This is a genomic window from Scytonema sp. UIC 10036, from assembly GCF_009725235.1.
The window spans coordinates 1-57,671 of record NZ_WJFC01000011.1 but is presented as its reverse complement, the minus strand read 5'-3'; the positions used below and the strand labels follow the sequence as shown (position 1 = coordinate 57,671).

55 protein-coding genes and 1 pseudogene (1 of these 56 running past the window's edge) are annotated in these 57,671 nt (G+C 41.5%); 38 read left to right on the top strand and 18 right to left on the bottom strand.

Features of this window, described 5'->3' with window-relative positions; genetic code table 11:
- The 4 genes from F7734_RS07560 to F7734_RS07545 form a co-directional block, all read left to right on the top strand.
- Positions 1–12, top strand: the final stretch of a protein-coding gene (locus F7734_RS07560) for a hypothetical protein (protein ID WP_155744094.1). The gene continues 348 nt to the left of window position 1, outside the view; the window shows 12 of its 360 coding nt (coding positions 349–360); its start codon lies off the left edge, out of view; it ends in the stop codon at positions 10–12.
- 97 nt (positions 13–109) lie between these two features.
- A complete protein-coding gene (locus tag F7734_RS07555; RefSeq protein WP_155744093.1) occupies positions 110–361 on the top strand; it encodes a hypothetical protein in 252 nt (83 codons plus the stop codon).
- 75 nt (positions 362–436) lie between these two features.
- Positions 437–703, top strand: coding sequence for a type II toxin-antitoxin system ParD family antitoxin (locus tag F7734_RS07550; RefSeq protein ID WP_155744092.1), 267 nt, complete (start codon positions 437–439; stop codon positions 701–703).
- The gene (locus F7734_RS07545; protein ID WP_155744091.1) at positions 700–1,002 is read left to right on the top strand and encodes a type II toxin-antitoxin system RelE/ParE family toxin; all 303 of its coding nucleotides are present in this window, start codon (positions 700–702) and stop codon (positions 1,000–1,002) included. The genes F7734_RS07550 and F7734_RS07545 overlap by 4 nt, the downstream gene beginning before the upstream one ends.
- A gap of 42 nt (positions 1,003–1,044) precedes the next feature.
- Here F7734_RS07545 and F7734_RS07540 read toward each other — a convergent pair whose 3' ends face one another.
- Positions 1,045–4,590 (bottom strand): AAA-like domain-containing protein, encoded by a 3,546-nt coding sequence (locus tag F7734_RS07540; RefSeq protein ID WP_155744090.1) that lies wholly within the window; start codon positions 4,588–4,590, stop codon positions 1,045–1,047.
- A 64-nt stretch (positions 4,591–4,654) separates the two neighbouring features.
- Positions 4,655–5,920: an AAA-like domain-containing protein gene (locus F7734_RS07535; protein ID WP_155744089.1), complete on the bottom strand. Its 1,266-nt coding sequence runs from the start codon at positions 5,918–5,920 to the stop codon at positions 4,655–4,657.
- Positions 5,921–6,087: 167 nt separating this feature from the next.
- On the opposite strand from F7734_RS07535, the gene F7734_RS07530 reads away from it, so the two are divergent.
- The 3 genes from F7734_RS07530 (at position 6,088) to F7734_RS07520 (ending at position 8,050) form a co-directional block, all read left to right on the top strand.
- Positions 6,088–6,441, top strand: coding sequence for a DUF4258 domain-containing protein (locus F7734_RS07530; RefSeq protein ID WP_155744088.1), 354 nt, complete (start codon positions 6,088–6,090; stop codon positions 6,439–6,441).
- A gap of 91 nt (positions 6,442–6,532) precedes the next feature.
- A complete protein-coding gene (locus tag F7734_RS07525) occupies positions 6,533–6,931 on the top strand; it encodes a hypothetical protein (RefSeq protein WP_155744087.1) in 399 nt (132 codons plus the stop codon).
- A 303-nt stretch (positions 6,932–7,234) separates the two neighbouring features.
- The gene (locus F7734_RS07520) at positions 7,235–8,050 is read left to right on the top strand and encodes an FHA domain-containing protein (protein WP_155744086.1); all 816 of its coding nucleotides are present in this window, start codon (positions 7,235–7,237) and stop codon (positions 8,048–8,050) included.
- A 138-nt stretch (positions 8,051–8,188) separates the two neighbouring features.
- Here F7734_RS07520 and F7734_RS07515 read toward each other — a convergent pair whose 3' ends face one another.
- Together F7734_RS07515 and F7734_RS07510 are read right to left on the bottom strand one after the other, a co-directional pair.
- A complete protein-coding gene (locus F7734_RS07515; RefSeq protein ID WP_155744085.1) occupies positions 8,189–9,349 on the bottom strand; it encodes a hypothetical protein in 1,161 nt (386 codons plus the stop codon).
- 146 nt (positions 9,350–9,495) lie between these two features.
- Positions 9,496–9,981, bottom strand: a complete 486-nt coding sequence (locus F7734_RS07510; RefSeq protein WP_155744084.1) for a hypothetical protein — start codon at positions 9,979–9,981, stop codon at positions 9,496–9,498.
- A gap of 565 nt (positions 9,982–10,546) precedes the next feature.
- On the opposite strand from F7734_RS07510, the gene F7734_RS07505 reads away from it, so the two are divergent.
- Positions 10,547–10,861, top strand: coding sequence for a hypothetical protein (locus tag F7734_RS07505; RefSeq protein ID WP_155744083.1), 315 nt, complete (start codon positions 10,547–10,549; stop codon positions 10,859–10,861).
- 126 nt (positions 10,862–10,987) lie between these two features.
- Here F7734_RS07505 and F7734_RS07500 read toward each other — a convergent pair whose 3' ends face one another.
- A complete protein-coding gene (locus F7734_RS07500; RefSeq protein ID WP_166481783.1) occupies positions 10,988–11,374 on the bottom strand; it encodes a VOC family protein in 387 nt (128 codons plus the stop codon).
- A 193-nt stretch (positions 11,375–11,567) separates the two neighbouring features.
- Between F7734_RS07500 and F7734_RS07495 the strand changes: the two genes are divergently transcribed.
- Positions 11,568–13,076: an NAD(P)/FAD-dependent oxidoreductase gene (locus F7734_RS07495; RefSeq protein ID WP_155744081.1), complete on the top strand. Its 1,509-nt coding sequence runs from the start codon at positions 11,568–11,570 to the stop codon at positions 13,074–13,076.
- Between the two features lie 129 nt (positions 13,077–13,205).
- Here the strand turns inward: F7734_RS07495 and F7734_RS61755 are convergent, their stop codons facing one another.
- The gene (locus F7734_RS61755; RefSeq protein WP_207714042.1) at positions 13,206–13,508 is read right to left on the bottom strand and encodes a hypothetical protein; all 303 of its coding nucleotides are present in this window, start codon (positions 13,506–13,508) and stop codon (positions 13,206–13,208) included.
- 406 nt (positions 13,509–13,914) lie between these two features.
- Here F7734_RS61755 and F7734_RS07490 point away from each other — a divergent pair, with 406 nt between their 5' ends.
- The 13 genes from F7734_RS07490 to F7734_RS07430 all read left to right on the top strand — a co-directional run bounded on the left by F7734_RS07490 (position 13,915) and on the right by F7734_RS07430 (position 26,111).
- Positions 13,915–14,550, top strand: a complete 636-nt coding sequence (locus F7734_RS07490) for a sigma-70 family RNA polymerase sigma factor (protein WP_155744149.1) — start codon at positions 13,915–13,917, stop codon at positions 14,548–14,550.
- 22 nt (positions 14,551–14,572) lie between these two features.
- On the top strand, positions 14,573–15,553 hold the full coding sequence (locus F7734_RS07485) for a DUF1822 family protein (protein WP_155744080.1): 981 nt from the start codon (positions 14,573–14,575) through the stop codon (positions 15,551–15,553).
- Between the two features lie 36 nt (positions 15,554–15,589).
- Complete coding sequence (locus tag F7734_RS07480; RefSeq protein ID WP_166481780.1) at positions 15,590–17,884, top strand: CHASE2 domain-containing protein; 2,295 nt, start codon at positions 15,590–15,592, stop codon at positions 17,882–17,884.
- Positions 17,885–18,258: 374 nt separating this feature from the next.
- Positions 18,259–18,456 (top strand): hypothetical protein, encoded by a 198-nt coding sequence (locus tag F7734_RS07475; protein WP_155744079.1) that lies wholly within the window; start codon positions 18,259–18,261, stop codon positions 18,454–18,456.
- A gap of 727 nt (positions 18,457–19,183) precedes the next feature.
- Complete coding sequence (locus F7734_RS07470; protein ID WP_155744078.1) at positions 19,184–20,272, top strand: hypothetical protein; 1,089 nt, start codon at positions 19,184–19,186, stop codon at positions 20,270–20,272.
- 288 nt (positions 20,273–20,560) lie between these two features.
- Positions 20,561–21,022 (top strand): hypothetical protein, encoded by a 462-nt coding sequence (locus F7734_RS07465; RefSeq protein WP_155744077.1) that lies wholly within the window; start codon positions 20,561–20,563, stop codon positions 21,020–21,022.
- 219 nt (positions 21,023–21,241) lie between these two features.
- A complete protein-coding gene (locus F7734_RS07460) occupies positions 21,242–21,439 on the top strand; it encodes a hypothetical protein (protein WP_155744076.1) in 198 nt (65 codons plus the stop codon).
- 331 nt (positions 21,440–21,770) lie between these two features.
- Positions 21,771–21,968 carry a hypothetical protein gene (locus F7734_RS07455; RefSeq protein WP_155744076.1) on the top strand — a complete coding sequence of 66 codons (198 nt, stop codon included), beginning with the start codon at positions 21,771–21,773 and terminating at the stop codon, positions 21,966–21,968.
- Positions 21,969–22,097: 129 nt separating this feature from the next.
- Positions 22,098–22,559 carry a hypothetical protein gene (locus tag F7734_RS07450; RefSeq protein ID WP_155744077.1) on the top strand — a complete coding sequence of 154 codons (462 nt, stop codon included), beginning with the start codon at positions 22,098–22,100 and terminating at the stop codon, positions 22,557–22,559.
- Positions 22,560–22,778: 219 nt separating this feature from the next.
- Positions 22,779–22,976, top strand: a complete 198-nt coding sequence (locus tag F7734_RS07445) for a hypothetical protein (RefSeq protein WP_155744076.1) — start codon at positions 22,779–22,781, stop codon at positions 22,974–22,976.
- A gap of 129 nt (positions 22,977–23,105) precedes the next feature.
- On the top strand, positions 23,106–23,567 hold the full coding sequence (locus tag F7734_RS07440; RefSeq protein ID WP_155744075.1) for a hypothetical protein: 462 nt from the start codon (positions 23,106–23,108) through the stop codon (positions 23,565–23,567).
- Positions 23,568–23,588: 21 nt separating this feature from the next.
- Positions 23,589–24,329 (top strand): glycoside hydrolase family protein, encoded by a 741-nt coding sequence (locus F7734_RS07435; protein ID WP_155744074.1) that lies wholly within the window; start codon positions 23,589–23,591, stop codon positions 24,327–24,329.
- 693 nt (positions 24,330–25,022) lie between these two features.
- A complete protein-coding gene (locus tag F7734_RS07430; protein ID WP_155744073.1) occupies positions 25,023–26,111 on the top strand; it encodes a hypothetical protein in 1,089 nt (362 codons plus the stop codon).
- A 245-nt stretch (positions 26,112–26,356) separates the two neighbouring features.
- On the opposite strand, the gene F7734_RS07425 is transcribed toward F7734_RS07430, so the two are convergent.
- Complete coding sequence (locus tag F7734_RS07425; RefSeq protein ID WP_155744072.1) at positions 26,357–26,542, bottom strand: hypothetical protein; 186 nt, start codon at positions 26,540–26,542, stop codon at positions 26,357–26,359.
- Positions 26,543–26,735: 193 nt separating this feature from the next.
- Between F7734_RS07425 and F7734_RS07420 the strand changes: the two genes are divergently transcribed.
- From F7734_RS07420 to F7734_RS07385, 8 genes are all read left to right on the top strand, one after another.
- Positions 26,736–31,016: a CHAT domain-containing protein gene (locus tag F7734_RS07420; protein WP_155744071.1), complete on the top strand. Its 4,281-nt coding sequence runs from the start codon at positions 26,736–26,738 to the stop codon at positions 31,014–31,016.
- Entirely contained in the window at positions 30,967–31,260 is a 294-nt protein-coding gene (locus F7734_RS07415) for a hypothetical protein (RefSeq protein WP_155744070.1), read from the top strand. Before F7734_RS07420 ends, F7734_RS07415 begins: the two co-directional genes overlap by 50 nt.
- 276 nt (positions 31,261–31,536) lie before the next feature.
- On the top strand, positions 31,537–32,589 hold the full coding sequence (locus tag F7734_RS07410) for a hypothetical protein (protein WP_155744069.1): 1,053 nt from the start codon (positions 31,537–31,539) through the stop codon (positions 32,587–32,589).
- 728 nt (positions 32,590–33,317) lie between these two features.
- Positions 33,318–33,884 carry a hypothetical protein gene (locus F7734_RS07405; protein WP_155744068.1) on the top strand — a complete coding sequence of 189 codons (567 nt, stop codon included), beginning with the start codon at positions 33,318–33,320 and terminating at the stop codon, positions 33,882–33,884.
- A 625-nt stretch (positions 33,885–34,509) separates the two neighbouring features.
- Entirely contained in the window at positions 34,510–35,073 is a 564-nt protein-coding gene (locus F7734_RS07400; RefSeq protein ID WP_155744067.1) for a hypothetical protein, read from the top strand.
- An 87-nt stretch (positions 35,074–35,160) separates the two neighbouring features.
- On the top strand, positions 35,161–35,901 hold the full coding sequence (locus F7734_RS07395; protein ID WP_155744066.1) for a L,D-transpeptidase: 741 nt from the start codon (positions 35,161–35,163) through the stop codon (positions 35,899–35,901).
- Positions 35,902–36,003: 102 nt separating this feature from the next.
- On the top strand, positions 36,004–36,480 hold the full coding sequence (locus tag F7734_RS07390) for a peptidoglycan-binding protein (RefSeq protein WP_155744147.1): 477 nt from the start codon (positions 36,004–36,006) through the stop codon (positions 36,478–36,480).
- Between the two features lie 636 nt (positions 36,481–37,116).
- Positions 37,117–38,112 (top strand): hypothetical protein, encoded by a 996-nt coding sequence (locus F7734_RS07385; protein ID WP_155744065.1) that lies wholly within the window; start codon positions 37,117–37,119, stop codon positions 38,110–38,112.
- 32 nt (positions 38,113–38,144) lie between these two features.
- On the opposite strand, the gene F7734_RS07380 is transcribed toward F7734_RS07385, so the two are convergent.
- Positions 38,145–39,140, bottom strand: coding sequence for an NB-ARC domain-containing protein (locus F7734_RS07380; protein WP_279239680.1), 996 nt, complete (start codon positions 39,138–39,140; stop codon positions 38,145–38,147).
- A 187-nt stretch (positions 39,141–39,327) separates the two neighbouring features.
- Here F7734_RS07380 and F7734_RS07375 point away from each other — a divergent pair.
- A pseudogene (locus tag F7734_RS07375) lies at positions 39,328–39,498 on the top strand (LuxR C-terminal-related transcriptional regulator); the annotation flags it as partial.
- A 21-nt stretch (positions 39,499–39,519) separates the two neighbouring features.
- Here F7734_RS07375 and F7734_RS07370 read toward each other — a convergent pair.
- Positions 39,520–40,203: a response regulator transcription factor gene (locus F7734_RS07370; protein ID WP_155744063.1), complete on the bottom strand. Its 684-nt coding sequence runs from the start codon at positions 40,201–40,203 to the stop codon at positions 39,520–39,522.
- Complete coding sequence (locus F7734_RS07365) at positions 40,200–41,306, bottom strand: response regulator (RefSeq protein ID WP_155744062.1); 1,107 nt, start codon at positions 41,304–41,306, stop codon at positions 40,200–40,202. Before F7734_RS07365 ends, F7734_RS07370 begins: the two co-directional genes overlap by 4 nt.
- An 824-nt stretch (positions 41,307–42,130) precedes the next feature.
- On the opposite strand from F7734_RS07365, the gene F7734_RS07360 reads away from it, so the two are divergent.
- The 3 genes from F7734_RS07360 to F7734_RS07350 are packed head-to-tail and all read left to right on the top strand — an operon-like array spanning position 42,131 to position 45,574.
- Positions 42,131–42,478, top strand: a complete 348-nt coding sequence (locus F7734_RS07360; protein WP_155744061.1) for a PAS domain-containing protein — start codon at positions 42,131–42,133, stop codon at positions 42,476–42,478.
- 32 nt (positions 42,479–42,510) lie between these two features.
- Entirely contained in the window at positions 42,511–44,382 is a 1,872-nt protein-coding gene (locus F7734_RS07355; RefSeq protein ID WP_155744060.1) for an ATP-binding protein, read from the top strand.
- A gap of 4 nt (positions 44,383–44,386) precedes the next feature.
- Entirely contained in the window at positions 44,387–45,574 is a 1,188-nt protein-coding gene (locus tag F7734_RS07350; protein WP_155744059.1) for a heparan-alpha-glucosaminide N-acetyltransferase domain-containing protein, read from the top strand.
- A 44-nt stretch (positions 45,575–45,618) separates the two neighbouring features.
- Here F7734_RS07350 and F7734_RS07345 read toward each other — a convergent pair whose 3' ends face one another.
- Together F7734_RS07345 and F7734_RS07340 are read right to left on the bottom strand one after the other, a co-directional pair.
- Positions 45,619–46,080: a WD40 repeat domain-containing protein gene (locus tag F7734_RS07345; protein WP_347566143.1), complete on the bottom strand. Its 462-nt coding sequence runs from the start codon at positions 46,078–46,080 to the stop codon at positions 45,619–45,621.
- Positions 46,081–46,089: 9 nt separating this feature from the next.
- A complete protein-coding gene (locus F7734_RS07340) occupies positions 46,090–46,314 on the bottom strand; it encodes a hypothetical protein (protein ID WP_155744058.1) in 225 nt (74 codons plus the stop codon).
- Positions 46,315–46,688: 374 nt separating this feature from the next.
- Between F7734_RS07340 and F7734_RS07335 the strand changes: the two genes are divergently transcribed.
- Entirely contained in the window at positions 46,689–47,183 is a 495-nt protein-coding gene (locus tag F7734_RS07335; protein WP_155744057.1) for a M12 family metallopeptidase, read from the top strand.
- 228 nt (positions 47,184–47,411) lie between these two features.
- Here F7734_RS07335 and F7734_RS07330 read toward each other — a convergent pair whose 3' ends face one another.
- Together F7734_RS07330 and F7734_RS07325 are read right to left on the bottom strand one after the other, a co-directional pair.
- Positions 47,412–48,443, bottom strand: coding sequence for a hypothetical protein (locus tag F7734_RS07330; protein WP_155744056.1), 1,032 nt, complete (start codon positions 48,441–48,443; stop codon positions 47,412–47,414).
- Between the two features lie 128 nt (positions 48,444–48,571).
- Entirely contained in the window at positions 48,572–48,793 is a 222-nt protein-coding gene (locus F7734_RS07325) for a vitamin K epoxide reductase family protein (protein WP_243146741.1), read from the bottom strand.
- A 45-nt stretch (positions 48,794–48,838) separates the two neighbouring features.
- Here F7734_RS07325 and F7734_RS65120 point away from each other — a divergent pair, with 45 nt between their 5' ends.
- Positions 48,839–48,961 carry a hypothetical protein gene (locus F7734_RS65120; RefSeq protein ID WP_279239676.1) on the top strand — a complete coding sequence of 41 codons (123 nt, stop codon included), beginning with the start codon at positions 48,839–48,841 and terminating at the stop codon, positions 48,959–48,961.
- Between the two features lie 265 nt (positions 48,962–49,226).
- On the opposite strand, the gene F7734_RS07315 is transcribed toward F7734_RS65120, so the two are convergent.
- On the bottom strand, positions 49,227–49,763 hold the full coding sequence (locus F7734_RS07315) for a vitamin K epoxide reductase family protein (protein ID WP_155744055.1): 537 nt from the start codon (positions 49,761–49,763) through the stop codon (positions 49,227–49,229).
- Between the two features lie 764 nt (positions 49,764–50,527).
- Between F7734_RS07315 and F7734_RS07310 the strand changes: the two genes are divergently transcribed.
- Entirely contained in the window at positions 50,528–50,797 is a 270-nt protein-coding gene (locus F7734_RS07310) for a hypothetical protein (RefSeq protein ID WP_155744054.1), read from the top strand.
- 44 nt (positions 50,798–50,841) lie between these two features.
- Here F7734_RS07310 and F7734_RS07305 read toward each other — a convergent pair whose 3' ends face one another.
- Positions 50,842–52,884 (bottom strand): SMP-30/gluconolactonase/LRE family protein, encoded by a 2,043-nt coding sequence (locus F7734_RS07305; protein WP_155744053.1) that lies wholly within the window; start codon positions 52,882–52,884, stop codon positions 50,842–50,844.
- A 1,641-nt stretch (positions 52,885–54,525) separates the two neighbouring features.
- Between F7734_RS07305 and F7734_RS07300 the strand changes: the two genes are divergently transcribed.
- Positions 54,526–54,687 (top strand): hypothetical protein, encoded by a 162-nt coding sequence (locus F7734_RS07300; protein WP_155744052.1) that lies wholly within the window; start codon positions 54,526–54,528, stop codon positions 54,685–54,687.
- A gap of 1,321 nt (positions 54,688–56,008) precedes the next feature.
- Here F7734_RS07300 and F7734_RS07295 read toward each other — a convergent pair.
- Together F7734_RS07295 and F7734_RS07290 are read right to left on the bottom strand one after the other, a co-directional pair.
- Entirely contained in the window at positions 56,009–56,326 is a 318-nt protein-coding gene (locus F7734_RS07295; protein ID WP_155744051.1) for a hypothetical protein, read from the bottom strand.
- 618 nt (positions 56,327–56,944) lie between these two features.
- Complete coding sequence (locus F7734_RS07290) at positions 56,945–57,361, bottom strand: DoxX family protein (RefSeq protein ID WP_155744050.1); 417 nt, start codon at positions 57,359–57,361, stop codon at positions 56,945–56,947.
- Positions 57,362–57,671: the final 310 nt, after the last annotated feature.

Sequence of the window (57,671 nt, the reverse complement as noted above, 5' to 3'; positions counted from 1 at the left end):
AGGAGCGCGTAGTATCATCGCGAACTAATCTAAGTAGAAAAGGCAAGTGAGATGCTTACCTTTTATGCTAGATGAACAATAATGAGCGATTATAGAAGGAGCTTAGTCAATGAAAGTTAGAGGAATAAAACGCGGTCAAACCATTGAACTCTTACAAGATATCAATCTTCCTGATGGAACAGAAGTCATGCTTGAAATTCATCAAGCTCACTCGAACGGTGATGAAAAAAGAGTGCGGAAACTCAAAGATTTTTTTGAAACAGATTGGGAAGGTAGGGAAGATTTTATCAAAACAATGGAAGAATTAGAAAAAGAGAAAAGCGCAGAATGGCAAAGATTATATGGTCACTCCTTCCATTAGGATAAGCTATTAAGGAAGCGAGAGCAAAAACGTCATAATATAGGCACAAGAGCGAATTTAGAACAAAGAAAAGTTATGAACATCCAACTCAAGCCAGAAGAAGAGCAATTTATTCAAATACAAATTGCCAGAGGGAAATATAAAAATCCGGAAGCAGTTATTAGTAAAGCACTGAAACTATTAGGAGAGTGGGAAAAAGGCTATCAAAATTGGGTTGAAGAAACTCGTCAAAAAGTAGAAGTGGCTGCTGAACAGTTAGATAGAGGTGAAGGCATTGACGGGGAAGTTGTAGTTGAGCGACTGCGGGAGAAACTGCGTAAAGCTAGAGAGAACCAAGGATGAAACAACATATTATCTCTCCAAAAGCAAATCAAGATTTAGAGGAAATTATTGATTATTTTACGAGTCGTAGTATTGATGCTGGAGAGCATTTTGTTAATGAGTTTAATAAAAAATGCAGAAATCTTGCGAACTTCCCTAACATAGGACGCAGCTATGCTGATATTAAGGATTATTTAAGGGGTGTACCTTTAAATGGTTACATCATTCTTTACCGAGTTAGAGATAGCGGAATTGAAATTTTACGTGTAGTCAGTGCTTACAGAGATTTAGAATCTTTATTTGTAGAGGATGACGATTAAACAAGGATTTTTTATAAACTACAAAGAGTGTATAGAAAATCCTTACTTCTTTTGGCATACGTAAAGTTCTTCTAACGCTTTGGGATGAGTGACAAAGTAATCTTGAAGCAAGTCGCAACCCTCAGCCAGTAAATCATCTAACCCTCTGATACGCTGTAGTTTGACAGTATCGGATTCTTGAGTGGCAACGTACTGCCCATCAGGGCTAAAACCTCTAAAGTTTGAAAATATACCTATCTGTCGCCCTGATAAGTCCCAGATACTAGCTTCATCAGATTCTAAAGTAGCAATCCTCTGTCCATCAAGACTAAATTGTACGTTTGTAATGTTGCCTCGATCGCCTTTTAGTTCAGCAAGTTTCCGTCCTGATAAATCCCAGATGCGGACTGTTCCATCATCTTTTGCTGTGGCTAAGCGTTGCCCATAGGTGCTGAAACTCACGTAGTTAATGTGGTCTTGAGCGACTTTCCATTCAGCTAACTGTTTTCCTGACAATTCCCAGAGTCGAACTTTGCCTTCCTTTGTGACAGTAATAAGGTGTCGCTCATCCGAACTAAAACTTACGTCGTTGACCTTGCCTTCAAGCTCGATCTCTGCCAGTTGGTGTCCTGATAAATCCCAGACTCGTGCTGTGCCATCTTCTCCTTTTGTAGCAATTCGCTGCCCATTCGGACTGAACCTTACACTCAAGACATTACCTTGATGACCTTTAAATTGAGCTAGAAGTTTTCCTGAGAGATTCCAGATCTGTACTACACTTTCACTGTCTGGTGTTTTACTCTCTGCGACAGGTGAGTCTATGCCCTCTACAGTCAAATTGATAGACCCTTTGACTGTTGCTACAGTAGCAAGGTGTAGCCCATCAGAACTTAAGCTTACTTGGTTAATCTTGCCTCGATCGCTCCTAAATTTAGTTAACAGCTGTCCTGAAGAGTTCCAAAGCATAACTGTAGTATCATTTTCTACAGTAGCAATGAGCTGTCCTTTCCAGCTAAAGCCGTTGAACCCAGTTGTAGAGGTTTTAAATAAAACGCTATCAAAGGGTTGCGGCTTATCTTTAATAATTTCAGCTACCCGCTTTCCTGATAAATCCCAGATGCTCACAGCACCCTTAGTACCACCTGTAGCAAGCAGTTTTCCATCCGGGCTAAAAGTTACTGTTCTAAATTCATAAGGTTGACCTTTAATTTCAGCCAATAGCTTTCCTGACAAATCCAAGAGTTGAACCATGTCGCCGTCTGCAGAGACCGTAGCATAGCTCTGCCCATCCGGAGTAAAATTGGGGTCAGAACCACTTAGCTCTACTTTCCCTTGAGCTATTAGGTTTCCAGATAGATCCCAAACTGCAATCGTGTCTCGCCAAGTATCAAATGTAATAAGTCGCTGCCCATTGGAGCTAAAATCAACTCTTGAGGCAGCGCCTAGCCCCAATGTCCATTGAGCTAACTGCTTTCCTGACAAATCCCAAAGTCTAATTGTATTGTCATCTTGTCCTAAGATGGTAAGTAGTTGCCCATTTGGGCTAAAGCTTAGGTTATAGATTCCGTTCGGTTCTACTTTCCATTGAGCCAATTGCTTTCCCTGGAGGTTCCAGACTCGAACGATTTTGTCGTCTTCAATGCCTATGAGGCGCTGCCCATCTGGGCTAAACTTGACCCGATCGATATCATTACTGTACTGCTTCCAATTAATTTTAAACAATTGCTTTCCTGACACATCCCAAACTCGTGCTGTGTTGTCTCCTCCTACTGTAGTTATACGCTGCCCATCTGAGCTAAAATTTACACTATAGACTCCGCCCTGATGACCTTTCAATACAGCCAACTGCTTACCTGACAAATCCCAGATTTTCGCTGTGCCGTCTCTATGTGCGGTCGCTAGGCGCTGCCCATTAGCACTAAAACTTATATCATGGACAATGTTGAACTGGTGCATTTGGTTGATACCAGATAGTGTGTCCTGCAAAACCAATAGAGGAGTGGTTGTTGGATATTCCTGGAGAGAGCGGCTGTCTTTAACCAATGCTTGCAAGCTTTGCCCAGCACGCATAGCTGACAGTAGAGCTTCTGTGTTCTCGCGTTTAGACGACCACGAAAACTGGTCCCTGGCACGAGCTGCTTCCCTTTGTATTCTGCTAACAGCACGATTTTCTTGGAGCACCCTTTCAGAATTGAATGCCGCTAACAGTGCTGTTACTGCAACAAATATAGTTCCTGTTAGTATAATGATCGCAATCTGAATTGTTTGCTTAGCTTTGTCCTGAGCGTCAGTCAAAGTCTGATTAGCTTGAGCTAATATCTGAGCTTCTTCTTCTTTTTCCTTAAAAGCTATTTGTATTTCTCGCTTTTCCAATGCTTCAGAAGCTGAGAAAAAATTATAATCTTGCTCGCTCAAACTTTTACCAAATGCCCAAGCTTTTGCTTCTTGCAATGCCTGTCCTCGCAATAACCGTGATTCATCTTGGCAAGAAGAATTTAACCAAGCTGTTATCATGTCACTATAAGGTCGCAAATCTGCTAGTGCCTCTTGCAGCCAAATATCATTAAAAACAGATTCATAAATACGATTATAAACTTTTAGCTTACCATGCTGTTTAACGATTAATCCCGATAAAAGCAGTTGTGTTTGTTCAGGACTGTTATCAGCTGTAATATGTCCTTGTAGCAAAATTTTTTGATAAATTCCTAGCATTTTTACAGCACGTTGCTCGTTACTCAAAATGCGATCGCGGATTGTCTTCAAATGCTGAGGATTATCCTGAGATTCCCAATTATCAATAATGTACTTACGAACTAGTCCCTCAATATTAGGCTTTCTACTTTCTGCTTTTGTAACAACAAAATAGCATAATTTTTGTGTCAGAAATGGTTGTCCTAGCGTCCACTCAAGTACTTGTGTTAAAACCCATTCGGGATTTTCTACCTTATGTGTTAATCCTTGAATTAAATACGGTTTAGCTTCTTCTAGCGTAAAGCCCTTCAACTCAATTGCTTGTCCAATGTTAAATGGTGTTCGCTGTTTATCAGCAATCAAATCTGATGGTGTTGCTACCCCTAGCAGACAAAAGGTGAGGCGTTTGTATTCGGCATTGTCAACTCGCTGATTATAACAAGCACGGATAAATGCAAAAAAATCATCACTGGGAAAATCTAAGCTGAGAACGCTATCAATTTCATCAATAAAGATCGCTATGTTTTCAGTCTTCTGCACCAAAAGTATCGATTCAATAAATTCTCTAAATCGCTCCAATGGAGAGAGCCATTCGCGTTCTCGCCACCAGCTTACTAAATTGATATTCAACTCAAGCTCCACCTTCAGACTGCGGAGTATACCAGCATACCATTGCTCAGAAGTTACCTGTTGGCTACCACCTATGGAAAGATCAATGGCAGCACATTTAAATCCTTCTTTTTCTAGGCGACGCATCACTTGAACTCGCAAGCTAGATTTTCCCGTCTGTCGGGAGTTCAACACATAAGAAAACTTTCCAGCTTTTAGTGCCTCAAAAAGTTCGCTATCTGCCTGCCTAGTAACATAGGTAGAGGCATCTTCTGGCAAAGTTGCAGAAAAGAAATATTCAGAAATCATATTTGTAAAAGATTTTTCAACGGAATTTAAAGCTGTGCTAAATTACTGATAAAGCAATTTTTTCTTAGCTTTTTGGAAGCCGCTCCAAAAAGTATTGAGTATATAAATTACATTTGGAAGTACAATCATTGCCTTGCAATTGTACTAGCCCCATACTCTGTAATTTAAAGGCTTGAGTGGATTCTAGCCTTACAGGTTTGCTCGTGTTTACTACTGCACTCAAAGCTGTTACTAATTCTGAATTTTGTTTCAGATGCAACAACTGGTCTCGAAGATGGCTACTGAATGGACCTGCTTCTGTAGGTGCTATTTGCAAAAATTCCAAGAGATTAACTTTTTGACGTTTCAGGTAATCAAAAGCTTGGCTTACTAAATAGGGATGTCCTCCTACCATAGCCATCAGTTGTTCAACTTCTTGGGTTCCTACCCAATCCAGTTGATAAAGTTTTGCCAAATTCTGCACTTGCGTAGTTGTGAACTCCGGTAAAGGAAAGATGAAGCCAACGTTAGCAAGAGGGGAGCGATTGATATCCAGTGAGCTATAAACTTCTGTAGAGTGTACCAGTATCAACCGGAGTTGCTTCCAATTAACACCCCTGGAACGACTTCGCTTTGCCAAATCATTCCATCCTCGTAACAAGCAACAAAAATCCTCGGCTATAGCAGGTTCCTCAAAGACCCTATCAAGTTTATCTAATGCAAGTACTACAGGGGTAGTACGTTCTGCCAGTAAATATTCCTCGAAATAAGCTGTGATGTTATCATTACAGCCATAAATATCATCCCAAAAATCTGCTAGCTTATTAGGCAAGTCCAACTCTTTACTAACAAGCGCACAAAACCTCTGTGAGAATGTGCGTATATTGCGAAATACCTCACGATCGCATAGCGCAAAATCTACTGTTACAGTTTCATAGTTCTGCTTGTCTGCGTGCTCCAGAATCCTGTTCAATAATAAAGTTTTGCCCGTTAGTTCGGGTGCTTTAATACGGATGAGCGCTCCTGGTTGCAAAATCGCATTGCAACAGTCAGATTCAATCGGGGGACGCTCTACATAAAAGGCAGAATCCAGATCGTCAGCAATCACATCTGACAATTGCAAACCTAAAACTTCGGTAATTGCCTTTGCAATTTCGCGCCTGACTCTCTCTCCTTTGCAAAATCGCTTAACCGTGCTCTCTGATACGTGAGCTTTTCCAGCAAGGCGCTCATTAGTCAAGCGTTCTAAATAATCTCCGCCTTTATCTCTACACTGAGAATCCCTTGCTTCTCTGAGTTTTTGCAGTCCAGATTGACTTACTTGAACGGTACTTGGTTCTACTTGCATCATTATTTACCTTTATTTCGGTATATGGTATTCAATAGTTTATTCGCACTAAAGTCTAAATGAAAAGGTCAGTTTGGTTCACTTGTATCTAATTTGTCTGACCGAATCTGCTCTGGACTGGTCATTGCAGCTTGGATATTCTCGAATCATCAAGTCATGCAACAAGCAATATGGACACTAAAAAACGGCTCACGCTGATATTCGAGGCTGATGAAAACAAGTATAAAGTTGGTACCTTAGAAGTCGCTAGCCGACATCAATATGATAGTCACTTGCAGCGCCGCCTGCAGCAAAGATCGATTAATGAGGCAATGATTAAAATCACTTTGTTATATGGGAAAAAGCAATTTCGCCACGGTGCTATACTTTTTACTCTCAATGACAAAAGCTTGCATAATACATTTTACTCTCAGTTTACTGATGCCTTACGCGGTCTACGAGTTGTTTGTCTAAATGGAATTCCTAATCCTCAAATTTTAACAGTTTACTGGCATAAAGATACTAAACAAAGACTTCGTTGGTAAATAACTAATTTTGAAGTTTGTTATTGCTCACTCTGTTATTAATAAATTCCAAAAATTCAACATATCAATCATCTCGAATAGTACTCTTGACATGAAAAGAACTTTACTAACCACAGCTTTGTTTTTTTCCTTAATTGGATTATCATTTTCTTACCTTAAGGCTGTTATACCTACACAAGCACAAACATCTACTTCCGCTCCAATCTTTCCCTCAATCTATGCTCAAGACACTAGAGTGAATAGCACTGTTGCAGAACCTCGTCGAATTCGTCTGCCAAAATTTGCTACTCAACGCAGTACTAAAGAGAATCCAAATTGTATCTGTCCTTACGATAGAGCCTATAGTGGCAATATTTGTCAAGGCACTTCTGCTTATGCCAAACCCGGTGGAGATGAACCACACTGCTATCAAGGTGAATCCACAGCAAGACAATTGTGGTGGTTTAGCCCTGAGACTCGGTTTGTCGATCGCGATCGCATGGGGAAATAACTTGAAATCGCTTGTCTAAAGGCTGATTGATGTTGGGAATGCACACTGGTGGGCTGCTTCCTCGCGTGGCTACTGAGTACTGGAGGCGGAGCCTCTTTTAAGGCATTCCCAGGCTCCGCCTGGGAACGAGAGGTGAGCGATAGGTGAGCTGGAGGTTTGTTTATATAATCCTGGCTTTGAGCCTTGGGGCTTTTCCAACAGGAAGTGCTTGTTGAAAAATTTAAGTTGTTTTCCGGGAGATTACTATTCTCTTTTTATCTTTCTACAGAGGAACTTGGAAAAGGTTTTTTACTTACAGAACTTATGCAAACTGCATCGCATTTACCAGAACTGCTTCACGTTCAAACAGATACTGCTTTTCCACTCCCGCCAAATCTTTCTGTGGTTCACATCGGTAAGCCTGGTGGTCAGACTGTACCGAATATTGATGTTTCAGGTTTACCAGATGCTGATGTTGTATCGAGAGTTCATGTTCAAATTTGGGTACAGGGCAGCGATTACCAACTGGTAGATATGGGGAGTTCTAATGGTACATACCTCAATAATGTCAGGTTACAGCCACAAAACTTCTACCCTCTTAACTTGGGAGATAGGATCAGTCTGGGGCAAGGAAATAAAGTTACCTTTATCTTTCAGTACAAGCAAACTACTGTTCCAACTCCTAACAACTCAGTAGGAAATTCCAGTAACGCTGGAGTTCCACCTCATCCTTTACCAGCTACTGTTATTAATACAAATAAAGACGCAGAAATTCAAGTAACTATTATCACTCAGCTTATAGGTTTTGTTCTGATGCTGGTTGGGCTTGGCTTTTTAAGTTCAAGTCTTGTTATTGGTTCTGCTGGTTTTATATACAACACTCCACTGATTGGACTTAGTATTTTTGGAGTCTTAACCTTAACTTACGGAGGTTCAAACCGGAGGCTGGGATGGGTATTGATAGCAATAGGAGTCGCGATCGCGATCGCTAGTGGAGGTATCTTTATTGTGCCGATGACTCTTTTTTCCTTTCTGTTAGCTACGGGTTCCTTTTCGGTGGGATATCAATTGTTTACAAGTGGTAAGGTGTTTAATCTCAATCCACTTGCGATTAAAGAAGTTTTCGGGAAACGCTCTTGACAACCACAGTCTGTTACCTGCAATTGTAAGTTACCGTGAAGTTATGGGCCTGGAGTTTAGATTTATTTGTTGAAGGTTCACAGTTGGCTTAACAAGCTCGATTATGTTCACATACGACCCGCTAGACTGTCTACCTATCTAATTTCCAATGGGTGGTGCTAACGGTTGGCGGGGTGTACCACCTCCACCAATGTTATTAGGTTTGTTGTTGTCCACAACTTTTAAGGCACTAATCATCTTTGTAAGGTCAGCTTGGAGGTTTTTATCGTCATTGAAGTGACGCCCCATGACTTTTTCATATTCTTCCTCAGCTGCCCTTTCCAAGCAGATGTAGTTGAAGTCCCAGCCTGAATCGTCAACGACGTAAGCACCGTAGTCTTGCATTGCCTGGAAAATCTTTTTGCCTGCTTTGGTGGTTAGTCCCAAGCTTTTTGCTGAGACCTTAGGTGGAACAGCTAGCAAAGAACCCATGACTAGCGCTGGGTTAGAACCTTTGTATCGCTCGGGTGCGTAGTTATCAGCAGCACGGGCTGGCCAGCGATAACCGGGAGTCGGTGATGAGCGATTGTAGTGCAACCACTTGCTCCAAATCACTAGCTTGAGTGCGTGACGAATAGGATTTTTGCCTAGCAACTCGCCTTTACGAATGCTACCACCAATGCTGGACATTGCCGAGCCACCATGCCCGCCACCAAGACCATCTCCATAAATGTCTTGCTCTCCAAACCAGTAGCCGTAAAGAGGACCACCCTTTTTGCATCGAGTCGTCACGTTAAACGACACTAAAGTTTTGCCATCTGGTTTCAAAAATGCTGAGGAGTTGTTTGGAGTGAAACCCGGTCTTGCATCTGGAATGATTAAATCGTGAGGAACCCTCAATTTCTCTCCCGCTTTGGGATGCCACTGCGCCTGCTCCTGAGGTACAGTGCCGGTGCAGCGATTCTTGTCCCAACCACCTACCATATAGACATTTTGCAATGGGTCAGTCTTTTTCGTCACTACAAACCAATCGGTGTCAACTCCAGCGCCTTTTGAACCGATATAAGCATCGACGTATTTTGCGTTTGAGCCAATGGGTACATTCCAAATACTGTTACAAGCAAATGGCCAGGTGCCCTTGTCTCGCGGTCTACCAGGACTGCACTTGTTGTTTGGGGTCACGCGGGTTGCTTGGGCAATAAAATTCTTGTTCCCTTGACTCACGCTTAAACTGAATGGACTTTGAGTACTAAAGCCAATTGTAGCAGTACTACTGAGAGCGTAGCTAATAGCCGTAACGGTAGGATTGAAAATAATCATTTGCCTCTGATAAGCTGACGTTAAATCATTGAGCTAACTGACGTTGAGAGCTTTCTGTAGTTTCCCATGCTGCGATCGCATAATATAGATTTACAAGCTATCAGATCGAATAAATGCCCGACTTCTTTAAAGAAGTATTCAAATCTTTAAACGCCAATGAGTCCTAGATATAAGCCGTTATCAGTTCCTCGTACACCAATGTAAAGTGCAGCAGTTGGTTCAACCGACTGGGATTCAAAACCTGCTAATGCAGGAGCAGAAGGACTAACAAAAGTAGCATTTACTTCTCTTAAAGTTCCATCACTCAATCCATTGGAGTAATACAAGCGGCGATCGTTCCCTCGTACTGCTAGGTAAAGATTTCCCTGAAGTACTGCTAACGCAGGTCTGGAAGTCGTAATAAAATTGGAATTAAATCTTGTAAATTCAGTCCAATTCACTCCATTGCTTGAGCAAGCTACATACAGATGGTTATCTGTACCTCGCACAACCATTTGTAACTGTCCATCGAAAGCAGCTAAAGCAGGAGCGTTTGGGCTTGAATCTTGATTGATACGTGTAAATTCACTCCAATTTGATATATTAGCTGAAGTAGCAATATACAAGCCATCATCAATACCATGCACAGCCATATAAAGCTGTCCGCTAAAAGATACTAAGGCTGGTTCAGACAGTGTTTAACCTTGATTAATACGACGAAAAGAGTTTTCAGTTACAACTTGCATTATTTTGTCCTTCTTGAGGATTTACTGTTTACTCTTCTCTTTATAAGCTTGTAATGACTAACGGTCGATACAGAAAAGTTAAGGACTTTAAAAAGTCAAGATAGACTTAACTTTGATTTTTTTGTCGTTAATGTATAATTTCAAAACTTAACTTTAACTGATGGCTTTTCCATCCAGAGTGAGACATTGGGACATTTGTAGCCCACTCCTACCATCTCCTGACAATTTCAACCCATTGAGCAGTACATAAAGTAGGGACTTCGACATTTAGAGTTCATTTGAGTTTACAGCCATCGTACAATCCCCATTAATGAGAACTGTATCTAAACTGAGTAGAGAAATACTTAACAGGTATGTTGAGAGTGGGTATATAATATAAACAGAGAGACAAGATATAGGATGAGTAAATAGCTTAAAAAAGTCAATTATGTAAGAAGAATTGGAGAAAGCTCCTACAGGAGAGTGATATGTTATGAAGATCTCAGCATTATTATTAGCTTGGGTTTTAATTTTCACCCCTGCAACCACCCTAGCACAACAACAAGAGTCACAAATTTATAGATTAAATATCTCAAGCGAACAAAAGCCAGAACCCGAAGTTCGATTAAAGCTACGCCTTAACCAACAAGTGCGCCTGTTGAATGCAGACATTGAGTACAGGCTTGGAGAAGCAAGAGAAATTAAACAGTTTAGCGAACCGTATATAATCGAATTCCAGAGGAGAAACAATCGGATACAACAACGCCCAGAAGCAGGTATAGAAAATATACTACCTGCCGTTAGGTAATTACTGCTAAGTGCGATCGCTATTGCTTTTTCTTCACCACGGGAGTCAGATGTTCCGGAATTCCTTCTAGTTGAATTGATTGTTGCGTATGTGGGTAACGATTGCTATAAAAAGCTACCTTGGTGGCTAGCTTTCAAACTTCCCATGAAAAAGCACTATACGCCACCCATCAGGATCTTCAATGGTTACACTTTTACCTTTCCAATATGGGTTTTCTGGCTCTACTTCGGGATATCCCAAATCGGCAAGACGGTTTTTGATTTGGGTGATTTTTTCTTTTTCAGGTATATATAGTACCAGTAAATTATCTTTTGTTGGAGCAAGACAAGGACTTCCACTTTGGTGAGTTGTAAATTCCAGGTGATATTGAGCTTCAGGCAATCCAAACATGACTCCGTCGTATCCATCATGCTCTGTAAAGGAGTACAGCTTTTTCAATCCCAAGCCATTTTCATAAAACTCAATCACATCTGCTAGTTTGTCCGTTGGTCCCCAACCTACGTGTTTTCGTATTTTTAGGCAAAACCCGACAAGTATTGAGTATCCATGCGCCAGCCGTCAGAAAAAGTCAGAAATCGTCAGTATCCGTAATAAATAGTATTTATTTTATACAAAATGATTCAATGTTTACGTAATCGTGCTTGGTAAATTGATGTCTAAATCAGAGACAAACAACAAAAACAACTGACCAAAAGGGGATAAACAAATGGACGTTAACATGATTCTTGAACAATGCCAACTTATCAACGACCAATCTGAGAAGAAGCACATTACAATCTTAGGGGCAGGAATTGCAGGTTTGGTAGCAGCATACGAACTCGAACGTTTGGGACATACTGTTGAAATATTAGAAGGTAGTCCCCGCATCGGTGGACGGGTGTGGACGCATCGCTTTGGTAACGAACCCGATGCACCGTATGCCGAACTTGGTGCAATGCGTATTCCTAGCAACCACTCTCTGACACTGCATTACGTGCAAGAAATGGGACTCAACGACAAATTGTGCAAGTTTATGACCGTGTTTGAAGAAAGCAACGCCAAAATGAATATTGATGGGGAAGTCATCCGCATGAAAGATGCACCCCGCGTGCTGCAACAAACAGAAGGTGGGCTGTTGACTGACACTCGTTACAGCGAAAAAACTCGCTTGTTTGCCGCTTGGCTCAAAACTATTATTAATACCATCGCACCAGGTAATCTGCGTGCTGATTTTGAACGCGATTTGCAATCTCACTTAATGGATGAATTAGAGCGTTTAGATTTAGAACCTTACTTCAGTGAAGACGGTGAAACTATCGATCTGCACTCCTTCCTAACTCAAAATCCTAGCTTCCGTGCCAAGTGCTCCCAAGGGTTAGACATTTTCCTCGGCGACATTATGATTGAAACCAGCCACGACTTGTTACAACTTCAAGGTGGAATGGATCAACTTATCCAACGCTTGGCAGCGTCAATTAAAACAGATATTAAGTGCAATGCTGAAGTGGTAGCACTCCGTGTGGAAAAAGACTACACCCAAATTACCTGGAAACAAAACGGTCAATTGCACACCAAGAACTGCGATTATGTCTTATGCACCATTCCCTTCTCTATACTCCGGAAAATGGAATTGAGTGGTTTTGACGAGCAAAAGTTGGACTCCATCCACAACACTGTTTATTGTCCCGGTACTAAGGTAGCATTTCACACTCGTGAAGCTTTCTGGCAACAAGAAGGCATTAAAGGTGGTGCTTCTTTCAGTGGAGAAGGTGTACGTCAAACATACTATCCCTCTGTCAAGTTTAATCCCGAATGTGGAAGCGTCATATTAGCCAGCTACACCATTGGTGACGATGCCGATCGCATGGGCAAAATGTGCGAACTTAAACGTTTTGACTATGTCCAAAATACTGTCAGCAAGATTCACCCTGAACTGAACACACCTGGAATAATTGTGGACAAAGCATCCATTGCTTGGGGTAACTACAAGTGGAGTGCTGGTGGATGCACAATTCATTGGGATGACAGCGAATCCAATTACTTAGCAGCACAAAGACCGCAAAACAACCTGTTCTTTGCTGGCGAACATTGTTCCAGATTCCCTGCTTGGCTGCAAGGTTCTATTGAGTCAGCCTTGGAAGCAGTGTGCGATATCGTCAAAAAAAAGCAAGTTACACGGTCTACTACTGTAACTCACACTATTTCTCCTACAAATCGTAAGTTAACAATAGTCTAAACAATGCCCAATGCCCAATGCCCTTGATAGAGGTAAGCATTAGAAAAATTTAACAGTTTGTCCGTTATAAATCCTTTGGTTTTTACCTGCCACCTGCGGGTTTTTTGATGAAATTGAAAACTGCTGTAATTAATATTTTTTGGCAATGTGAAAGGAGGAAATATATGAAAGCTGAAGATTGCCTCCAAAATCATATTCTATCCGATGTCTCAATCCCGTAAATAAAGCATCTTTACTCTGTGAATCTAACTTTATGTACGGAGAATAAGTGTTCAAAAGCATTAAATCTTCATTGACATTGTAGGTCAATGAAGATAAAAATTGTCCAGATATTAAGTCTTTGAATTGCCCCGAATCAATGACTATTTGTCCCAATCTGCTCAATATCTGTTTTTGAGTTTCTCTGTCTATATTTGACCCAATCAATACCATAAAATTTAAGGCTTGTCAAGAAAAACTAGTGGTTCATCGCATAAATTCTGATGGGTCGATCCCCGACTCTCCTTCCCAGGCGGAGCCACCGGATCGAGGTGACTGCCCATCAAAATTAATGTGGTGGACCACTAGCTAGAGTGCTGCCAATATAGAAGTCAGAAAAAAATTTAGGAAATTTGAATAAAACCTCAAAACTCGCTCCATGAGTTAACAGGACAGTTAGTCCATTAACGCACACACGAGGGAGGTATAAGTAGGCATCAAATTGAAACTGATTACAATAACTATCTTTGCCGCAAGCAAGAAAGTTAAAAGAGTCCCAGAGGATGGGGATAGAGGGGTATAGAGTTGGTATTGTAGTTGTGCTAATTTAAAGCCAATCTTGTCAGCCAGCCAGGGTGTTATGGATAACGGTAATCAAAAAATTGTTCGGCTAGTTCAACAAACCTGTCAGCATCCCCAGGGTAGCCTTGAGCGCCAAGAGGGTTTGACGGAAATTGTTAAACTTGTGCAAAGAAAACTGTGGAAAGAGAACTCGCCCTTCTATCAGGATGCTTTGCAACGAACTTGGCTTTACTTCTGCCGCAATCTCTGCGAAGCAACAACTGGAGAAAAATTCGATTCGGAACGCAGTACTGTTGTGACTTGGCTGAATGCTTACCTCAAGCTAGAACTACGAAAGTTTTACACCCAAGGTCAGAAAACAGCACAGCGATTTGTGTCGGTGCAAATTTCCGACAAGGGTGAAGAAATTGACCCTTTGGAAACTGTAGCCGCACCAGTTGATGTTCCTTCCATGTTGGAAGTGACACGGGAGTGGGCAGAAACAGATTTAACAGGTGAGTTGAGGAGTATTCATATCAAAGGTCACCCAGAAATCACTTGTCAAGCTATTATTCTACGGCGTTTACCTCCAGAGACGAGTTGGAAAGAAATAGCAGCAGAATTCAAGGTTCCGTTACCCACCTTAAGTACCTTTTATCAAAGGCAGTGCCTCCCACGCCTCCTTAAATTTGGGGAAGAACAAGGATATTTGTAAAGTAAAAGGAAAGTGAATAACTATGGCTGGAATAACACATGAAATATACGATCGCACTATTGTGTTACCCATTACTGAAGAAGCACGCAATACCGCTCGTCAATTGGCAGCACGTCAACCAACTCCGGAAAAGGCGGAACAAGTGTTGTTGAATACTTTGGCGGTGTCAGTCGTTGACAACTACTTACAAATGATGGATATTCCTACAGATATTGCAGCAAGTTACAGCCGCAATGCGTTTGTTTGCTTGTGCAGTGATGTTGCCGATCTAATTGTTACAGGATTGGGCCGTTTGGAATGCCGTCCGGTGACACCGCACGAGCAAACCTGTCATGTTCCTGTCGATGTCTGGGGCGATCGCATTGGTTATACTGCGGTACAGATGGATGAAACTCTGGAAGAGGCTGCAATTTTAGGTTTTATCCCAACGGTGGAAGCAGAAGAAATCCCGTTGCATCAATTTCAACCACTCAGAAATTTACTGAGATCTTTAAATCAACTGCGTGAAAAAGTATCTCCATCTGTTAGTGCTACTGCACAACTCACAAATCTCAACCAATGGTTGCGGAACGCTTTTGAAACTGGTTGGCAAACTCTGGATTCTTTGGTAAGTACACAGCAAACCAATTTAGCTTTTGGCTTCCGACAATTCCGACAAAATACCAGTTCGCGTGGTGGCAAAACAATCGAGCTACAGACCCCACAAGGAAATTATTCCATTATCCTTGCAGTCTCGCTGGCATCAAGTACTGAATTTACATCTGTATCAGAAGAACAAGAAATTGATATCCACGTGCAAGTTATCCCGGCTGCGGCACAAACAGCCCTTCCACCCGGTTTGCAACTCATGATACTTGATGAGTCTGGAGCTATTTTTGAGGAAACTCAAGCTTTATCTGACGACGATTTTCTTCAGTTGCAAATTGGTGGTCATCCCGGTGAGAAATTTAGCATTCGAGTCGCACTTGGTGATATCAGTACTACAGAAAACTTTATTATCTAATTAAGAAGAAAACCTGTAAGGAGCGACGCCAAGACAGTGAGAAAGTTAGTTGTTTTTGAGTTGGGAGAAGGAGACTTTGAAAGTGGGTTTCCCATTAGGTTGCAAATAGGTGAGGAGGGAAAAAATCCTTCAGTGGAAATCCGGGGTAAGTTACCACCTAACCCCGATATCATCAAACACTATGAGATTTGGAACTCTGCTTATTGCAATTTGGAAATGTTATATCGGTTGTCATCTAAAAATAAGGGAAAAGCAACCCGTGGTTCTTTTCTTAAAGATTGCAACCACGCAGCTAATATCTTGCGGAATAGTCTCAATATTTGGTTGAACTCAGATGCACTCCGATTAATCAGAGAGAAATTTATCCAAAAAGTTTCATCCGAGGATGAAATGCGGGTTCTGATTCAAACAATGGACGTGCGATTACAGCGTTTTCCTTGGCACTTGTGGAATTTATTTGAATCTTACCCCAAGGCTGAAGTTGCTGTTATTTCTCCATTTTATGAGTGTGTTGGAAAAAGACCTACTAAGTCTAGGGTAAGAATTTTAGCTATTTTAGGAAACAGTACAGGTATTAACACTCAAGCAGATGCAGCTTTGTTGAAACAGCAACTTCCTGATGCGGAAATTTTATTTTTATCCGAGCCACAGCGTCAAGAGTTAACAGAAAAATTGTGGGATGATAAAGGGTGGGATATTCTCTTTTTTGCCGGACATAGTTCCAGTCAACTAGATGGCGAAAGCGGGTGGATTCATATTAATCAAACAGATACTTTAACAATTGCCGAGTTAAAACAATCTTTAAAAAAAGCTGTTGAAAATGGGTTAAAATTAGCAATTTTTAATTCTTGTGACGGTTTGGGTTTGGCAAGGTCTTTGGTGGATTTATGTATTCCGCAAATGATTGTGATGCGTCAACCTGTACCGGATAAAGTAGCACAGACATTTTTAAAATACTTTTTAGAAGCGTTTTATCGCGGGGAGTCTTTATATTCTGCTGTTAAAGAAGCACGAGGAAAATTAGAGGGATTGGAAGATGAATTTCCTTGTGCAACTTGGTTACCAGTGATTTATCAAAATTCTCCAGAAGCACCACCAACTTGGAAAGATTGGCAGGAAAAGTCTAAAGACTGGATTTCAGAACGGCGTCACAGATTAAAATTATATGCTGTCGCTCTCACAAGTTTAGCAGTGACGGCTTGTGTTGTTGGTGTGCGATCGCTGGGAATGTTTCAACCCACAGAATTAAAAGCTTTTGACCAAATGTTGCAATGGCGACCAGAGGAGGGGTTAGACGAACGTTTATTAATTGTCAAAGCCACTGAAGAGGATTTTCAGCAACTCAATCAAGATCCACTGCATGACGAAACCTTAGCAAAAATTCTCAAAAAAATAGAAGCTCATAAACCCATTGCTATTGGCATCGACCTTTATCGGGATTTACCACAGGGTAAGGGACAAGAACAATTACTCAAAATTTTTAAAGAAAGCGCGAGCCTAATTGCCATCTGTAAAAGACCAGATGAAAACGATCGAGGGTTTGGACCGCCTCCCGCCAACTTACCTCAAGAAAGCTTGGGCTTCAATGACGTACCAAATGAATTCATCCTGCGCCGTCAATTATTATCAATGGATTTAAAAGCCCAAAATACTTGTCCAACACCTTATAGCTTGTCTTTTCAACTTGCAACTCGGTACTTAGAAGCGAAAAAATATTCTATCAAACTGACCAAGCAAAACCAATGGCAAATTGGCTCTGTTGTTTTCAAGCGTTTATTACCTCATAGTGGGGGCTATCAAAAGTTTCATGCTGGTGGATATCAGATATTACTGAATTATCGACTCCCCATAGAACTTGCTGAGTCAATGACTATTACAGATATTTTAAAAGGTCGTGTTCATCCTGAAATCATTAAAAATCGGATTGTCTTAATTGGTGCAGATACAGAGGGTAGAGACCGTCATTTTACTCCTTTTACTGGTGGTAAGGGATTTTCTCAAGATATACCTGGAGTACTCATTCACGCACAGATGGTCAGTCAAATTCTGAGTGCAGTGGAAGATGGCCGTCCCCTGTTATCGGTTTGGTCGCTATGGGGTGATGCACTGTGGATTTTGGCTTGGGCTTTGGTAGGTGGTTTGTTAGCTTGGCGCTGTCAGTTGCTATTACACTTGATAATTGGTAACAGTGTTGCACTCATTATATTAGGTGGTGTGTGCTTCAACTTTCTACTTATAGGAGCTGTTTGGATTCCGTTTGTTCCTTCATCTGTGGCTTTGGTTGTTACCAGCACAAGTTTAATGACCGCCGCATTTAGAGCAAAACAATAGTTACCCAACAAACGCCTCAAGAAGTTGGGTTTCGTTCCTCAACCCAACCTACACAAAATCTGACTGTTTAAAAGAAATGTAAAGATTGAACTGCCATTACGAAAACTTACGATTTACCGTGTATTTACTTAATAGAACTTCAATTTAACACTCTTACACTCCTTAGGTTTGAGACTTTGGGAAAGAGGGAAAGTTCAATGCAAGATGAGGTACATCCGAAAAATAAAAAAAATTTTTCTGGATTTGAATAAAACCTTGAATCCAAGAGCACAAATATTTAGAGAGTTGCAGTTGTGCTGCTTAAAGAAGAAACTTAAGCGGGAACAACTTTTACTCAAAAATCAATTTTTTTCAGTCACTGTTAGGAGTATACCATGTTTTCTCAAAGATTAGCAGCAACTCTAAAACTAGAACAATCACAACCACCCAAGCAAAAAAAGTTATCTCTCATCGCGAAAATTCACAGAAGTACACTGTGGTGGTTTGATATCAGCACCACTAGCAACAGATCTATGCCAAAGCCACCCCGTACAGGCGGTACGGATACAAAAGGCGCAGGCGATCGCAGATAATGTTATGTCCGGTTGAATAATTATTATTTAAACCTCACGCAAAGGCGCAATCGTCGCAAAGCAAAGATGCAAGTTTTGTAATCACTAATTAACAACCCTGTAGACTTGAAACTTAGTTTGCGCTTTTAAGATAGCAATCTATCAAAGATTTTAGAAACCGCATATAGCAATTCTATTTGAGATCTAAACAAGGGAGACAAGGAAGATAAGGAGGACAAGGAAGACAAGGAAGAGGTGCTTGTAAATCATTTAAGACTGCCATATAAACGCAAATATATGTAATATCAAGTGATAAAAATTACTAGAAGTTAAACAGCTAGCCCAACCCGGTTTTTCTGAAAAACCGGGTTTTTCATATAGTAGAGATATAAAACTGCTTAATCATTCGTGACACTTTTATAGCGGCTGGCATCTAGATAAAGAACAAGTTCATCTGCGTGTATCCGCGTGAAGGGTGCGGTTCCGGAAATCTTGCTGTAAACCCATCTGAAAACTTGATAACATTCACTCAAAACCATTCTCTAAAAAATTTTCCTGAAGTTGAATAAAACCTGTCGGATAGGCGCAGAAATATATAGAGAGTCGCGGGTGCGCTAATAACAAAGATTTCAATTCAGAGTTATATGTCCAATCTACTTGTGTGATAAACACCGACTCTCACTCACTATTTCTTTGATTTTTATTGCTGAATTTTGCCAACTTATTACTAAAATATTAGGAGTCAGTTATGTTTGCTAAAAAAATTGCTACCATCGGATTATTAAGTGTATCAGCAACTGCGATCTTATTTGCAAATGCGGCGAATGCTCAAGTGGTGAATCAACAGATTAAGGGTGTGGCTAATGGCCCGGAGACATTTGTGGATGCAGCGAACTACACGGAAAATCCTACAGGAATTTTAAATCAAGCCATTGATTGTGAAGCCAGAAATGATGTTCCACAGATTGACCCACGTTGCGATGCTCGCAACACGGCAATTTATGATTCACACCGCACCTCTTCACCAACAGACGAGCCCGAACCCAAGCGCGAAACCGATTCATCAACTACCAATATTCCCAGTATCAGCCAACAGGTAGAAAACGGTGGCACAAACACAACTGTGATTACTCCCACCACAGCCAACTCTGATTCAAACAGCAGTAGTGAATCCAACAGTAGCTCTGATGCCAAAGCCACAATCCGCGACAGTGGTAACAGCCACAATACCAATGAGAACAATGCTCAAGGTGGTTCGGCCACAGTCGGTCATGTCAATAACAGTTCTAGCTCTTCGGTTGGTGACCAAAAGAACCAACAATCTGTAACTACTGGTGCTACAACTGTCGCCCCCAATGTTTCCCCCAGCACACGTGTCAAGGTGGAAGGTGCGCGACACAACCACATTCAGTTTGGTTCGCAAGCACCCGGAACTGGCGGTGAAGCTTTCTCATTCCAATACAGTTCGGCTTGTGGCGCATCGGTGAACTACCGCCAAGGTTTTGCTCTCAAGCCAAAGCGCATTGGTGGTGGTGGTTTGGGTTTTGCGTTGGATGTTTCTAGCACTGGCATGGATACTATCGAAAGTCGGGATGCTGTTCAAAATAAGATGGAAAGCGCATTTCTTGTAGCGATGAGCGTTGTCAACAACCAACAAACTTTCGAGCAACGCCTCAACTCCGGTGCAGTCTCTCGTCAAGAAGCTTACACCAGAGCGATCGCTAACTGTGCTTCTTTCGTCCCAAATAGCGATCCGCCCACAGTTTACGAGCAACCGACAACACCTACAACTGACGTTGATAAACCCCGCACTTGCACTGCTGTTGGCTGCAACTAAATGAGATACAAGCATATGCAGGCGATAGGGCAGTATCGCCGGTCAGCCTCTGGCTGATTGTAGATCAGCCCCATTGAAGGTGTAAAGAGGGACTGAGGCGATATCGAGTCCCGTGAATCAGCAAAAAACAGCGATCTCATGACAAATGTAATGCCCGCATAATGACATTTCTAAGATGCACGCACACAGTTGGTACTGATATCTTCAAAACAACAACGGACGAACTACAAACAGAAGACTGAACAACAAAGTCAATTTTCATTTGAATTTAAAAGGAGAAATAAGAAGATGCTGTTATTTTTCACCATGCCACTAGACGAAACATCTCAGTTAAATAGAGGAAGACTATTTTTGATTGATGAAGCGCAAGGAATTGTCGGCAGATGGGTGGCGACAAGCAGCACCGCAGATAAGCAAGGCGTCAAAGATTGGAATGTACGTGGCGGAGCATTACCGCCTACTTATGAGTTGTCTCAACCATTAGCTTTTTATTCTGTGGCAGTCAACCCTGTAGACTTGAAACACGTCAAGGGAGTAGAAGGCAACGGGTATCCGATTACACCTTTTGAGGTGAAAACAAAGGATGGCGGGACTCGCAGCGATTTGCTGATTCACCGCGATGCCAATGTGCCAGGAAGTATGGGTTGTATCGTCCTCTCAGATGGTGAGTTCGCTGATTTTGAAAAAGTTTTCGCAGAAAAATGCCAACAGCACAAAGAAGTTAAACTTCTGGTTGGTTACACCTACTAAACCACAGAAAATTCTATCCATTCCCCTCAGCCATATATCAGTAGCTCACAGCCATGGCATTTCGAGTTTCCAAAAATTTTTCCGCGCTTTGAATAAAACCTTGAATCCAAGAGCAGAAATATTTAGAGAGTTGCAGTTGTGCTGGACAAACAAGAAACTCAAGGGACAACAACTCTCACTTCATTAATCAATTTTTTCGGTCACTATTAGGAGTCTACCATGTTTTCTCAAAGATTAGCAGCCACTCTAGAACCAGAACAATTACAACAATCCAAGCAAAAAAAGTTATCTCTCATCGCCAAAATTCACAGAAGTACACTGCGGTGGTTTGATAGCAGCACCACTAGTAGCAGATCCATGCCAAAGCCACCCCGTACAGGCGGTACGGATACAAAAGGCGCAGGCGATCGCAGATAATGTTATGTTCTGTTGAATCATTATTATTTAAACCTCACGCAAAGCCGCACTCGTCGCAAAGCAAAGATGCAAGTTTTGGAAGTCCCTAATTAACAACCCTGTAGACTTGAAATACGTCAAGGGAGTAGAAGCCAACGGATATCCCATTACACGTAGCTGACAAAGATGGCATTTCGAGTTTCCAAAAATTTTTCCGCGCTTTGAATAAAACCTTGAATCCAAGAGCAGATATATTTAGAGAGTTGCAGTTGTGCTGGACAAACAAGAAACTCAAGGGACAACAACTCTCACTTCATTAATCAATTTTTTCGGTCACTATTAGGAGTCTACCATGTTTTCTCAAAGATTAGCAGCCACTCTAGAACCAGAACAATTACAACAATCCAAGCAAAAAAAGTTATCTCTCATCGCCAAAATTCACAGAAGTACACTGCGGTGGTTTGATAGCAGCACCACTAGTAGCAGATCCATGCCAAAGCCACCCCGTACAGGCGGTACGGATACAAAAGGCGCAGGCGATCGCAGATAAGCCACATTCGCGGCAGACAGTTGGGACTGATATCTTCAAAACAACAACTGACGAACCACAAACAGCAAAAAGACTGAACAACAATCACAAAGTCAATTTTCATATTAATTCAAAAGGAGAAATAAGAAGATGCTGTTATTTTTCACCATGCCACTAGACGAAACATCTCAGTTAAACAGAGGAAGACTATTCCTGATTGATGAAGCACAAGGAATTGTCGGCAGATGGGTGGCGACAAGCAGCACCGCAGATAAGCAAGGCGTCAAAGATTGGAATGTACGTGGCGGAGCATTACCGCCTACTTATGAGTTGTCTCAACCATTAGCTTTTTATTCTGTGGCAGTCAACCCTGTAGACTTGAAACACGTCAAGGGAGTAGAAGGCAACGGGTATCCGATTACACCTTTTGAGGTGAAAACAAAGGATGGCGGGACTCGCAGCGATTTGCTGATTCACCGCGATGCCAATGTGCCAGGAAGTATGGGTTGTATCGTCCTCTCAGATGGTGAGTTCGCTGATTTTGAAAAAGTTTTCGCAGAAAAATGCCAACAGCACAAAGAAGTTAAACTTCTGGTTGGTTACACCTACTAAACCACAGAAAATTCTATCCATTCCCCTCAGCCATATATCAGTAGCTCACAGCCATGGCATTTCGAGTTTCCAAAAATTTTTCCGCGCTTTGAATAAAACCTTGAATCCAAGAGCAGAAATATTTAGAGAGTTGCAGTTGTGCTGGACAAACAAGAAACTCAAGGGACAACAACTCTCACTTCATTAATCAATTTTTTCGGTCACTATTAGGAGTCTACCATGTTTTCTCAAAGATTAGCAGCCACTCTAGAACCAGAACAATTACAACAATCCAAGCAAAAAAAGTTATCTCTCATCGCCAAAATTCACAGAAGTACACTGCGGTGGTTTGATAGCAGCACCACTAGTAGCAGATCCATGCCAAAGCCACCCCGTACAGGCGGTACGGATACAAAAGGCGCAGGCGATCGCAGATAAGCCACATTCGCGGCAGACAGTTGGGACTGATATCTTCAAAACAACAACTGACGAACCACAAACAGCAAAAAGACTGAACAACAATCACAAAGTCAATTTTCATATTAATTCAAAAGGAGAAATAAGAAGATGCTGTTATTTTTCACCATGCCACTAGACGAAACATCTCAGTTAAACAGAGGAAGACTATTCCTGATTGATGAAGCACAAGGAATTGTCGGCAGATGGGTGGCGACAAGCAGCACCGCAGATAAGCAAGGCGTCAAAGATTGGAATGTACGTGGCGGAGCATTACCGCCTACTTATGAGTTGTCTCAACCATTAGCTTTTTATTCTGTGGCAGTCAACCCTGTAGACTTGAAACACGTCAAGGGAGTAGAAGGCAACGGGTATCCAATTACACCTTTTGAAGTAAAAACAAAGGATGGCGGGACTCGCAGCGATCTGCTGATTCACCGCGATGCCAATGTGCCAGGAAGTATGGGTTGTATCGTCCTCTCAGATGGTGAGTTTGCTGATTTTGAAAAAGTTTTCGCAGACAAATGCCAACAGCACAAAGAAGTTAAACTTCTCGTTGGTTACACTTATTAAATTTATTAAGAGGAAAGCAATATGAAACTTCAAGATATTGTCAAGCTTAACGAATCCTTCGAGTTTGATTATTTAGGACAAGATCGCGAGTTAGCACAACAAATTCAAATTCGCCTGAGAGAGCTAAAATTACTTTCTGGAGTTGCCGACGGCGCTTATGGACCAATCACTAAACAGGCAATAGTAAAATTTGCTCAAGCCTTTAACCTACCCGAACTTTTAAATGCAGCATTTGCAGAAAAGCTCATTGAAGCTAAGGAAGTTCCCAATACCATAGCCTTAATTCCTACAAGCTTACCTATTTCTGGCGTTGAGTTAATTAAACGCTTTGAAGGTTGTTTTCTCAATGCATATCCCGATCCTTTAACCAAGCGAGAACCTATCACAATTGGTTGGGGATCGACTAAGAAACGTGATGGTAGTGAGTGGCATCTTAGAGAGAGCATTTCCCAACAAGAAGCTGATGAGCTTTTGATTCTTCAGTTGGAGAGAGATTACTTACCCGATCTAGCAAAAATACCTTGTTGGAGCGAACTCAACCCTAACCAACAAGGAGCATTACTCAGCTTTGGCTACAACTTGGGAAGTAAATTCTATGGTGCTCCTAACTTCAATTCAATCACTACAGTTTTAAACAATCGTGATTGGTCCAAAATCCACGAAACTTTTATCAAGTATCGCAACCCTGGAACAAATGTTGAGCAAGGGCTTTTGGCACGAAGGCAAGCTGAAGCTGAACTATTTTTGACACCATACCCTTAGTTTGCGCTTTTAAGATAGCAATCAATCAAAGAGTTTAGAAACCACATATGAACGCAGATAGGTGTACTATCAAGGGATAAAAATTACTAGAAGTTGAAGAAGAAGTCAGAAGACAGAATTCAGAATTCAGAATCAATTGGATGGGGATTCAGACCCCAACCAATTGTAGACACCGTGTAGACGGTGGGGATTTAAACCCCTTTACTCATCCACCAGTCGCACAGAATTCAATTCTGAATTCTGGCTCCTGACTCCTGAGTTCTTCTTGTTAAACAGCTAGCCCAACCCGGTTTTTCAGAAAAACCGGGTTTTTCATTTAGCAAAGATATAGCAATCCTAAATCATTTATGAGAGTTTTATAGCGGCTGGCATCCAGATAAAGAACAAGTTCATCTGCGTGCATCCGCCTGAAGGGTGCGGTTCCGGAAATCTTGAACGTATTAAACCCAACTGAAAACTTGAAAACATCCACTCAAAACCATTCTCTAAAAAATTTTCCGGAGAGTGAATAAAACCTTGAATCCAAGAGCAGAAATATATAGAGAGTCGCGGGTGGGATAACAAAGATGTTCACTGATAGTCACCTCACTCATCTACTGGTGCGATCAACACCCAGACAACGCTCTCTCACTTGTTTTTGATTTTTATTTATCAAGTCGTCAAAGTTATTACTTAAATCATTAGGAGTCAGTTATGTTTGCTAAAAAAATTGCTACCATCAGTTTATTAAGTTTATCAACCACTGCGATTTTATTTGCAAATGTTGCCTCAGCTCAAGTGGTGAATCAACAGATAAAGGGTGTGGCTAATGGCCCGGAGACATTTGTAGATGCAGCGAACTACACGGAAAATCCTACAGGAATTTTAAATCAAGCCATTGATTGTGAAGCAAGAAATGATGTTCCACAGATTGACCCACGTTGCGATGCTCGCAACACGGCAATTTATGATTCACACCGCACCTCTTCACCAACAGACGAGCCCGAACCCAAGCGCGAAACCGATTCATCAACTACCAATATTCCCAGTATCAGCCAACAGGTAGAAAACGGTGGCACAAACACAACTGTGATTACTCCCACCACAGCCAACTCTGATTCAAACAGCAGTAGTGAATCCAACAGTAGCTCTGATGCCAAAGCCACAATCCGCGACAGTGGTAACAGCCACAATACCAATGAGAACAATGCTCAAGGTGGTTCGGCCACAGTCGGTCATGTCAATAACAGTTCTAGCTCTTCGGTTGGTGACCAAAAGAACCAACAATCTGTAACTACTGGTGCTACAACTGTCGCCCCCAATGTTTCCCCCAGCACACGTGTCAAGGTGGAAGGTGCGCGACACAACCACATTCAGTTTGGTTCGCAAGCACCCGGAACTGGCGGTGAAGCTTTCTCATTCCAATACAGTTCGGCTTGTGGCGCATCGGTGAACTACCGCCAAGGTTTTGCTCTCAAGCCAAAGCGCATTGGTGGTGGTGGTTTGGGTTTTGCGTTGGATGTTTCTAGCACTGGCATGGATACTATCGAAAGTCGGGATGCTGTTCAAAATAAGATGGAAAGCGCATTTCTTGTAGCTATGAGCGTTGTCAACAACCAACAAACTTTCGAGCAACGACTCAACTCCGGTGCAGTCTCTCGTCAAGAAGCTTACACTAGAGCGATCGCTAACTGTGCTTCTTTTGTCCCAAATAGCGACCCTCCCACAGTTTACGAGCAACCAACAACACCTACAACTGACGTTGATAAACCCCGCACTTGCACTGCTGTTGGTTGTAACTAATACCAAATCAATCAATCTCCAACTTTTTCTCTGGAATGTTTCTGGTGGGATGGTGCTCGTAGCCCGTCCCCTTTTTCTTTTGCGGCACTCTTCATCCCATTCTCGAAAAAATTTTCCGGAGAGTGAATAAAACTGTGAAGACGCGAGCAGAGATATATAGAGAGTTGCAATTGCGCTCCAAACAGAACGACATTGATATTATGACAAATGTAATGTCCAGATAATGACATTTCTAAGATGCAAGCTCAAAGTTTGTACTGATATCTTAAAGTCATGAAGTCAAGAACATAAAGGGCGGTGCTGTTATTTCTCACTATTCCTTGTAAGATTGCTTCTGGATGAACGTTGTGAGCTTGTGACCAACCACGCTCCCATAAGTAAATTGCCAGTGCAAGAGTGTTGTTGGTAACACCAAAGCGGACAACTTTCATCTTGCTTTAATTAATTGTTTGCAACCAAATGAGGTACTCCTTATTGTAAGGGTATAAGACCGCCACGTTCTTACCAATGTACTTCATTCTACCTAAAAAATGCTGTATAAGATTTCTCTTGCTAACTTTCTGGCAATCTCATATTTTGTTTGCTGTGTAAAATCGTAAATAATCATTCTTTTTCCAATATCTCATGAATAATAGCCTATATGTCAAAACAATTCTGATTCTAGCTGCCAATCCCACAAATACCTCCAGGTTACGACTGGATGAAGAGGTGCGGGAAATTGATGAAGGATTGCGACGCTCTAACCAGCGCGAGCAGTTTAAGCTAGAGCAAAAATGGGCAGTGCGATCGCGAGACTTTTACCGAGCTATTTTGGATTATCAACCTCAAATAGTTCATTTCAGCGGGCATGGAGCAGGGCAAGAAGGTCTTGTCCTAGAAGATGAAATGGGGCAGCCAGCGTTTGTTAAGGCAGATGCATTAGCAGGTATGTTTGAGATATTTGCTACAAACGGTGTAGAGTGTGTAGTGTTGAACGCTTGCTACTCAGAGGCGCAGGCAGAAGCCATTAGTCAGCACATTAATTATGTCATTGGCATGAACCAAGCAATTGGGGATAGAAGCGCTATCAATTTTACCGTCGCATTCTACGATACTCTTGCAGCTGGGAAAGATGTAGAGTCTGCTTTTAAGTTAGGCTCATCTCAGCTTATTAGCTTAAATGAATACTCCACTCCAGTATTTAAGAAAAAAAACCACATCACTCAAACTCAATCTAACTTTATTCCTCCCAACCCCTATCAAGGATTGTTTGCTTTTGGTGAGAAAGATGCAGAATTCTTTTATGGAAGAGAGAAATTTGTTGAGAATTTATTCCAAACCACTCATAAAGATCCCTTAATAACTGTAGTGGGTTCTAGCGGTAGCGGGAAATCCTCCGTCGTTTTTGCGGGATTGATTCCACGCTTGCGAACAGAAGGCACTTGGTTAATTGAATCTTTTCGTCCTGGTAAACAACCATTTGATGAGCTAGCTTCTGCTTTGGTGCGTCAGCTAGAACCAGAGCTTGGTAATCTCGAGCGAGTAGTCAAGGCAGTGAAATTGGCAGAAAGGCTAAAAAATGGTGAAATAAGTTTGCAGCAGATAGTGTCTGGCATTTTGGAAAGTTCCAATAAACGTCTATTGTTAATAGCAGACCAATTTGAGGAACTTTATACTCTTTGCCAGGATAAAAAACAACAGGAGCGCTTTGTTGATATTTTACTAGAAGCTATTTATCAAAAAAGTCTAACGTTAGTTCTTACTCTCAGAGCTGACTTTTACGATGATGTTTTATCCTACCCTCCGTTTTGTCATGCATTGCAAGAGTTTACGCCTCAGTTACTGAGTTCGATGAGTCGGGACGAACTCAAAGCAACCATTGAGATGCCCGCTCAAAAGTTGAAAGTGCAGTTAGAAGAACATTTAACAGAACGAATATTAGATGATGTCGGCCAAGAACCAGGTTCTTTACCCTTATTAGAATTTGCGCTCGCTGAATTATGGAAGAAACAGCAAAATTATGTATTGACTCATAAAGCATATGACGAAATCGGGGGTGTGAAACAAGCTTTGGTTAAACACGCTCAAGAGGTTTATAACAAACTTAGTGATGTCGAGAAGATACAAGTACAACGCATTTTTCTGCCATCAGTTCGCCCTGGAGAGGGAACAGAGGATACTAGGCGCTTAGCTACCCGCACAGAAGTTGGGGAAGAGAATTGGGGACTGGTTATTCGTTTAGCCGGTCCTGAAGCACGTTTAGTCGTGACAGGACATAATGATAAGTCTGGTGAAGACACGGTGGAGGTAGTTCATGAAGCGCTGATTCGCGAATGGGGAACTTTGCGAGAGTGGATAAACGCTAACCGTCAGTTTCGCCTTTGGCAAGAACGGCTAAAACTAGCAATACACGAATGGAAAAATAGCGATCGCGACCCTGCTGCATTATTGCGGGGCGTACCGCTAGCTGTAGCAGAAGATTGGTTGCAAAAACGTTTAGACGATCTGACAGAAGAAGAGCAAGACTTTATCATAGCTAGTTTAAGATTGCGGGAGAGCGAGCAAAAGGAAAAACAACGCAGAAGACTGCGGATCGTCTTAGGTCTAGCTGCTGGTTTTATAGGTGCTGTAAGTTTCGCTGGGTTCGCACTTAGGCAACAGTGGCAAGTAGAAACCGCTCAATTAGATCACAGTAAAGCTCTCAGCCAATATTCAAAACAAATTTTTGAGCGAGATCAAAAGCTTGAAGCATTGATAGTAAGTTTACGAGCAGCAGTACCACTAAAAGGGCGAGCTGATATTCCAATGCAAGTAGTGGCTGCATTGCAACAGACAGTTTATGGAGTAAAAGAGTATAATCGCTTAAAAGGTCATAACGGTTCTATTACAAAAGTAGTGTTTAGCCCAGATGGTAAGACCATTGGCACTGCTAGTAATGACTACACAGTGCGTTTGTGGAATCTGCAAGGACAGCAACTCCATACCCTTAGGGGTCATGGCAGATCTGTTACAAAAATAGTGTTCAGCCCAGATGGTAAAACTCTTGCCACTGGTAGTGATGACTACACAGTACGCTTGTGGAATTTGCAGGGACAAGCGATCGGTATCCTCAGCGGTCATGAGAGATTTTTGAGGGCAGTGGAGTTTAGCCCAGATGGTCAGACTATTGCCACTGCTAGTAATGACCAGACAGTACGCTTGTGGAATCTTCAAGGACAGGAAATTCAAAGACTAACCGTCAACGATCGCAGTTATAGTACAGAACGCGTAGCGTTCAGCCCAGATGGTAAGACCATTGCCATTGCTAATAGTGACTACACAATACGCTTGTGGAATCTTCAAGGACAGCAACTTCATGTCCTTAAGGGTCATAGCGATTCTATTGAGCACGTGGCGTTCAGCCCAGATGGCAAGACTATTGCCACTACTAGTTACGATCGCACAGTACGCTTGTGGAATCTGCAAGGACAGCAACTCCATGTCCTTAAGGGTCATAGCGATTCTGTTCAGCACGTGGCGTTCAGCCCGGATAGCCAGACCATTGCTACGACCAGTTATGATAAAGTACATTTGTGGAATCTGCAAGGACAGCAACTCTATGTCCTTAAGGGTCATAGCGCTGTTATACAAGTAGCGTTCAGCCCGGATGGCAAGACTATTGCTACTGCTAGTTATGACAATACAGTACGTTTGTGGAATCTGCAAGGACAGCAATTCGATGTCCTTAAAGGTCATAGCAATGCTATCCTAGACATAGCGTTCAGCCAAGATGGCAAAACTCTTGCCACTGCCAGTCATGACCGCACAGTACGCTTGTGGAATCTGCAAAGACAGCAATTGGATTTCCTTAAAGGTCATAGCGATGCTATCCTAGACGTAGAGTTCAGCCCGGATGGCAAGACTATTGCTACTGCCAGTCGTGACCGCACAGTACGCTTGTGGAATCTGCAAGGACAGCAACTTCATACCCTTACTGAGTACACTGGTTCCGTCAATAGGGTAGTGTTCAGCCCAGATGGCAAGATCTTTGCTGCAGGTGGTGAGGGCGAGATGGTGCATTTGTGGAATCTGGAAGGAAAGCTCCTTAATATCCTCATGGGTCATAAGGCATATATCACAAACTTAGCATTTAGTCCCGATGGCAAAACCATTGCGACAGCTAGTTATGATAACACAGTAAGCTTGTGGAATTTGCAAGGACAGCAACTCCATACTCTTACAGGTCATGAAGGTTATGTTTATGACCTAGAGTTCAGCCCGGATGGCAAGACCATTGCCACTGCTAGTGCTGACAATACAGCACGTTTGTGGAATTTGCAAGGACAGCAACTCCATGTCCTTAAGGGCCATAGAAGGTTTGTCAACAAAGTAACGTTCAGCCCAGATGGCAAGACCATTGCTACTGTCAGTCGTAACGACACGGAAGTGAAGTTGTGGAATCTGCAAGGACAGGAACTTTATACCCTCACCGGTCATACCGATGCGGTCAATAATGCCGCTTTCAGCCCGGATGGTAAAATTATTGCTACTGGTAGTGATGATAGTACAGTACGCTTGTGGAATCTGCAAGGACAGGAACTTTATACCCTCATCGGTCATAGCAAACCTGTCTGGGCACTCAGGTTCAGCCCGGATGGTCAAACCCTTGCTACTAGTAGCAAGGACAATACATTGCGTCTGTGGAATCTACAGGGAGAACTCGTCAATACCCTGACTGGTTATAAAGAAACTATCACAGACGTAGCGTTCAGCCCAGATGGTAAAACCATTGTCACTGCAAGTGCTGACAATACAGCACGTTTGTTGAAGCTGAATTTCGATGACTTACTATCACGTGGTTGTGATTGGGTGCGCGGGTATCTGAAGTACAATACCAATGCCAAAAATAACCGCCATTTATGTGATGGTATTGGTACTCACAGGTAGCCAATGCCAGCCACGTATTCATCTTTCTGTCTCAGTTTCAGGAAAAAGCCTCGCACTTGCACTGCTGTTGGTTGCAACTAAATCCCTTGTGAATGGCAAATGTCATACTCTCATTGTCACATTTATTCGATACTTTCTGAAAGTTTTACAGATATCTTTAGGTTATCAACTTAATCAATACCTTAAAAAAGAACCGCAGATGAACGCAGATGAATCTGTACTTCATTTAACTGAGAACCGCTAGAATTTTTCGACTGGGACGGTGCTTATAGCCCGTCCCATTGATGTTGAGCTACTCTTCATACCATTCTCTCAAAAAATTTTCCGGAGAGTGAATAAAACCTTGAATCCAAGAGCAGAAATATATAGAGAGTCGCGGGTGGGATAACAAAGATGTTCACTGATAGTCACCTCACTCATCTACTGGTGCGATCAACACCCAGACAACGCTCTCTCACTTGTTTTTGATTTTTATTTATCAAGTCGTCAAAGTTATTACTTAAATCATTAGGAGTCAGTTATGTTTGCTAAAAAAATTGCTACCATCAGTTTATTAAGTTTATCAACCACTGCGATTTTATTTGCAAATGTTGCCTCAGCTCAAGTGGTGAATCAACAGATAAAGGGTGTGGCTAATGGCCCGGAGACATTTGTAGATGCAGCGAACTACACGGAAAATCCTACAGGAATTTTAAATCAAGCCATTGATTGTGAAGCAAGAAATGATGTTCCACAGATTGACCCACGTTGCGATGCTCGCAACACGGCAATTTATGATTCACACCGCACCTCTTCACCAACAGACGAGCCCGAACCCAAGCGCGAAACCGATTCATCAACTACCAATATTCCCAGTATCAGCCAACAGGTAGAAAACGGTGGCACAAACACAACTGTGATTACTCCCACCACAGCCAACTCTGATTCAAACAGCAGTAGTGAATCCAACAGTAGCTCTGATGCCAAAGCCACAATCCGCGACAGTGGTAACAGCCACAATACCAATGAGAACAATGCTCAAGGTGGTTCGGCCACAGTCGGTCATGTCAATAACAGTTCTAGCTCTTCGGTTGGTGACCAAAAGAACCAACAATCTGTAACTACTGGTGCTACAACTGTCGCCCCCAATGTTTCCCCCAGCACACGTGTCAAGGTGGAAGGTGCGCGACACAACCACATTCAGTTTGGTTCGCAAGCACCCGGAACTGGCGGTGAAGCTTTCTCGTTCCAATATCGTTCGGCTTGTGGCGCATCGGTGAACTACCGCCAAGGTTTCGCTCTCAAGCCAAAGCGCATTGGTGGTGGTGGTTTGGGTTTTGCGTTGGATATTTCTAGCACTGGCATGGATACTATCGAAAGTCGGGATGCTGTTCAAAATAAGATGGAAAGCGCATTTCTTGTGGCGATGAGTGTTGTCAACAACCAACAAACTTTCGAGCAACGACTCAACTCCGGTGCAGTCTCTCGTCAAGAAGCTTACACCAGAGCGATCGCTAACTGTGCTTCTTTCGTCCCAAACGTTCACAATGTGAATGGCGATGACAAAACCGAGAACCCCACAATGCCATATTAATAAGACATAACTTCTAGGACGGCTTTATATTGTGAACCATTACCGCCTTGGGGTGACTAAGTTCGGTGTACTTTTGTGCTGTACTTTCAATGGGACAGTTACCATCTCAAACCGTTTACCCTGTACGCATAATGGTTTTGCTCCGTAGAGCCTTCCCTTTCAGGAGTAATGTTAGCCTTGCCAAGGTTATTGGTCGGTACTTTTCGGACAGCACTGGCTTACCCCTTGTAAACCTGTTTAACCATCCAATTTCAGAACTACAAACTGGCTTCGCATCTGTAGGTGAGACTTTAACTCTTGCCAATAACGCAGTCAGTTAAGACTTAAGCTGGTCAGCTAACTAAAATTTCGAGGCACGAAGCCCCGTTACTTTAGTACGGGGTGCTGACAAGAGGGTCATTTCTTTTTTGGCTCGCAATTCATTTTAACGTGAGTTCGACAGACCGAGCGTCTACTTGATGCAGATGAAAAATGGAAAATGCTTTGATGAAGTTATCAATACTTTTACAGGTGCAGTTATCAGTCGTACTGAAGGCTCTTGTAACAAGAATTGTAAGTAGGCATCATGAACTCTTTCCCCGTGTTCTCTGCGCCTAGTGCGGTTTTAAAAGCTGCTAGATCCCCGACTTCTTGCTCCAAGAAGTCGGGGATCTAGAGGTAACTCATGGGTTTTTGATTTTTATTGATAAAGTTGTCAAAATTATTACTTAAATAATTAGGGGTCAGTTATGTTTGCTAAAAAAATTGCTACCATCGGCTTATTAAGTTTATCAGCAACTACTATTTTGTTTGCAGATGTTGCCAGTGCTCAAGTGGTGAATCAACAAATTAAGGATTCAACTGATGGTTTTGAAACTTTTGTAAATGCTAATAACTTAACTGTCAATTCCACTGGCATTTTAAATCAAGATATTGATTGTTACGGCAGAAATAATGTTCCAAATATTGACCCACTTTGTGATGTTAGCAATACAGCTATCAATGGTTCTTCAAGCACCACATCACCAAGCACTTCACTACTTTATTTTTTTTATAGGACAATGAAATTAATTATCGCACTACTCATTTTAAGAGCGATCGTTTCTAAGTGGAGAGTCCGTAATGATAAAAACAGAAAAAGGAGTGATGTCGTTAGTATTGGGTGGAGCGGCGATAATAGTAGCACAAGTGAGTGGAGTGGCGACAATAGTGGCGGAAGTTGGTGGAATGACAACGATAGTAGCTGCAGTATTGATACTGGCAGCAGTAGCTCCAGTAGTGATAGTGGCGGTAGTAGCTGCAGTAGCGATTGGTGATGGACTTCTAAATTAAAAAATATCCAACTTTTTCATCTATATTTTTCTTGTGGGATGGTGCTCTTAGCCCGTCCCATTTATTTTTAAAGGCTCTTAAAACTCAAGTCATTGGAGCCACAAAACTGGTCTATTATCCAAGGAATTAGAACCAACATCACCCATTGTAAGGACGCAAGGCAAAGCGCCCCTACAACATTTGAAACGACTGTGATTCGTCGATCCATATGATGGTCAATTTGTACAGTGCGTAAATCCTAGTTCCGTTTTTTAGATTTAAGTGCATAAGCTGATTTCACTTGCATCTATTTAATAATGTAAGGATGAAAACTTATGTTTTGTAGGTTCAAAACCTTACTCAGTGAGGTGAAATATGTCTGATTTACTATAGCAAGTTTCACACAAACAGAACTGGCTGAACGCATATTTCGCATATCAGACGACAGGTATATAGAGAGTTGCAGTTGCACCTCATCAAGAAAAAATTTTAAGTTGCTAATCACCTAAATCATACGCCTTTATAACGGCAAAACTCTAACAGAGTAGAAATGTTTCAAACGAATATTTCTACAAACCATCATGTCTTTTATTCAAAAAATAACCAATCTATCTTCTAACGAGGTTAATTATGAAACTGTTTTTTCGTTTTGCGATCGCGACTCTTTTAGCTAGCGTACCTTATGCTCAAGCTATTGCACAAGTAGCAATGTCTCCTTCAAGGAATATAAAAGCGCTACAGCATAACGAATCTTCTGTAAGAGTTGTCAAGCGTGAAGTAACCCCTGGGCTTGTAACGTTTACCCGTCAAAACGGCTGCTTGTTGCAAAATCCCATCTCCAGAAATTTTTTGAATGACGGAACGGTTTTAGAAACTCCAATTCGACTCAGTGCTTCCACAAATAGCATTCCAAAATGGCGAAATGAATCCAGAAAGCCTTGGCAATCTCAATTGACTGATTACGAAGGAGGAGAACGCAAAATGATGCTTTTTCAAATCGGAAGACATCCTTCAACCCCTATTGCAGTTGAAGAGAGCAGTGAAAAACTGTTAGACTCACAAACCATATGTACAATTGCAGCTTATAAAATTTTTGAAAGCAACAATCGCTTGCTTACACCAATCCCTACTCACAAGCACAACAGTTTATCTTTACCTTTAGAACAGGGATGGAAAAAGCATTTTAATTATTAGCATTTCTCATTTGTTATTTGTCAGAATTTCAAGTAGGTTGGTATTTAGTTACAAAGTTATGTAAGTTTTTACATTAATACCTCATTTATGCTGAAAAAAATCTTAAAAATTGCTTGTTTTGTAGCAATTATACTTGTAAAGTATTCCCTCATCAATATTATATTTCAACCTCAAAAATCAAATGCAGCACATATATATGCTTATAATTTTGAGAAGTTTAAGGCTACGAAAAGTGTTTATTACGATCCAAGTATAACGAAAGAGAACAATCAATGTTTAAATGGATTGCTCAATCAGCTACCTCAACAGGGGGATAAAAAAACCACTGAAGCTTGTCTTAATACCTTTGGCTACAATCCTGAGAAAAAAATAAAATCTCCTGTAATGTTTGTTTTTGAAATTGGAAAAACTTCACAAGATGTTACAACCACTCTCATCTATAAAAGTAAAAATGGTCAGATTCATCAGGAGAAATTTAAGGCTGTAGGCTCGCGTTATTATGAATGGCATATCAAATCGGGGATTTATACACTAGATTATATTAAGCCCGATCGCAGCCCTGCTTTTAAGCCTGCTTATGGGAATTTTTATTCTCCTGAAGGTGAGAAAGATAAAAATGGTAATCCTGTAAATATAGGATTCCACGGACGTGAAGGGAACTTAATGGCTGGAAATGGCTCTAATGGCTGTTACCGCCATCGGGTAGAAGATATGAAGAGAATCATGACGATTGTTAAAAATGCTGGGGAAGATGCAAATCTACCTCATAACTGGTACGAAAGTACCTTACCAATTGCTGTGATATCAAGGTTGCATCTGGATAAGTAGCCCGTAAAAAACTAAATATTCTTCCAGAAAATGCTTAATATTATCCGTTTATACAACCAAAAAGGATGAATGAGTGATTATGTCATCCACGAGGCATTCACTATGCAGGTAGCTACAACAGCAATCGACCCCATTCTCAGAATTGGTGCTAATGGTCCAAAAGTGAAAGAATTGCAAGAACTATTGAATTGCAGAATTCCTAATGGCGATTGCCTCACAGTGGACAGTTTTTTTGGTATCAAAACTCAAGCAGCGGTTAAAATTGTCCAATACCAATTCCTTCTCAAACAGGATGGTATTGCTGGTCCTTTGACTTGGCAATCCCTGCGTGCAAACACCCCAGTTAATAAACCCGTTTTACATCGTAACAGTTATGGTCAACAGGTCGCAATTGTTCAGGAAGTTCTTTTTAGAGGTGGATTTTATCAAGATGGTGCCATTGATGGTTTTTTCAGAGAAAAAACAGAAGCAGCTGTGCGGGCGTTTCAAGAAAGTCAACAACTCATTTCTAATGGTATAATTGGACACAAAACGTGGAAAGCACTGAGTACTTTAGCTACTTCTCTCACAGCTAACTAACCTTCTTGTGCGATCGCAACTCACGCAAAGACACCAAGAAAGGCTCCCAATACTACAAGGGCTGAGACATAAATTCCAAAACACGTAGGTTGGGGAGCCAGCCCTGATAGCGAAGCGTGGCGCGAATGCGCCATAGGAGGGTTTCCCTCTGTAGGGGACTGGCGTTTGAGGAACGAAACCCAACATCTAGAGCATTTGTTGGGTAACGCTCGTGCTCAACCCAACAAAGCTAAAATTCTTAGGTGTGGTTGCGTCAAAGACTTTTAGCTCTTGACGCTTTTGCGCTTTTTTCCTTTCTTAAGGCTGGGGATTATTTTTTTTGGAGTTAACGTTTGTTGAGTGCGTGAAACCAATCACATGACAAATGTCATGCTCTCATCGTGACATTTCTTAGATGCTTTCTTAAAGTTTTACAAATATCTTAAAGTTATCAAAGTTAAGGGCTTGCTGTGCAAAACAAAGCAGATCTAGCAAAAAGTCATGAAAAAATGCGAAACATCCTCACTACAAACCTCCTATTTCAGCATGAGGAAATAAGTACGAATTACGAACTACGTTCGGGAAGCGCATACTACGAATTGGAGCAAAGCAACTTGACTCTCCACATCTTTTGTTGCAATACCAAAACCAATTACCATGGCTTACTCAACTGAAGATGTACTTCGCCGACTTGCCTTGTTTCTTCTCATTTGCCACCTTCCTTGTGACTATCCCTACAAATCGACTGAGGATGTATACTACCCCCAATCCTGTGGCAAAGAAAAGTTTCAGCAAATGACTAACAATGTCTGGATGCCATCAGATGGCAGCACGTGCAAATTTACTGCCAGTTGGCTGCTTTGGTCTCTCGGTTACCGTGATGGCTGTACGGTCAACGGCACGGATGCTACGTGTAACAATGAACACACTGAAGAGGAGGACAAGCAGATTGTCTGCTCCATCACAAAGAATATTACTAAGTTTACTTCTGACACCGCGTACAAGCCCCATCCTCAAGTACAAACTGGGTACACAAAAGTTGATGGAACATTAAAGAGCGCACTGATTGGGTGGAATTTAGCGCAACCAAATGCTTGCCCAAAGATGGGTGACATCGTCTGGGTGACTCAAGATTGCGAGGCACTAAAAAATGACCCCAGCCACGTCTTCATCTTTCTGTCTCAGTTTCAGGAAAATGGCAAGACCTACTGGCTGACTGCTGAGGGAGGACAATCTAGCCCTGTTTCAACAACAGATTCTTCACCAGAAAATTCCTTCATGTGCTTTAACCGTCGGTTAGTGACGGTTGAAGAAAGAAAGCTAAAATTGCAAGACTGTTGGCTGCATGGGTGGATCGATCTCATGCTTCTCCCCATTGCGAACTGGACTTGGACTGATGGGCTTCCTATGATTGACTTGAAACTCCTTGGGGTACTTCCCGAGTTTTGGTCAGAAAAGCGTTTGGGTTGCGATCGCTATATGGCGCAACAGATGGCAATTGATTTAGCTATCTCTGAAGCATTCAATATTCTTTCTAACTGGCCATACCCACCCAACGACTTTGCTGTCGGTCAACTTGTGCTTTGGATTCATTTGTGCATATACGACTATTTAACAAAATTGCAGCAGGGGAAAACATTTGTTTGTATATAAATTTCACTAATTTGCCGCACCTTTCTTCAAACCTATTCCTCCTCAACTGCTCCCAAAGCTTTTAACGTCAGCTTCTGAGCTGCTGTTATTCCTGTCACTCCCGTAATATTCATTCCTTCATAAGCACGCTCGGCTATCAGAGTCTTGACACACTCTCCTGTGTTGACATCCCAAAGCTTAATAGTTGCATCTGCACTTCCACTCACCAAAATTGCTTCTCGATCGCTAAAATCAGCACAGAGTACCCAATGAGTATGTCCGCGTAAAATTTTTCTAGTCTTACCTGTATGGATGTCCCACAATCTAACAGTACAATCGACGCTAGTACTAGCAAGGCTTTGTCCATCCGGACTGAAAGCAACCGACCATATTTGATCTGTGTCTCCTTCTAAAACTGCTAGGGGAGTGTTGCTGTAGCGATCGCACAACTCTTGTTTTTGCGCTTGAGTTCCTGAGAGTCCTTTTGCTTGAACTAGGGCTTGTCCTATCTCCTGCGATCCCTGTAATGTTAGGGTTCGCACCTCTAGCTCTACTCCTTCAAAGGCAGCAATTTCAGCTGGTTTTTCACGGCTCGTTAGTATCAAACAACTTTGATGAGTTGCTTCACTGATTACCCTCAGTAGTTCACCATATCCTTCGTAACCCGGAAGATACTGTCCAACATAATCGCCTCCTTGAAAAATTGTTTCCCAATTATCCAAAATGAGCAGACAACGTGAGGAGCGCAGGTAGTAGATGAGTCGGTTAATTTCTGCTTTGGTTTCTTGCTGATCTGAGACAAAAGGCACGAGATCCGCTAGGAGATTGTTTAAAGGTGGAGCATTGCGGAGGCTTCGCCATATAATATAGTCAAAATTCGCCTGAAGATTTGTGGTAACCCGTGCTACCAGTGTTGTTTTGCCTATTCCTCCCATTCCCAACACGGCTACCAAACGGCAACGATCGTGCACAATCCATTTTTGTAAAGTTTGAAGTTCTACTGTGCGTCCGTAAAATACGGAGACATCGCTCGCTTCTCCCCAATCCAAGCGGGCTGTGACGCTTTTGGGTTCGGATTTTGCAGAAACCTGCGCTTCCGGGGCTGTCTCTCCTAAGTCCGCGATCGCCAACCAATCAAGTCCCAGTTTGAGGCATATTTCCTGGAAATTTTGATAATCTACTGGTTTACCTGTAAGGAATTTACTTAAAGTTGCTAAAGCTAGCCCTAAATCTTTGAGCAATCGAGAAATTGCCCAAAAGCTTTACCTTTCAGAAGGGACGGTTAGAAATCATATTACGAATCTTCTGAATCGACTCTGTTTGCGCGATCGTACTCAAGCCGCAATTTTGGCTAATTCTTTCCTATCTTGGTTGGACAAGCGCGAATCTGCTCTTGCCTATAATTAAGTGGTAACTAGTTATTTTGAACTACTTGCTATACTTCTCGGAGTTTTCCAACCAGGGCAAACAAGAATTTGCAAACAACGCCGCTTGAGTGCGATCGCGTAAATTCAATCGACCCAGGATATTCGTAATATGGTTTCGTACAGTACCTTCTGAGAGGTGGAGAGTTTGAGAAATTTCTCGATTGCTCAAGCCATTGGCAATCAATTGCAAAACTTCTCTTTCTCTAATTGTTAATTCTGATAACCCTGGTGGTGGCTCCTTTGGTTTTGAAGGCGATTGAACCAGGGTTATCATTTTTTCTAGGAGTCCGGGTCCAAGGTGAGTATAGCCTTTGTCAATCCAACGAATTGTTGCTGTGAGTTCTTGAGCGGGCGTATCCTTCAAAATATATCCCTTAGCTCCAAAACGCAGCGCTTCTGCAACGTAGTGCGAATCATCAAAGGTTGTCAGTATCAAAATTTTTGTTTCTGGGAACTGCTGGGATATTTGTTGAGTTGCTGCTACACCATCCATCACGGGCATGCGAATATCCATCAGCACAATATCTGGCTGTAAATCCCCACCATAAAGACGTTCCATTTGCTGTATTGCTCTTTGACCATTTTCCGCTTCTCCCACAACCTGTAAATCTGAATTAATTTCTAACAAGGTTTTTAGACCTTGACGGATAATCTCTTGGTCTTCTACTAACAACACTCGGATCATTCTGCTAACCTCGGAAACCTAACTTTAATCTGACATCCCGCGCCCGGTTGACTGAAAATTTCTAATTGACCCCCCATAGCAATAGCACGTTCTCGCATCCCTTGGAGACCAAATCCCGTTCTATTTTCAGAGAGTTGAAAGCCGTTACCGTTATCCTGAAGCGTCACACATAAGTCACTTCTTGTTGTTTGGATTTGAATGTGTACCTCGCTCGCCTTAGCATGCTTACAAATATTAGTCAGTCCCTCCTGTAAAATTCGATAAATAACTGAATTCATCGCTTGGGGTAAAGTTGATGGCAATTCAATTTGGTATGTTGGCACCACCCCTGTTGTCTGGTGAAATTCTTCAACAAGGTTAGCGATCGCCTCCTGTAGTAACTGCCCTTGTAACGGTTCGGATCTGATTTCAGCGACAGATTGGCGCACTGCTTTCAATGCATTTGAACCCAATTGCTTTGCCCCCAACAACAGTTTATGTGCTTTGTTTGGGTCTTCCTGCCATAGAGCTAGAGCAGCTTCTAGTTGAATATTCAGCGCTACTAAGGAATGCCCCAAAGAGTCGTGAATATCACGAGCAATTCGATTCCGTTCTTCAAGGGTTGCCATTTCCTCAATCTGCTTGTTAAGTTTTTGCTCCTGCTCTAACGCCTTGAGCAGTTCTGCCTCTGTTTGCTGTAAAAGAAAATTTTGAGTTTGAAGTTGTGCTTGCAATCGGCGGAGTGTAAGTTGATTTTCAATTCTGGCATAGACTTCCTCAAGCTGAAATGGCTTAGTAATGTAATCCACACCTCCCACTGAGAAAGCTTTTACCTTATCAAAAGTCTCATTCAAAGCGCTAATAAAAATGACTGGTATTTCATTGGTTTGGTTATTAGCTTTTAACTGACGGCAAACTTCATAGCCGTTGATTCCCGGCATATTGATGTCAAGCAGAATCAAATCCGGCGGTTGAGCTTGTACGCCCATTAATGCTGTAGAGCCATTTGTCACACTCCGAACTTCATAGCCCTGCTTGGTGAGCATTGCTGATAAAAGGCGTAGATTATCTATATTGTCGTCAACGAGAAGGATATCTGCCTTTGGCAACTGGGTGCAGTCCATATTTTGGTTGAGTCAATTGCAATATAATGAAGATATATTTTTCTTCCTTGAACTAATTTTCATATTGATAAACCACACCTTGTAGGGTGACTTAATTAGCTTTGTAAAACTATGAGTAACCGAATCGAAATATACCATATTTTATGAAATTATGATTAATTCTTATTAGATAGCTATGTACCTTAATATACATATATATAATGATTTTCAATTATTAAAATAATATAAATTAATATACAGCCTCAAAAGACTGTGCTAGCTCTTGAAAAAAGGTGTAATATTTGGTACGGTTAGTAAGGCTTTAGTAACAAGTTAACTGAGTTATAAAGTAGCCATCACAAACCGTGTACACCAAAACGAATAAAAATAGACATTGGGGAGCCAGTGGTTGCGGTGAGTTCTCCCGTTAAAGCAACTGGCATCATTGGGCATTGGGTTTTTCCCTAACCTGCTAACCAGTTCCCCTATGTTCAAGTCAGCAGTCAGGTCAATTGGTAGGTAGAGATATTACTAGTATGGTGCAGTTGAGATTCTTGTAATTCTCTTTCCTCTTAACTAAGAAGCCTGAGAACCTACCAGGATGTTCGGGCGTGACCTGGATGTTGGTCGTTTTGTGTTCTCTTTTCTTACTTGGGTAGGGCAAAAAATTTCCAATAGCTTGTGCGGATAGTGGAGCCATTTCTCCTCCTTTAGTAAAACTAATGCTTCATGAACTGGTACTTCATTTGCTATGGAAATGACTTCTTGTAGCAGTGGATTTTCATGGGAATTTTAGGAATAAAACAATTGCCGATAAGCATCTAGAAAAATTGAAAAGTTGGTTTATGAACACAATTGATGAAATGAAGCTAGAAACTCAATTTCCAGTTATCATCACTGATGAACAGGGGATTATTAGCTATGTAAACGATTGTTTTACATCTGTTTTTGGATGGAATTTGGATGAAATTATGGGTGAACATTTGGAAATTGTGATTCCCTACAGCTTTCATGATGCCCATCGTCTTAGTTTTTCTCGCTTCATTATGACCGGAAAGTCTAAAATTCTCAATCACCCTCTTTTACTAAAAGCAGTGACAAAAGATGGTTTAGAAATTGAGAGCGAACATACAATTATGGCAGAAAAACAAGGGGATAATTGGTTTTTTGCAGCTACAATTCGTCCTTTATAAGAAAAAATAATAAGACGCGAGAAGGAACCTTCATGAAAAATAATTTTGCCCTGATGATTAACCAATTACGGTTAACTTTGGGAAAGATCGAGATAGCGCTGGGTGTCATTGATGATGCGCTCATCTGGACAGATAAAGATGGCAGAATACAATGGTGCAATACTGCTTTTGAAAACCTCATTAATAAACCGCGTATTGTAGTTTTAGGAACCTGTTTAATCGATTTATTGCCTTTAACACACTCGAATACAGAGGATACTTTAGAGATACACCCAGTCATGAGGGTGATACAAGGTCAACTAAAAACCACAGAATACGAGTTTCAACAATTTGGAGAAAAATTAGTTTTGGAAATATCTGGCAATTGTGTTGAACTGTGTGGCAGCGATAGAGCTGCTATTCTGGTGCTGCGTAATATTACTGTCAAAAAACAAATCGAAGAAGCGCTTAAAGAAGCAAAAGAAGCAGCAGATGTGGCAAACCGTGCTAAAAGTCAGTTTTTAGCGAACATGAGCCATGAACTGAGAACTCCTCTTAATATTATTTTGGGTTTCACTCAATTGATGGCAAGCAGTGGTTACCTCAATTCGCAGCAGCAAGAATATTTGGATGCGATCGCACGCAGTGGAGAACATCTGCTCACTTTAATCAATGATGTGTTGGAAATGTCTAAGATTGAGGCAGGAAAGACAACACTCAATGAAAGTAGTTTCAACCTAGACAATCTTCTGAACTCTCTGCAACAGATGTTCCAGTTTAAAGCTGAGTTGAAAAGGATAGAGCTTATCTTTGAACAGACAACTAACATCCCTCAATACATTTATACAGATGAAAGCAAGCTGCGCCAGGTTTTAATGAATTTGTTAGGCAATGCTATTAAGTTTACCCAAACAGGTAAAATCATACTGCGAGTCAAGTGGGTTAATGAAGGTAGCAATATACTTCCTCCACGATTATTATTTGAAGTGGAAGATACCGGACCCGGTATTGCTCCTAAAGAACTTGAGACTTTATTTGAGGCATTTGTTCAAACCAAAACCGGTCAAAATTCTCAAGAGGGAACTGGGCTTGGCTTACCCATTAGCCGTCAGTTTGTGCGTCTTATGGGGGGAGAGATTGCTGTTGAAAGTCAATTAGGAATTGGAACCATTTTTAAGTTTGATATCCAAACAACTAGTGTGGTTGAAACGGATGAGATACCAGTCACAAAACCGAGTCAGCAGGTTATTGGTTTGCAAGCCGGACAGCCCAAGTATAAGATTTTGGTGGCAGAAGACAACTTGGAAATTCGTCAGATTTTGATTAAGCTGCTCAAACCAATCGGTTTTGAAGTGCGGGAAGCCATGAACGGGCAAGAAGCGATCGCCCTAGGGCAAAGTTGGTCACCCCATTTGATTTGGATGGATATGCGTATGCCAATGATGGATGGATATGAAGCAACCAGACAAATTAAAGCGAATGGCAACCCAGCACCCATAGTGATTGCATTGACTGGAAGTGCTTTTGAAGAAGATCGTATAGTGGCTTTATCGGCTGGTTGTGATGATTTTGTGCGTAAGCCATTTCGATCGGAAATCATCTTTGAAAAAATGGCTGAACATTTGGGAGTGGTTTACGATCTGCAATCTACGCCATGCCCCTGTGAAAATCTATTGCTAGATTCATCCTCAGAACCAGTTTTCTCGCACGAGGAACTGATTAAGACTTTAGCGATGATGCCTCATACTTGGGTAGAACAACTACACGATAATGCTACTAAAGTCAATGGTAAGTTAATTCTGAAGCTGATTGAACAAATACCTCAACCCTATGCTTATTTAGCTAATGCTTTAACTCATATGGTCAATAACTTTTGTTTTGATGAAATCATCACTCTCACCAAACAAATGCAAGCTAGAGCCTAAATCAATGGGATTTTTTCCTGACCTTGAGAACCATGAACAATCTAAAAGTAAACGCCTAATTTCGATAGATTTATGGCGTGGACTTGTCATGGCGTTAATGACCCTAGACCACGTGCGAGGCTTTTTTACCAATGTTCGCTTTAATTCTTTAGATATTACCCAATCAAACATCCCTCTATTTTTGACTAGATGGGTAACTCATTTATGCGCTCCCTCTTTTATTTTCCTGGCTGGTATTGCTGCCTATCTTTCTTTCCAACGCCACGAAAACAAGCAAAAACTTTCCTACTTTCTTGTCATGCGTGGATTATGGTTGGTGTTTCTGGAGTTGACAGTCATTAAACTTGCATGGACTTTCGACCTAACTTTTTTCGGCGCGGGGGTCTTATGGGCGATTGGTTGGTCTATGGTTATCTTGGCAGCACTCATTTATCTTCCGACTCGTGCGATCGCTGCACTCGGAATCCTGCTTATAGTAGGACACAATTTGTTTGATAATTTCAATGCTGAACAATTAGGAACATGGAGTTGGCTTTGGGCGGTGCTTCACGAACAAAAAATGTTCACACCCTTTCCAGGAATCAGCTTTTTCATCCTTTATCCCCTCATTCCTTGGATTGGAGTGATGGCAATAGGTTATGCATTTGGAAGAGTATTCGATCTGGAAAAATCTCAACGCAACCAGTTGCTAAGACGTCTGGGTCTATGTCTAATTCTTGCTTTTATTATCCTACGGGCAATTAATATTTATGGTGACCCCAACCCTTGGTCATTCCAGTTCAGCTTTTCCCGCACTCTGCTATCATTCATCAACTGCCATAAATATCCGCCTTCATTGCTCTTTTTATTGATGACCCTTGGTCTAGCAATCCTGATATTTCATTTGTTTGAAAACTACAGATTGAGAATTCTCAAACCCCTTGTTCTCTTCGGTAAAGTTCCTCTATTTTTTTATATTATCCACCTTTGGTTAGTTCATATCGCTGCTATTATACTTGCCTTCCCTCATTATGGATGGAAAGCAATTATTCTGCCCTACATATTTTCTAGTCTGATGCCAACAGAGTATGGATATGATTTACCAAAGATTTACGGTCTGTGGATAATCATGCTCGTTATCCTATATCCTATCTGTAATTGGTTCGCTAACTACAAAGCAAAACACAAAGGCTGGTGGTCCAGGTACTTGTAAAAGGTTCTCGCACCATTGAGCTTTTTCATATATCTTAATAATACTCATTGTGGAGCAATTTCCACAGATCCCAAAGCCTTCAGAGTGGATTTTTGTTCCTCCGTCAATCCTGTAATCCCTAGAATATTCATTCCCTCATAAGGTCCGCAACCTTTGAAAGTTTTCAAACACTCGCCTGTCTGAACATTCCATAGTTTAATCATTTCATCAGCTCCAGCACTGGCGAGAGTCTGTCCATCTGTACTAAACACTACTACATATACTATATTCGTATGTCCCTGTAATGTATTAAGGCACTTACCGTCACGAGTGTCCCACAGCTTTACCGTTTGGTCACGAGAGCCACTAGCCAGGATTCTGCCATCTGGGCTCCAAGAAACTGAAAATACCATATTAGTATGGTCTTGCAATGTGTTGACGCATTTACCGTCACAACCATCCCAAAGCCTGACTGTGTGGTCAGTACTACCACTGGCAAGAATTTTTCCATCTGGACTCCATACCACCTTTTTTTTTCAATCAGCGATCGCTTGCCAATCGAGAGCTAGTTTGAGACATATTTCTCGAAAATTTCCTGAATCTACAGGCTTACCCGTGAAAAATTTACTTAGAGTCGCCAGCGCTAATCCCATATTGTGAGCAAGACTTTTTTGGCTGGAAAATCCCTTGCGCCTCAAAGGCAATCTCACTATCTCAAGACATTCTGGACGAACTTTGAGCGATCGCGACATCCGCAACATAGGTAGAGCAAGTAAAATTACTTATTTATTTTACTCGAAAGTTAGTCATAAGTCAGTACTAAGTCAGTATATTCACCGTCTTAAACTGAGTCATTAATAGGTTTTAATGAATTAGTATAAGTAAGGTGCATCTCAAAACTCTCAACTGCAAGATTCAAGACTTCCTCGTGTACGCAATTCGTGATGGCAACTAGCTCAATTTTACCCCGTGCAGAGCAAATTATCTGAAGTGCGTTGTAGCTTTTTGGTATTGGCTAGAATTTGAATCCCTGAATTTCTTTAGTGGGACAGATGTCTTTATCAAGTTAAAGAAAACCTCACAGAACTTGATACAAAGTCAAATTTTTGAATACAAACAAGGATATCTATCGAACATGACAGTTAACAATGTACCTGAAGGTTCTGCTCTTTCTGTTTCTGAAGAAGCTGATATTTCCGTTTGGTTCCGCTCTACGGAAGAAGAACCAAAAACAGGATTCATTCAAGGAAATACTTTTGACTTGAAGGAAGTTAAGTATTCTGCAATTAATGGAGAAGCAATTTTTGAGGGCGATATCTCCCTTGGCTCTATTAAGGAGATGGAAGAATTAGTAGAGAATATCGCCAAGGGTGAATTGGGTGTTGGAATTACAGGCAATCAATTTCGCTGGCCTAACGCACTCATTCCCTATGAAATCGATTCCAATCTTCCCGCGCAGCAACGAGTCAGAGATGCAATTAAACATTGGGAAGAACGAACTCCCATGCAGTTTGTTGAACGCACAACTACTAACGCTGCACAGTATCCCAACTACGTCCGATTTGTGGATCGGAATGCTTGCTTTTCAAAAGTGGGGAATTGGAATTTCTGTGGGTGTCTTTTTCGGTAATGGTACTGGATCTCCTGTCATACGATTTAAATCTGCTGGCTGCGATTTTATTCTCTAAGTAGAAGTTTTCAGGTTAATGTTCACATTGATGTCGATGGCGACGGGCAAATCAGTCCAGGTGACTACATCAATATGGAAAGCTACCCAGTACTGACGTTTGGTTACCCCAATTGGGTAACGGTATATGTGCGGAAAGTACAGTAAAGGACATAAAATTAAAAATTAAATTCATTTTTGGCTTTTCTTTGTTGTTGACCTTTGACGTTTAGCTTTTAATGTTGAAGGAGTCACAGGAGTGTTTTCTGGTGATATTGTAATACCCAAATTCTTCAAATCAAATTTTTGTTGCGCTTCTAGTTCTATCAGCCAATTTGATGCTTTTTCTAAGACTTGCTTATCTCTCCTAACCTGAATGATATGTTTTTTCTCCATAACATCACGTAAAATAAAGATGGAAATCGTCTTCCAGCATACCTGAGGCTTGCCAATCATCTGAAAATTAGTCACAATTTTTCCTTCTTCAGGTACGTGAAGCCCTAACCCTGCTGCTTGAATTAGTTGTTGAATATCGCTAATGGCCAAACTGTTGAGAGGGGGAAGATGATCCTCAATCTTAACTAACTCTGCTAGATCGGGTAAATCGACTAATCCCAATGGTAAAGCTTCAAACTGAAAAGTCAGATTTTCTGCAAAAGGATCGGCGATCGCATAAATCTGTTTCGCTTGAGGCGGTAGAGAGACATTTCCCTGTTTGTAAAATTCCTGCCCTTGTGGTGTAATCTTAATCGCACCTGTTTCTAAAATCTTCAAACTCTTAAATCTTTGTAAATTTTCAGCAGTACTTTTCACAAATACAAGATCCAACCCCAAAACACTTGCCAATTCTTGCAATGTGGGTGGAGGTGTAAATTCAATGCTTGCACGGAGAATAAATTCTTCCAAAACATTAAATTTACGAGGTTCGCTAATCATCACCTCCACCAGCGTCTGTACTAATTTGTAGCAAAATTGACGCGCTACTATAACAGATAGATTAGAGTTTTGTTTTTCAATTTGCTGTACTAACAAGTTTAGAGATGGATCGATGGATTTGGAATTTTCCACCCCATCCTGTAGCAGCTCGGTGCTAGTAGTATCTATCTGCGTGCATCCGCGTTCATCAGCGGTTACTATTGAAGAACCGTCCGATGCTTCTTTAGGTGGAGACTCGTGAGTATTGGGATTGTCATTTTCAGATTTGTTTCGTTTGCGAGGAGGCATATTAGACAAACTTTCATTGGAAGTGCAGATGGAGATGATTGTACAAACACTTCCACCCAAATAAACATAGAGACGTTAAACATAACGTCTCTGTAGATGTTTATTGTAGCAATCAAAGGTATTGGTTACTACGTATTGCTTTGTGCTTCAGCTTTTTTACTGTCCCGACGACTTAGCAGAACACGAGTAGCAGCAAGTACTTCTGGCGCTGCAAGTACCAAGGAAGCGATCGAGCAAACAGTTGCAACTTGGCAATACTCACAAAATGCTTTATTTTCCGCCCACTCTTCACGAGCTAACTCGGCAGAGACGACGGTATCTAAAAAATAATAGACCAGGAACTTTTTCAATCCAGACTCCACACCAGACAGGTAGAGACAGCGACCAAAAAAAAATTGACACCAACAGAAAAAGCCGAGCAATTTCGTCAATGGGTGGTTCGATTCCCCAAAAGTAGTGTAAGCTTACCTGCTGAAGCCAGTCTGCGTGAGAATATTTATGGCGATCGCGGTGTATGACAAGCTATTTTTTGGATACGAATATTATTCTTAGGTTTGCTGATACCCACTCCTCTGAGTACGAAATTATTAATAATGCTATTTTTCAAATTTTGCTACAGGGTGGTCAATGTTTTATTACACGTTTGCGAGGAGGCATATAAGAGAAACTTTGATTGGACGTGCAGATGGAAATGAATAAAAACACTTCCATCCCAATAAATATAGAGACGTTAAACGTAACGTCTCTGTAGAAGTATATTCTAGCAATCAAAGGTATTGGTTATTATGTATTGCTCTGTGCTTCAGCTTTTTTACTGTCCCGACGACTTAGCAGAACACGAGTAGCCGCAAGGACTTCTGGTGCAGCAAGTACCAAGGAAGCGATCGAGGCAACAGTTGCTACTTGGCAATACTCACAAAATGCTTTGTTTTCTGCCCACTCTTCACGAGCTAATTCAGCAGAGACAACTGTATCTAAAAGGATCTTAACGCCCATTGCAATTGGTAGCAGTGGGTTTTTCCGTGCGCGATCTAGACCACCTGCAGCAGCTAGCCAACCTGTAAGGGCATAATTAAGCACCATGATTGGACCGTCAGGTGAATTGAATCGGCTGTAGGCATAGTTAGATGCGTCCACTCGGTCTGCATCAAACACTGGAACTGGTGGATCGGGTAAATGTTTAACTATCCCTGTTTGGTAAAGTGTAACAATTTGTCCCATTGAACCCCCAAGTGCAGATAAACCAATAATCCATCGGCGGCGGGTCATATGGGGATTGTTTCCTTCACGCAGTTCTTGACTCAGTTGTGTTGGTTCCATGAAGCCTCATTCTTGATAAGTTATAGGTTACCGATCTTATGAACTATGCAGCAGTGTTTTACAAGTGATTGTGTATTTGTCGCAACCGTTTTGGCGATAAGCTGGGTACAGCTTGCGCTTTGCGAACGCAGTACATTATTTTGATACAGACCGTTTTCCTCTATCTTCAAGATTGGCTTTCATCCATACCACTGACATTAGACGTATTTTGTCAGAGTAGATTTATTACAGATGAAGAATTGCTAGGAAATTAATTTTGGGTTAGTGGCTGTGATTCCCTTACAATTGAAAATTACCAACTTTTGTAGGTTGGACATTGCCCATCCCACATTTTTTGAAACATAATATTCTGTCACTATTAATCTAAAAAAAAATATGTTCTTCTATCAAAAGAAAGACTTTTATATGTTGTTTTACTAATTTAGTGAAGACGCTTGGTTTAAGCATTTAGTAGGATAAATCAGCATCAAAAGTTTGAGTAGGGTAGGCATTCTCTCCCAAAAGCATGATAGGGTGGACATTGCCCACCCTACTTGTATTTGATAATTCCACGAGAAGTTTTATTAGAATTATGGCAGTTTTAATGAATTAGACTTATACGTAGAGGAAGCAAAGCAAAGAAAGAGAGAATTACTGAGAATCCATAATTGCTTCTTCTAAAAAAAGGTCAAATAATCAAAATGATTTTGGTAGGTCAAAGTTAAATATCAAAGTTACCTTCAATGTATAGCAACTAGTTCATAACATAAAAGAGGATAAACAACATGGATGAAGTTAATCTTGGTCCCTTCGATCGCTTGCTTGACATAGAAGGCGTAAATGGACCAGAAGATATATTTGGCAATGTTGGTGGTTCTTTTAGTGGTGAAAACCCCTTTACAATGGGTAGTTCTTCTAACATCCAAGATTTACCTTATAACGGTAACCCCTTTGCTGGAGATAACTTCTGGAATATCTTTGCAGGTGGTGTTAACCCCTCTAATCCCTCCTTTGGTAGTGGTGGGGGTGGGGATACCTTCAGTGGTGGTTTCTAAATGACTTGTAAAAAGGGTGGGCTAAAGCCCACCTTGTTCAATTGTTACGGTCTCCAACGGAAGAATAAAACCTTACCGTGGTGGTCTTCTTCAAGAAAGACCAAGTACTCTCCGTTGGAACGACGGTAAGCCCGGACACCATAGGGAATATCTACCCAACCTGCTTCTGGTTCAATATTAGGATCGGGTGTCATGATATCTGCTTGTGAACCATTTGATGTTTTATAGACATAGACTTGCCTTGTTTTTACTGTTGCTACAAATACATAATCACCTGCAACACTGATTGCTGCTGGGTAAACAGTCTGTTTTTCTTCAGGACGTTTATCTGCAGGTAACTTAGTTCTCCACGCAGGGTTTCTATTTCCTTTACTCCAATTATCAAAACGCACTAATTCAGAACCAACGACTTTGGCATCATCGTATGGTGCGGGGTTTTCTTTTGTAAACCCTGTCAAATACATTGTATCTGTCTCTGGAAAATATTCTACTCTACGCAGGTCGGTGAAGAAGTTTGGTGTAGCTATTTTCTTCATGGATGCATAAGTATAGATAGGATTGCCACTCCCATCAAAACCTTGTAGAGGATAATGCCGGATACCATTAGCAGTCCGTAAATTTTTCCACACATCACCTCGACTATCTACCCACCAACCACCGATGTATAGATCGTCTCTGTTAGTATCATATTCACCAGGGTCAAAAGCACCATTACCGTTAGCATCCCGCCAAATCCACTCACCTGTTTTGGGTTGGTTTGGAGGCCAATTCCCTTGGGTGAAAAAAGGCTTGTTAGGATCTGCTGGAGTGCCTACAAACATTCCACTTGGTATCGCCGTCCAACCTTCGGAGTTTTGTGCAAAACGGTATATTTGCATCCAACTGTTGTACATATTTGTCAAGTACATCAACGGTCTGCCTTGAACTCTCCGGAAGAAAACTGCAGTCGGTGAAGTATGGAGTCTGGGATCTTGCGGGTATTTAATAGCATTAACCGTGTAGTCTGCGTAAGTCCACTGCTGACCGTTAGGTTTGTCATAGTTCATGACGTAATGTTCTTCTTTTGTGAACACGTCGCGACCGTCAGAACTAGGATCGGCATCTGCTGTATCTATAAAGCACAGCCCTAACAATCTCCATTGCAAAGCACCGTTGGGAGAAAATTTCCTCAAGTCCGCACCTGCGTTGTTAAAACCATTGTTTGCAACATAAATGTTGCCTTGTGCGTCGGTACCTACTCCAGTAATACCGTAAAGTTTTAAATCTCCTATCTGACCGGGGGTTCCTGAATACACGCCTCTTTCCGTGCCAAATGTTCCAACTTGGGAGGGAGAACCCGTGATGTTATAAATCAATATTTGTTGGCGCGGTCCGTTGTCTGCCACTAACAATCTACCTTGATTGTCGAGTGCGATCGCAGTTGGTTGTGCAACATTGGTAATTTTTTCCGATAACTGCTGTCCTTGGGGAGAATACCGCAAAATAGCAGCAGATGAAGAGTTCTCTTTTTGTTGGACAATCCAAAGATTCTTCTGTCGGTCAATGGCTATGTGTCCGGGACGTGAAAAAGAGAAACTCCGCAGTTGGTTCATGGAGTTAGCGTCATAGACAACAATTCTGTTACTGGCGCGATCGCTCACATACACCTCATTATCAGTAGCAGCTAATCCAGTCACGGGGCTACTCGTATTCACAATAACCATACTCTTATCCCAACCACGCCCACCAGAAAAAGGCGCTTGCTGACCGGATAAATTATAACGTCGGATGCAGTACCAAATGGTTCCTTTTGGTGGATAATCCTCACCCGGTTTCCCCGAACCCGCACCTTGTGACATTCCCACATACAAGTAGCGCGAATTAGCTGTTACCGCTAAGCCACCCAAACGTTCCCAACCGTGTAAATCAGCAGCAAGTCCTGCAACATCTCCATTTTTATATATACCCGCCTCTTTTGCTCCTTCGTCCCAGATACTATTCGTGTAAACAGTTCCATCAGGTGCAACATACATTGCTTCTATATTGATTTGCACCCACTTACGATTCCCACTGAAAGTGTTGCCAATCCAAGATGTCGAATATCCCATTTTTCTAAATTCTCTCTTCGACGTGCGCCCATATTCTATCCAAGCTAATTTCATGGGATAGCTGAATAATAAGATTTTCTTAATATTATGTTTTTAAAAATTATAATTTCCAATTAAAAGGTATCATCTAGCTACAAAGTTAATCGGTAGATTATGTATGATTTATTTATCGATTCTTGGTGTTAAAACTGAGATTTTATATGAGTTAAATGTGAGTGTTTTTGCCATAAAATCAAGCTTTTTTTTAAACAGCGCTCCTTAGAGGATGTTTGAAAAGTCATGATTGATGTATCAAATATTTTTTACCCCACCCTAACCCTCCTTATAAAGGGGAGGGAACTCAATTCTCTTATCCCCCCTTTATAAGGGGGACAAGGGGGTATCATGTGATTAAAATACACTAACACTTTCAACACCTCTTACAAGCATAGAGCAGCTATGCTGAAGGCACTTATGGAAGAAAAAAGCTTAAATCAAAGCAATTTAAAAAGCTAACTCTAGATAGAAGTACCAAGCAGGAGCAATCTTTACCATTTGACCAGTGTCTCTTATATTTCTTATGTATTCTTCATCTTCCGCTCGACGCAAAGAAATTCTCCGTGGTAGTTTAGCGTGTCTACCATCAGCGTTGTATCACCATTTTCTAAAACCAGACCAATACGCCGGATTGTACCCAATATTTCCGCCTTTTGCATCCCTTTACATTAGCGGTTTTTTTGAAATCTTGCGTATTGCTTAAGGATTCATCTGTGAGTGTAGCTGCAGCATGGGGACTCATTGCTCTATTTATTGGCGTATTTCTGCTAATATCTATATGACTTTGCACAACATTAAGATTGAAGGAATTCCTCACAATCAATTATTATTGGTAAGATTCCTTTCAGGAGTGCTAATTGCCTGGGCATACTGGTTACACCCACACCCCACACAACAGGGGCATCGGAAGTCGATAAGGAATTTGTAGGTTGGGTTGAGAACGAACCCAACATTTTCGCAAACGAAACCAACATTATCAGCAAACGAACCCACATTTATCAGCAAACGAAAACCCAACATTTATCAGCAAACGGAAACCAACATTTTATCAGATTTGTTGGTTCGTACACGGGTTACCCAACTACTATTTCCCAAAACCTACGTAGATGCAGTCGATCCTATTTCTTTCAGAGATGTCGAAAGTATTGCTATAGTGTACTGATGAATGTAAAAAAATTAATAAAAAACAAAAATGTTAAAAGTATCGAAAAATACATCAATTTCTAAAAACGCCAAAAGGTTAAAAAAATATATCAGTTAATTTTAAAAACATAAGTTTATTATTTTCTTGAACCGGTTCCAGATGAAGAAACCAAAAACGGAGAAGAGAAGAAAGAGACAATTGGAACAGTTTGCTTCTGAGGAAAGCAATACTTTGCTACTGATGACTTCGTGATCGGTGGTGCTGGTGGCTTCGGTGGTGCTGGTGGCTTCGGTGGTGCTGTGGCTTCGGTGGGGACGCACCCCTTGCTAGTGGCGACTTCGGTGGCTTCGACGGCGCTGTGGCTTCGGTGTGGAAGCAACCCTTGCTAGGGGCGAGCTTCAGGGTTTCGGTGGTGGAAGCAACCCCTTTGCCAGGGCGACTTCGGTGGCTCGGCGGTGCTGGTGCTTCGGCGGTGCTGGTGGCTTGGCGGTGGAAGCAACCCCTTTGCTAGTGACGACTTCGGTGGCTTCGGTAGCGCTGGTGGCTTTGGTGGTGGAGGCAAAACCCTTTTTGCTATATGGTGGTTTCGCTGGCTTCGGTGGCTCGGTGGTGCAGCAGCTTAACCGAAACTCACACCAATTAAAAAATTATCCCATCGTAGGGGCGCAAGGCATTGCGCCCTACACGTCCCTATTTGGTTTCGAATAATTTATTTTTGTGTTCCTAAGCTAGACTTACAAATAAACAAGTTCCTAAATAATTTTTTGTGGAATGATCTGTCTGTCCATTTAGGATCGACAGTCTCTTTTAGTTTGAGGATTCATTCTGTCACATTGCGATCTAGCGACGCCACAAGATACTCAATGGGGTTATTGCCTATGTATGTGACGCTTAACCCCTTTGTCATTGATGAATCAGTTGGAGCTAAAAATCAGTACGTCAGATGCGAACTATCACCTTGTTTTCTGGTTCTTGCAGTTGACACTCATTGATAATTTCTCCATATTTTTTCATTCTTATAATGATGGCATACTATCAAAAGATTGTAACTGGGAAGTATCGCCTCGTGTTTGATGAACTAAACAATGTGAAAGAATCGATGTTACCAAAATCAAAAGTTGGTAATGAGTTAGAAAATATCTCGGTTTTCTCGCTCAGTCGATTGTGATATACTTAAACATAAATCTGTTGATTCTATTATGGGTGATCCCATTATTGGAGTGCACAGTTTATTATTAACACGCTTTTTTATGTTGCTGATACTGACTTATTCTCATCTAACTTCCTAATCCATTTTTACTCTCCAACCGAGTCAAACTGTTAAAGAAGATCCGGATCTTCTTGAACCGTTTGACTATACAGAACAAAAATGGATAAGGAAGTTCCATGAGAATAACTCAGTATGGCAACATGAAAAATCTTTTTCCGATGAGGAGTTGTGTTCCAATGTCGGATCATCCATAATCGTGTTATCCCTTTATGTTTCGTATATCAGAATTGACTGAGCGTGAAAACCGAGATGTTTTCTAACTGATTAGCGATTTTCTCATTTTGTTAACGATTGAGCTTAGACAAAGTTTAGTTCATCAAACACGACGCCTAATTCCCAGTTAAAACCTACTGAGAGTTTTATCCTTACAAGAAGGAAGAAATATGGAGAAATTAGCAATGAGTTTTGACTGAGAAGACCAGAAAACAAGGTGATAGTTCGCATCCGACGTAAAGATTTTTAGCTCCAACTGATTCAGCTTTGACAAAGTTTAAACGTCACCACATAGGCAATAACCCCATTGAGTATCTTGTTGCGTCGCTAAATTGCAATGTGACAGAATGAATCCTCAAACTAAAAGAGACTGTCGATCCTAAATGGACAGACAGATCATTCCACAAAAAATTATTTAGAAACTTATTTATTTGAAAGTCCCTTAGGAACACAAAAATAAATTATTCCAAACCAAAAAAAACGTGTAGGGCGCAATGCCTTGCGCCCCTACGATGGGATAATTTTTTAATTGGAAGTTCCCTTAAGCTGCTGCACCACCGAGCCACCGAAGCCACCGAAACCACCACTAGCAAAGGGGTTTTGCTTCCACCACCAAAGCCACCAGCGCTACCGAAGCCACCGAAGTCGTCACTAGCAAAGGGGTTGCTTCCACCGCCAAGCCACCAGCACCGCCGAAGCACCAGCACCGCCGAGCCACCGAAGTCGCCCTGGCAAAGGGGTTGCTTCCACCACCGAAACCCTGAAGGCGCCCCTAGCAAGGGTTGCTTCCACACCGAAGCCACAGCGCCGTCGAAGCCACCGAAGTCGCCACTAGCAAGGGGTGCTTCCCCACCGAAGCCACAGCACCACCGAAGCCACCAGCACCACCGAAGCCACCAGCACCACCGATCACGAAGTCATCAGTAGCAAAGTATTGCTTTCCTCAGAAGCAAACTGTTCCAGATTGTCTTCCATTTCTTCTCTTCTCCGTTTTTTGGTTTCTTAAATCTGGAACCGGTTCCAAGAAAAATAATAAACTTTATTGTTTTTAAAATTAACTGATATATTTTTTTATACTTTTGGCGTTTTTTTAGAAATTGATGTATTTTTCGATACTTTTAACATTTTTTGTTTATTTATTAATTTTTTTTAACATATCATCAGTACACTATAGCAAATACTTATCGACATCTGCTGAAAGAATAGGATCGACTGCAATACTACGTAGGTTTTGGGAAATAGTAGGTTGGGTAAACCCGTGTACGAAACCCAACAAATGCTGATAAATGTTGGGTTTCGTTTGCTGATAAATGTTGGGTTTCGTTTGCTGATAAATGTTGGGTTTCGTTTGCTGATAAATGTTGGGTTTCGTTCCTCAACCCAACCTACAAAAATTCTTATCGACTTTCCGATGCCCCTAGTTGTGTTTGTGGGTTGTGGGTGTACCAGTATGCCCAGGCAATTAGCACTGCCTGAAAGGGTAATCTTACCAAATAAAGTAATTGATTGTGAGGAATTCCTTCAATCTTAATGTTGTGCAAAGTCATATAGATATTAGCAGGAAATACGCCAATAAATAGAGCAATGAGTCCCCATGCTGCAGCTACACTCACAGATGGAATCATTAAGCCAATACCGCCAAGAATTTCAAAAAAACCGCTAATGTAAACGGATGCCAAAGGCGGAAATATTGGTGGTACAATCCGGGCGTATTGGTCTGGTTTTAGAAAATGGGTGATACCAACGATGATGGTAGACACTGCTAAAATACCACGGAGAATTTCTTTGCGTCGAGCGGAAGATGAAGAATACATAAGAAATATAAGAGACACTGGTCAAATGGTAAAGATTGCTCCTGCTTGGTACTTCTATCTAGAGTTAGCTTTTTAAATTGCATTTGATTTAAGCTTTTTTCTTCCATAAGTGCCTTCAGCATAGCTGCTCTATGCCTTGTAAGAGGATGTTTGAAAAGTGGTTAGCTGTTATTTTAATCACATGATTACCCCCCTTAGTCCCCCCTTATAAAGGGGGGAAATAAGAGAAATTGAGTTCCCTCCCCTTTATAAGGGGAGGGTTAGGGTGGGGTAAAAAATATTTGATACATCAATCATGACTTTTCAAACA

What these genes read in the sequence shown, in the direction of transcription:
- F7734_RS07495 (WP_155744081.1), top strand. Translation starts at nt 11,568, where the DNA reads ATGGACGTTAACATGATTCTTGAACAATGCCAACTTATCAACGACCAA.
- F7734_RS07545 (WP_155744091.1), top strand. Translation starts at nt 700, where the DNA reads ATGAAACAACATATTATCTCTCCAAAAGCAAATCAAGATTTAGAGGAA.
- F7734_RS07330 (WP_155744056.1), bottom strand. Translation starts at nt 48,443, where the DNA reads ATGCCTCCTCGCAAACGAAACAAATCTGAAAATGACAATCCCAATACT.
- F7734_RS07530 (WP_155744088.1), top strand. Translation starts at nt 6,088, where the DNA reads ATGGACACTAAAAAACGGCTCACGCTGATATTCGAGGCTGATGAAAAC.
- F7734_RS07410 (WP_155744069.1), top strand. Translation starts at nt 31,537, where the DNA reads ATGTTTGCTAAAAAAATTGCTACCATCAGTTTATTAAGTTTATCAACC.
- F7734_RS07420 (WP_155744071.1), top strand. Translation starts at nt 26,736, where the DNA reads ATGAATAATAGCCTATATGTCAAAACAATTCTGATTCTAGCTGCCAAT.
- F7734_RS07485 (WP_155744080.1), top strand. Translation starts at nt 14,573, where the DNA reads ATGGCTGGAATAACACATGAAATATACGATCGCACTATTGTGTTACCC.
- F7734_RS07510 (WP_155744084.1), bottom strand. Translation starts at nt 9,981, where the DNA reads ATGGCTGTGCATGGTATTGATGATGGCTTGTATATTGCTACTTCAGCT.
- F7734_RS07505 (WP_155744083.1), top strand. Translation starts at nt 10,547, where the DNA reads ATGAAGATCTCAGCATTATTATTAGCTTGGGTTTTAATTTTCACCCCT.
- F7734_RS07440 (WP_155744075.1), top strand. Translation starts at nt 23,106, where the DNA reads ATGCTGTTATTTTTCACCATGCCACTAGACGAAACATCTCAGTTAAAC.
- F7734_RS07290 (WP_155744050.1), bottom strand. Translation starts at nt 57,361, where the DNA reads ATGTATTCTTCATCTTCCGCTCGACGCAAAGAAATTCTCCGTGGTATT.
- F7734_RS07365 (WP_155744062.1), bottom strand. Translation starts at nt 41,306, where the DNA reads ATGGACTGCACCCAGTTGCCAAAGGCAGATATCCTTCTCGTTGACGAC.
- F7734_RS07515 (WP_155744085.1), bottom strand. Translation starts at nt 9,349, where the DNA reads ATGATTATTTTCAATCCTACCGTTACGGCTATTAGCTACGCTCTCAGT.
- F7734_RS07370 (WP_155744063.1), bottom strand. Translation starts at nt 40,203, where the DNA reads ATGATCCGAGTGTTGTTAGTAGAAGACCAAGAGATTATCCGTCAAGGT.
- F7734_RS07460 (WP_155744076.1), top strand. Translation starts at nt 21,242, where the DNA reads ATGTTTTCTCAAAGATTAGCAGCCACTCTAGAACCAGAACAATTACAA.
- F7734_RS07550 (WP_155744092.1), top strand. Translation starts at nt 437, where the DNA reads ATGAACATCCAACTCAAGCCAGAAGAAGAGCAATTTATTCAAATACAA.
- F7734_RS07520 (WP_155744086.1), top strand. Translation starts at nt 7,235, where the DNA reads ATGCAAACTGCATCGCATTTACCAGAACTGCTTCACGTTCAAACAGAT.
- F7734_RS07490 (WP_155744149.1), top strand. Translation starts at nt 13,915, where the DNA reads ATGGATAACGGTAATCAAAAAATTGTTCGGCTAGTTCAACAAACCTGT.
- F7734_RS07315 (WP_155744055.1), bottom strand. Translation starts at nt 49,763, where the DNA reads ATGGAACCAACACAACTGAGTCAAGAACTGCGTGAAGGAAACAATCCC.
- F7734_RS07385 (WP_155744065.1), top strand. Translation starts at nt 37,117, where the DNA reads ATGGCTTACTCAACTGAAGATGTACTTCGCCGACTTGCCTTGTTTCTT.
- F7734_RS07450 (WP_155744077.1), top strand. Translation starts at nt 22,098, where the DNA reads ATGCTGTTATTTTTCACCATGCCACTAGACGAAACATCTCAGTTAAAC.
- F7734_RS07400 (WP_155744067.1), top strand. Translation starts at nt 34,510, where the DNA reads ATGAAACTGTTTTTTCGTTTTGCGATCGCGACTCTTTTAGCTAGCGTA.
- F7734_RS07305 (WP_155744053.1), bottom strand. Translation starts at nt 52,884, where the DNA reads ATGGGATATTCGACATCTTGGATTGGCAACACTTTCAGTGGGAATCGT.
- F7734_RS07310 (WP_155744054.1), top strand. Translation starts at nt 50,528, where the DNA reads ATGGATGAAGTTAATCTTGGTCCCTTCGATCGCTTGCTTGACATAGAA.
- F7734_RS07555 (WP_155744093.1), top strand. Translation starts at nt 110, where the DNA reads ATGAAAGTTAGAGGAATAAAACGCGGTCAAACCATTGAACTCTTACAA.
- F7734_RS07445 (WP_155744076.1), top strand. Translation starts at nt 22,779, where the DNA reads ATGTTTTCTCAAAGATTAGCAGCCACTCTAGAACCAGAACAATTACAA.
- F7734_RS07335 (WP_155744057.1), top strand. Translation starts at nt 46,689, where the DNA reads ATGACAGTTAACAATGTACCTGAAGGTTCTGCTCTTTCTGTTTCTGAA.
- F7734_RS07340 (WP_155744058.1), bottom strand. Translation starts at nt 46,314, where the DNA reads ATGTTGCGGATGTCGCGATCGCTCAAAGTTCGTCCAGAATGTCTTGAG.
- F7734_RS07475 (WP_155744079.1), top strand. Translation starts at nt 18,259, where the DNA reads ATGTTTTCTCAAAGATTAGCAGCAACTCTAAAACTAGAACAATCACAA.
- F7734_RS07405 (WP_155744068.1), top strand. Translation starts at nt 33,318, where the DNA reads ATGTTTGCTAAAAAAATTGCTACCATCGGCTTATTAAGTTTATCAGCA.
- F7734_RS07430 (WP_155744073.1), top strand. Translation starts at nt 25,023, where the DNA reads ATGTTTGCTAAAAAAATTGCTACCATCAGTTTATTAAGTTTATCAACC.
- F7734_RS07470 (WP_155744078.1), top strand. Translation starts at nt 19,184, where the DNA reads ATGTTTGCTAAAAAAATTGCTACCATCGGATTATTAAGTGTATCAGCA.
- F7734_RS07360 (WP_155744061.1), top strand. Translation starts at nt 42,131, where the DNA reads ATGAACACAATTGATGAAATGAAGCTAGAAACTCAATTTCCAGTTATC.
- F7734_RS07435 (WP_155744074.1), top strand. Translation starts at nt 23,589, where the DNA reads ATGAAACTTCAAGATATTGTCAAGCTTAACGAATCCTTCGAGTTTGAT.
- F7734_RS07415 (WP_155744070.1), top strand. Translation starts at nt 30,967, where the DNA reads ATGCCAAAAATAACCGCCATTTATGTGATGGTATTGGTACTCACAGGT.
- F7734_RS07390 (WP_155744147.1), top strand. Translation starts at nt 36,004, where the DNA reads ATGCAGGTAGCTACAACAGCAATCGACCCCATTCTCAGAATTGGTGCT.
- F7734_RS07350 (WP_155744059.1), top strand. Translation starts at nt 44,387, where the DNA reads ATGGGATTTTTTCCTGACCTTGAGAACCATGAACAATCTAAAAGTAAA.
- F7734_RS07525 (WP_155744087.1), top strand. Translation starts at nt 6,533, where the DNA reads ATGAAAAGAACTTTACTAACCACAGCTTTGTTTTTTTCCTTAATTGGA.
- F7734_RS07395 (WP_155744066.1), top strand. Translation starts at nt 35,161, where the DNA reads ATGCTGAAAAAAATCTTAAAAATTGCTTGTTTTGTAGCAATTATACTT.
- F7734_RS07425 (WP_155744072.1), bottom strand. Translation starts at nt 26,542, where the DNA reads ATGAAAGTTGTCCGCTTTGGTGTTACCAACAACACTCTTGCACTGGCA.
- F7734_RS61755 (WP_207714042.1), bottom strand. Translation starts at nt 13,508, where the DNA reads ATGGTATTGATTGGGTCAAATATAGACAGAGAAACTCAAAAACAGATA.
- F7734_RS07465 (WP_155744077.1), top strand. Translation starts at nt 20,561, where the DNA reads ATGCTGTTATTTTTCACCATGCCACTAGACGAAACATCTCAGTTAAAT.
- F7734_RS07540 (WP_155744090.1), bottom strand. Translation starts at nt 4,590, where the DNA reads ATGATTTCTGAATATTTCTTTTCTGCAACTTTGCCAGAAGATGCCTCT.
- F7734_RS07535 (WP_155744089.1), bottom strand. Translation starts at nt 5,920, where the DNA reads ATGATGCAAGTAGAACCAAGTACCGTTCAAGTAAGTCAATCTGGACTG.
- F7734_RS07455 (WP_155744076.1), top strand. Translation starts at nt 21,771, where the DNA reads ATGTTTTCTCAAAGATTAGCAGCCACTCTAGAACCAGAACAATTACAA.
- F7734_RS07355 (WP_155744060.1), top strand. Translation starts at nt 42,511, where the DNA reads ATGAAAAATAATTTTGCCCTGATGATTAACCAATTACGGTTAACTTTG.